The 57,130-nt window shown below is 72.2% G+C and carries 48 protein-coding genes and 2 tRNA genes (1 of these 50 running past the window's edge); 36 read left to right on the top strand and 14 right to left on the bottom strand.

What is annotated here, in order from left to right; translation table 11 throughout:
* Positions 1-1,390, top strand: the 3' portion of a protein-coding gene (gene dnaG, locus GA0070624_RS30785; protein ID WP_091346743.1) for a DNA primase. 494 nt of this gene lie to the left of the window's left edge; 1,390 of the gene's 1,884 nt are visible here — the last part of the coding sequence; the start codon falls outside the window, past its left edge; it ends in the stop codon at positions 1,388-1,390.
* Positions 1,390-1,926 carry a hypothetical protein gene (locus tag GA0070624_RS30780; protein WP_091346740.1) on the top strand — a complete coding sequence of 179 codons (537 nt, stop codon included), beginning with the start codon at positions 1,390-1,392 and terminating at the stop codon, positions 1,924-1,926. The genes dnaG and GA0070624_RS30780 overlap by 1 nt, the downstream gene beginning before the upstream one ends.
* A gap of 77 nt (positions 1,927-2,003) precedes the next feature.
* On the opposite strand, the gene GA0070624_RS30775 is transcribed toward GA0070624_RS30780, so the two are convergent.
* Positions 2,004-3,023 carry a TAXI family TRAP transporter solute-binding subunit gene (locus GA0070624_RS30775; RefSeq protein ID WP_091346738.1) on the bottom strand — a complete coding sequence of 340 codons (1,020 nt, stop codon included), beginning with the start codon at positions 3,021-3,023 and terminating at the stop codon, positions 2,004-2,006.
* Positions 3,020-5,188, bottom strand: coding sequence for a TRAP transporter permease (locus GA0070624_RS30770; protein WP_091346736.1), 2,169 nt, complete (start codon positions 5,186-5,188; stop codon positions 3,020-3,022). Before GA0070624_RS30770 ends, GA0070624_RS30775 begins: the two co-directional genes overlap by 4 nt.
* 271 nt (positions 5,189-5,459) lie before the next feature.
* Here GA0070624_RS30770 and GA0070624_RS30765 point away from each other — a divergent pair, with 271 nt between their 5' ends.
* The 21 genes from GA0070624_RS30765 (at position 5,460) to GA0070624_RS34460 (ending at position 28,505) form a co-directional block, all read left to right on the top strand.
* On the top strand, positions 5,460-6,392 hold the full coding sequence (locus GA0070624_RS30765) for an ABC transporter ATP-binding protein (protein WP_091346734.1): 933 nt from the start codon (positions 5,460-5,462) through the stop codon (positions 6,390-6,392).
* A gap of 88 nt (positions 6,393-6,480) precedes the next feature.
* A complete protein-coding gene (locus GA0070624_RS30760; RefSeq protein WP_425413566.1) occupies positions 6,481-7,236 on the top strand; it encodes an ABC transporter permease in 756 nt (251 codons plus the stop codon).
* A gap of 11 nt (positions 7,237-7,247) precedes the next feature.
* Positions 7,248-8,057, top strand: coding sequence for an ABC transporter permease (locus GA0070624_RS30755; protein ID WP_091346730.1), 810 nt, complete (start codon positions 7,248-7,250; stop codon positions 8,055-8,057).
* Positions 8,058-8,122: 65 nt separating this feature from the next.
* On the top strand, positions 8,123-9,196 hold the full coding sequence (locus tag GA0070624_RS30750) for a YihY/virulence factor BrkB family protein (RefSeq protein ID WP_091346728.1): 1,074 nt from the start codon (positions 8,123-8,125) through the stop codon (positions 9,194-9,196).
* A 347-nt stretch (positions 9,197-9,543) separates the two neighbouring features.
* Positions 9,544-10,722: an ROK family protein gene (locus tag GA0070624_RS30745; protein ID WP_091350197.1), complete on the top strand. Its 1,179-nt coding sequence runs from the start codon at positions 9,544-9,546 to the stop codon at positions 10,720-10,722.
* Entirely contained in the window at positions 10,719-12,332 is a 1,614-nt protein-coding gene (locus GA0070624_RS30740) for a sugar ABC transporter ATP-binding protein (RefSeq protein WP_245719071.1), read from the top strand. Before GA0070624_RS30745 ends, GA0070624_RS30740 begins: the two co-directional genes overlap by 4 nt.
* On the top strand, positions 12,329-13,450 hold the full coding sequence (locus GA0070624_RS30735; protein WP_091346727.1) for an ABC transporter permease: 1,122 nt from the start codon (positions 12,329-12,331) through the stop codon (positions 13,448-13,450). Before GA0070624_RS30740 ends, GA0070624_RS30735 begins: the two co-directional genes overlap by 4 nt.
* A gap of 90 nt (positions 13,451-13,540) precedes the next feature.
* Entirely contained in the window at positions 13,541-14,593 is a 1,053-nt protein-coding gene (locus tag GA0070624_RS30730) for a substrate-binding domain-containing protein (protein ID WP_091346725.1), read from the top strand.
* Positions 14,594-14,646: 53 nt separating this feature from the next.
* Positions 14,647-15,822 carry a Gfo/Idh/MocA family protein gene (locus tag GA0070624_RS30725; RefSeq protein WP_176732070.1) on the top strand — a complete coding sequence of 392 codons (1,176 nt, stop codon included), beginning with the start codon at positions 14,647-14,649 and terminating at the stop codon, positions 15,820-15,822.
* A 250-nt stretch (positions 15,823-16,072) separates the two neighbouring features.
* Positions 16,073-17,233, top strand: a complete 1,161-nt coding sequence (locus GA0070624_RS30720; RefSeq protein WP_091346721.1) for an inositol-3-phosphate synthase — start codon at positions 16,073-16,075, stop codon at positions 17,231-17,233.
* On the top strand, positions 17,217-18,059 hold the full coding sequence (locus tag GA0070624_RS30715) for an SCO3242 family prenyltransferase (RefSeq protein WP_091346719.1): 843 nt from the start codon (positions 17,217-17,219) through the stop codon (positions 18,057-18,059). Before GA0070624_RS30720 ends, GA0070624_RS30715 begins: the two co-directional genes overlap by 17 nt.
* On the top strand, positions 18,056-19,111 hold the full coding sequence (locus GA0070624_RS30710) for a sugar phosphate isomerase/epimerase family protein (protein ID WP_091346717.1): 1,056 nt from the start codon (positions 18,056-18,058) through the stop codon (positions 19,109-19,111). The genes GA0070624_RS30715 and GA0070624_RS30710 overlap by 4 nt, the downstream gene beginning before the upstream one ends.
* Before the next feature lie 32 nt (positions 19,112-19,143).
* Entirely contained in the window at positions 19,144-19,767 is a 624-nt protein-coding gene (locus GA0070624_RS30705; protein WP_091346715.1) for an EboA domain-containing protein, read from the top strand.
* A complete protein-coding gene (locus GA0070624_RS30700) occupies positions 19,767-20,618 on the top strand; it encodes a TatD family hydrolase (protein ID WP_091346713.1) in 852 nt (283 codons plus the stop codon). The genes GA0070624_RS30705 and GA0070624_RS30700 overlap by 1 nt, the downstream gene beginning before the upstream one ends.
* Positions 20,618-21,811: a metabolite traffic protein EboE gene (eboE, locus tag GA0070624_RS30695; RefSeq protein WP_091346711.1), complete on the top strand. Its 1,194-nt coding sequence runs from the start codon at positions 20,618-20,620 to the stop codon at positions 21,809-21,811. The genes GA0070624_RS30700 and eboE overlap by 1 nt, the downstream gene beginning before the upstream one ends.
* Entirely contained in the window at positions 21,808-23,202 is a 1,395-nt protein-coding gene (locus GA0070624_RS30690) for an alkaline phosphatase family protein (RefSeq protein WP_091346709.1), read from the top strand. Before eboE ends, GA0070624_RS30690 begins: the two co-directional genes overlap by 4 nt.
* Positions 23,199-24,266, top strand: coding sequence for a polyprenyl synthetase family protein (locus GA0070624_RS30685; RefSeq protein WP_091346707.1), 1,068 nt, complete (start codon positions 23,199-23,201; stop codon positions 24,264-24,266). Before GA0070624_RS30690 ends, GA0070624_RS30685 begins: the two co-directional genes overlap by 4 nt.
* A 204-nt stretch (positions 24,267-24,470) precedes the next feature.
* Positions 24,471-25,481, top strand: a complete 1,011-nt coding sequence (locus GA0070624_RS30680) for a sugar phosphate isomerase/epimerase family protein (protein ID WP_091346705.1) — start codon at positions 24,471-24,473, stop codon at positions 25,479-25,481.
* 453 nt (positions 25,482-25,934) lie between these two features.
* Entirely contained in the window at positions 25,935-27,737 is a 1,803-nt protein-coding gene (locus GA0070624_RS30675; protein ID WP_141715222.1) for an AfsR/SARP family transcriptional regulator, read from the top strand.
* An 81-nt stretch (positions 27,738-27,818) separates the two neighbouring features.
* A complete protein-coding gene (locus tag GA0070624_RS34465; protein ID WP_141715221.1) occupies positions 27,819-28,142 on the top strand; it encodes a hypothetical protein in 324 nt (107 codons plus the stop codon).
* A gap of 3 nt (positions 28,143-28,145) precedes the next feature.
* On the top strand, positions 28,146-28,505 hold the full coding sequence (locus tag GA0070624_RS34460; protein ID WP_141715220.1) for a hypothetical protein: 360 nt from the start codon (positions 28,146-28,148) through the stop codon (positions 28,503-28,505).
* Between the two features lie 534 nt (positions 28,506-29,039).
* On the opposite strand, the gene GA0070624_RS30670 is transcribed toward GA0070624_RS34460, so the two are convergent.
* Both GA0070624_RS30670 and GA0070624_RS30665 read right to left on the bottom strand, forming a co-directional pair.
* Positions 29,040-31,574, bottom strand: coding sequence for an FtsX-like permease family protein (locus GA0070624_RS30670; RefSeq protein WP_091346700.1), 2,535 nt, complete (start codon positions 31,572-31,574; stop codon positions 29,040-29,042).
* Positions 31,571-32,335, bottom strand: a complete 765-nt coding sequence (locus tag GA0070624_RS30665) for an ABC transporter ATP-binding protein (protein ID WP_091346698.1) — start codon at positions 32,333-32,335, stop codon at positions 31,571-31,573. The genes GA0070624_RS30670 and GA0070624_RS30665 overlap by 4 nt, the downstream gene beginning before the upstream one ends.
* A gap of 146 nt (positions 32,336-32,481) precedes the next feature.
* Here GA0070624_RS30665 and GA0070624_RS30660 point away from each other — a divergent pair, with 146 nt between their 5' ends.
* A complete protein-coding gene (locus GA0070624_RS30660) occupies positions 32,482-33,681 on the top strand; it encodes a sensor histidine kinase (protein WP_091346696.1) in 1,200 nt (399 codons plus the stop codon).
* Positions 33,678-34,316 carry a response regulator gene (locus GA0070624_RS30655; protein ID WP_091346694.1) on the top strand — a complete coding sequence of 213 codons (639 nt, stop codon included), beginning with the start codon at positions 33,678-33,680 and terminating at the stop codon, positions 34,314-34,316. Before GA0070624_RS30660 ends, GA0070624_RS30655 begins: the two co-directional genes overlap by 4 nt.
* Before the next feature lie 44 nt (positions 34,317-34,360).
* Here the strand turns inward: GA0070624_RS30655 and GA0070624_RS30650 are convergent, their stop codons facing one another.
* The 4 genes from GA0070624_RS30650 to GA0070624_RS30635 form a co-directional block, all read right to left on the bottom strand.
* A complete protein-coding gene (locus GA0070624_RS30650) occupies positions 34,361-35,542 on the bottom strand; it encodes an ROK family transcriptional regulator (RefSeq protein ID WP_091346691.1) in 1,182 nt (393 codons plus the stop codon).
* A gap of 109 nt (positions 35,543-35,651) precedes the next feature.
* On the bottom strand, positions 35,652-36,728 hold the full coding sequence (locus tag GA0070624_RS30645) for a sugar phosphate isomerase/epimerase family protein (RefSeq protein ID WP_245719070.1): 1,077 nt from the start codon (positions 36,726-36,728) through the stop codon (positions 35,652-35,654).
* Positions 36,729-36,822: 94 nt separating this feature from the next.
* Positions 36,823-40,158: a ThuA domain-containing protein gene (locus GA0070624_RS30640; protein ID WP_091346685.1), complete on the bottom strand. Its 3,336-nt coding sequence runs from the start codon at positions 40,156-40,158 to the stop codon at positions 36,823-36,825.
* Positions 40,159-40,420: 262 nt separating this feature from the next.
* Positions 40,421-40,822 carry a hypothetical protein gene (locus GA0070624_RS30635; protein WP_091346682.1) on the bottom strand — a complete coding sequence of 134 codons (402 nt, stop codon included), beginning with the start codon at positions 40,820-40,822 and terminating at the stop codon, positions 40,421-40,423.
* Between the two features lie 292 nt (positions 40,823-41,114).
* Here GA0070624_RS30635 and GA0070624_RS30630 point away from each other — a divergent pair.
* The 7 genes from GA0070624_RS30630 (at position 41,115) to GA0070624_RS30600 (ending at position 49,174) form a co-directional block, all read left to right on the top strand.
* Positions 41,115-41,187: transfer RNA gene (locus tag GA0070624_RS30630), tRNA-Asn, on the top strand.
* A 200-nt stretch (positions 41,188-41,387) separates the two neighbouring features.
* Complete coding sequence (locus GA0070624_RS30625) at positions 41,388-43,526, top strand: MMPL family transporter (protein ID WP_091350190.1); 2,139 nt, start codon at positions 41,388-41,390, stop codon at positions 43,524-43,526.
* Between the two features lie 123 nt (positions 43,527-43,649).
* Positions 43,650-44,597 (top strand): hypothetical protein, encoded by a 948-nt coding sequence (locus GA0070624_RS30620; RefSeq protein ID WP_141715219.1) that lies wholly within the window; start codon positions 43,650-43,652, stop codon positions 44,595-44,597.
* Positions 44,594-46,297, top strand: a complete 1,704-nt coding sequence (locus GA0070624_RS30615; RefSeq protein ID WP_091346678.1) for a M16 family metallopeptidase — start codon at positions 44,594-44,596, stop codon at positions 46,295-46,297. Before GA0070624_RS30620 ends, GA0070624_RS30615 begins: the two co-directional genes overlap by 4 nt.
* Before the next feature lie 77 nt (positions 46,298-46,374).
* The gene (locus GA0070624_RS30610) at positions 46,375-47,325 is read left to right on the top strand and encodes a hypothetical protein (protein ID WP_218105347.1); all 951 of its coding nucleotides are present in this window, start codon (positions 46,375-46,377) and stop codon (positions 47,323-47,325) included.
* Positions 47,322-49,025, top strand: a complete 1,704-nt coding sequence (locus tag GA0070624_RS35110) for a peptidase M16 family protein (RefSeq protein ID WP_091346676.1) — start codon at positions 47,322-47,324, stop codon at positions 49,023-49,025. The genes GA0070624_RS30610 and GA0070624_RS35110 overlap by 4 nt, the downstream gene beginning before the upstream one ends.
* 75 nt (positions 49,026-49,100) lie before the next feature.
* Positions 49,101-49,174: transfer RNA gene (locus GA0070624_RS30600), tRNA-Ile, on the top strand.
* Between the two features lie 50 nt (positions 49,175-49,224).
* Here GA0070624_RS30600 and GA0070624_RS30595 read toward each other — a convergent pair.
* Positions 49,225-49,842: a GNAT family N-acetyltransferase gene (locus GA0070624_RS30595; protein WP_245719069.1), complete on the bottom strand. Its 618-nt coding sequence runs from the start codon at positions 49,840-49,842 to the stop codon at positions 49,225-49,227.
* 1,086 nt (positions 49,843-50,928) lie between these two features.
* Between GA0070624_RS30595 and GA0070624_RS30590 the strand changes: the two genes are divergently transcribed.
* Positions 50,929-51,450 carry a zinc ribbon domain-containing protein gene (locus GA0070624_RS30590; protein WP_176731936.1) on the top strand — a complete coding sequence of 174 codons (522 nt, stop codon included), beginning with the start codon at positions 50,929-50,931 and terminating at the stop codon, positions 51,448-51,450.
* Positions 51,451-51,567: 117 nt separating this feature from the next.
* On the opposite strand, the gene GA0070624_RS30585 is transcribed toward GA0070624_RS30590, so the two are convergent.
* The 3 genes from GA0070624_RS30585 to GA0070624_RS30575 are packed head-to-tail and all read right to left on the bottom strand — an operon-like array spanning position 51,568 to position 52,651.
* Positions 51,568-51,993: an SHOCT-like domain-containing protein gene (locus tag GA0070624_RS30585; protein WP_091346669.1), complete on the bottom strand. Its 426-nt coding sequence runs from the start codon at positions 51,991-51,993 to the stop codon at positions 51,568-51,570.
* Positions 51,994-52,019: 26 nt separating this feature from the next.
* Positions 52,020-52,280, bottom strand: coding sequence for a hypothetical protein (locus GA0070624_RS30580; RefSeq protein WP_091346667.1), 261 nt, complete (start codon positions 52,278-52,280; stop codon positions 52,020-52,022).
* Positions 52,277-52,651, bottom strand: a complete 375-nt coding sequence (locus GA0070624_RS30575) for a DUF2089 domain-containing protein (RefSeq protein WP_218105346.1) — start codon at positions 52,649-52,651, stop codon at positions 52,277-52,279. Before GA0070624_RS30575 ends, GA0070624_RS30580 begins: the two co-directional genes overlap by 4 nt.
* Positions 52,652-53,123: 472 nt before the next feature.
* Here GA0070624_RS30575 and GA0070624_RS30570 point away from each other — a divergent pair, with 472 nt between their 5' ends.
* The gene (locus tag GA0070624_RS30570) at positions 53,124-53,594 is read left to right on the top strand and encodes a UPF0158 family protein (protein ID WP_091346663.1); all 471 of its coding nucleotides are present in this window, start codon (positions 53,124-53,126) and stop codon (positions 53,592-53,594) included.
* A gap of 117 nt (positions 53,595-53,711) precedes the next feature.
* Here GA0070624_RS30570 and GA0070624_RS30565 read toward each other — a convergent pair whose 3' ends face one another.
* Both GA0070624_RS30565 and GA0070624_RS30560 read right to left on the bottom strand, forming a co-directional pair.
* Positions 53,712-54,842, bottom strand: coding sequence for a GNAT family N-acetyltransferase (locus GA0070624_RS30565; protein WP_141715218.1), 1,131 nt, complete (start codon positions 54,840-54,842; stop codon positions 53,712-53,714).
* Between the two features lie 218 nt (positions 54,843-55,060).
* Complete coding sequence (locus GA0070624_RS30560) at positions 55,061-55,993, bottom strand: SMP-30/gluconolactonase/LRE family protein (RefSeq protein WP_091346659.1); 933 nt, start codon at positions 55,991-55,993, stop codon at positions 55,061-55,063.
* Between the two features lie 101 nt (positions 55,994-56,094).
* On the opposite strand from GA0070624_RS30560, the gene GA0070624_RS30555 reads away from it, so the two are divergent.
* Both GA0070624_RS30555 and GA0070624_RS30550 read left to right on the top strand, forming a co-directional pair.
* On the top strand, positions 56,095-56,553 hold the full coding sequence (locus GA0070624_RS30555) for an Lrp/AsnC family transcriptional regulator (protein ID WP_091346657.1): 459 nt from the start codon (positions 56,095-56,097) through the stop codon (positions 56,551-56,553).
* Positions 56,554-56,737: 184 nt separating this feature from the next.
* Positions 56,738-56,986: a hypothetical protein gene (locus tag GA0070624_RS30550; protein WP_091346655.1), complete on the top strand. Its 249-nt coding sequence runs from the start codon at positions 56,738-56,740 to the stop codon at positions 56,984-56,986.
* The last annotated feature ends 144 nt before the right edge of the window (positions 56,987-57,130 follow it).

Genomic DNA, 57,130 nt, shown 5'->3' with positions numbered 1-57,130 from the left:
CGAACGGTACGGCTGCGGCTTCGCCCCGGACGCCTGGGACCTGCTCACCAAGCACCTGCGCCAGCAGGGCTTCACCCACCAGGAGCTGGTCACCGCCGGGCTGTCCCGGGAGTCCCGCTCGGGCACCCTGATCGACCGGTTCCGCCGCCGGCTGCTCTGGCCGATCCGCGACCTCACCGGCGACGTGATCGGCTTCGGCGCCCGAAAGCTCTTCGACGACGACGACGGCCCGAAGTACCTGAACACCCCCGAGACTCCGATCTACAAGAAGTCGCACGTCCTCTACGGCATCGACCAGGCCAAGCGGGAGATCGCCAAGCAGGGCAAGGTGGTCGTCGTCGAGGGCTACACGGACGTGATGGCGTGCCACCTGGCCGGGGTGACCACCGCGGTGGCGACCTGCGGCACCGCCTTCGGCGCCGATCACATCGGGGTGCTGCGCCGGCTGCTGCTCGACACCGACGCGGTGGCCGGCGAGATCATCTTCACCTTCGACGGCGACGCCGCGGGCCAGAAGGCCGCGCTGCGCGCCTTCTCCGACGACCAGCGCTTCGTCGGGCGTACCTTCATCGCGGTCAGTCCGGACAACATGGACCCGTGCGAGCTGCGGCTGGCCAAGGGCGATCTGGCGGTTCGCGACCTGGTCGCCCGCCGCGAGCCGCTGGTCGACTTCGCGCTGCGCCACGTGATCAGCCGGTACGACCTGGACACCGTCGACGGGCGGGTGGAGGCGATGCGCCGGGCCGCCCCGCTGGTCGCGAAGCTCAAGGACCGGGAGAAGCGCCCGGAGTACGTCCGAAAGCTCGCCGGCGACCTCGGCATGGAGATCGAGCCGGTGCAGCGGGCGGTGCTGGCCGCCGCCTCGGGTCAGCCGGCCGGCGAGGCCCCCGCCCCGGCCCGGCCCGGTCCGACGGTGGACAGTCCGCAGTCGATGGTCGAGCGGGAGGCGCTGAAGCTGGCCCTTCAGGAGCCGGTGCTGGCCGGCCCGATGTTCGACGCGGTGGAGGCGGCCGAATACCGCCACCCCGTCCACGTGGCGGTGCGCGCCGCCATCGCGGCGGTCGGCGGCGCCGCGGCGGCGACCGCCGGCGCGGTCTGGATCGAGCAGGTCCGCGACGCCTGCGAGGACCTGGCTGCCCGGGCGCTCGTCGGCGAGTTGGCCGTCGAGCCGCTGCGCATCGACGGCGAGCCCGACCCGCGCTACGTCTCGGTCACCATGGCCCGGTTGCAGTGGGGCTCGGTGACCGGCCGGATCCGGGACCTCAAGTCAAAGATCCAGCGGGTCAACCCGGTGGAGCGCAAGGACGAGTACTTCGCGCTCTTCGGGGAGCTGCTCTCGCTGGAGCAGCACGCGCGGGCGCTGCGCGAGCAGGCCGCGGGAGGCCTCTGATGGGACTGTTCAACCGCAAACCGAAGCTGCCGCCCGCCGACCGGCCGCCGCTCGCGGCCGACGAGCGGGTGCTCGCCTGGGCCGCGGCCGGCAACGGCGAGGGCGACGGCGTGCTGGTGGCCAGCAACCTCGGGCTCTGGCTGCCCGGCCGGGGACAGCGGCTGGGCTGGCACGACATCCTCAAGGCGGTGTGGTCCGGCCGCGAGCTGACCGTCACCCCGGCCGAACGGGTCGCCGAGCGGGACGGCTACCTGGTGGTGGCCGACTGCCCGGCCGAGACGTACCTCCTGCTCGACCCGGGTGACCTGCCGCACCAGGTGCGGGCCCGGGTCACCCGCTCCGTTGCGTACACCGCGCACCACCAGGTGCCCGGTGGCGCCGGCCGGATCGCGGCCCGGCGGGTGGCCGGCGTGGACGGGCTGACCTGGACGGTCCGCTACGACCCCGGCACGCCGGCCGACGACAAGGCGGTGGCCGCCGAGACCGACCGGCTGGTCGCCGCGGCCCGCGCCTCGACCGCCCCCGCCGACGCCTGAGGCTCACCCGCCGCGGCTACCAGGCCGCGCGCGGGTGCCGGGCCCGGACCGTGACGGCCGGACCCGGCACCGGTGGGTCACTTCGCGCCGAGCTCCTGCAACGCCTTCTCCGCGCCCCGGTGCCGCGGCACGGGGTCGGTCTTGCGGGCGTTCTCCAGGCTGATGCCCTTGGCGGCCGGGTTGGCCTGGGCCAGGGCGTCCTTCTTCTCGAAGACCGTCTTCGTGATCGCGCAGGCGACGTTGGCGTCCAGGTCCTTGCGGACCAGCAGCACGTTCGGCACCACGATGGTCGGGGTGTCCGCCGGGGTCCGGTAGACGTCCGCGGGGATCGTCCCGGCCTGGTACGCCGGGTTGAGCTCGGTCATCTTCGGCAGCAACGGGCTGATGTCGATGAACTTCACCTTGTCGCCGGAGGTGGTGAACAGGTCGGTCACCCCGCCGGTGGGCAGTCCGCCGGACCAGAAGAAGCCGTCGATGCTGCCGTCCTTCATCCCCTCGACGGTCTTGGTCAGGTCGAGCCGCTGCGCCTGGATGTCCTTGGCCGGGTCCAGCCCGGCGGCCTCCAGCAGCCGGTTGGCGATGACCTCCGTGCCCGACTTGGGGGAGCCGGTGGAGATCTTCCTGCCCTTCATGTCGGCGACCGAGGTGATGCCCGAATCGGCCCGGACGACGACCTGGGTGTAGTTGTCGTAGATCCGGGCGAGCGCCTCGACCGGCTGGGGAGCGGTGAAGCTGCCCTTGCCCTGCACCGCGTTCACCGCGGTGTCGAAGAGCGAGAAGGCGACGTCGTACTGGCCGCCGACGAGCTGCTCGATGTTCTGCACCGAGGCGCCGGTCTCGGCGGCGGTGCCGGTCAGCTTGCCGCCGGTCGCCGCGGAGAGCTGACCGGCCAGCGCGTTGCCGACCACATAGTAGACGCCGGTGGAGTTGCCGGTGGCGATGCCGACCCGGGTGCTCTCGGTGACCTTGCAGGTGACCTCGCTGGAGGCGTCGTCCTTCGCCGCGCCGCCCTGACGGCCCCCGCATCCGGCGGCACCCGCCACGACGAGGGTGAGCGCGCCCATCCCCGCGGCGATCCGCACGTTGATCCGTCTCACTGTGTTTCCTCCCCCTGGTTCACCGATGGTGTTGACGACGCGCCGGACCGGCCGGCGACGCCGCGTCGTACGAGCACACCCGCCACCATCGCGGCGGCCAGGACGGCGCCGACCGTGACGGGTACGGGTTCGAGCCAGAGCAGCGTCAGCCCGGCGAGCGCGCCGAGCAGCCGCTCCGGCGCGCCGGCCGGGCCGACGCCGGGCAGCCAGCCGCCCGCCGCCACGGCCAGCACGGCGACGCTGAGCGCAACGACCACCCCGGCCACGGCGATCCGCCCCGGTCCGCCGATGCCGAGCAGCCCGAGGCCGGCCGGGGTGATCACGAAGGCGATCGGGATGAGGTAGGCCGGCAGGGCGTACCGCAGGGTCTGCCACATGGTCGGTACCAGCCGGCCACCGGTCACCGCGGACGCGGCCACCGCGGCGAGCGCGGTCGGCGGGGAGGCCTCGGAGAGCACCGCGAAGTAGAAGACGAACATCGCCGCGGCGGGCGCGGCGACGCCCAGGTTGAGCAGGGCCGGACCGATGATCACCCAGCCGATCACGAACGAGGCGGTGACCGGCACGGCCAGGCCGAGCAGGCTGAGCGCGATCGCGGCGAGCAGCGCGGTGAGCGCCAGCACCACCGCCGGGTCCGAGCTGACCGCCTGCGCCCCGCCGACCAACAGCGCGGCCGCCTGCGGGCCGAGGCCGGTCTTCGTGGTGGTCGCCGTGATGATGCCCGCCGCGGCGCAGACCGCGGTCACCGCGAGCACGCCGCGCACCCCGCCGCTGAGCGCGGCGACCAGGCGGGTGGGGGTGAGCCGGTGCCGCCGGTCCAGGAAGGACAGCGCGGCGGCGAGCACGGTGGCGGCCACCACGGCCCGCGTCGCGGACAGGCCGAGGGCCAGCAGGACGATGATCACGATCAGCGAGAGGAAGTGGTAGCCGAAGCGGGCCAGCAGCCGCCAGGCCGAGGCGGTCTCTAGCACCACCGGGCGGACACCGGAGCGCCGGGCGTCGATCTCCACCGAGAGCAGGATGCCGAGGTAGTAGAGCACCGTCGGGACGGTCGCCCAGCCGAGCACCTGGAGGTACGACACGCCCAGGTACTCGGCGATGATGAAGGCCGCCGCGCCGAGGGTGGGCGGGGAGAGGATCGCCCCGACGCCGGCGGCGGCGAGCATGCCGCCCGCGCGCTCGGCGGGGTAGCCCGCCCGGCGCAGGATGGGCCAGGCGACCGCGCCGATGCTCACCGTCGTCGCCGCGCCGGATCCGGAGACGGTGCCCAGCAGGAAACCGGAGGCGACGGCGGTACGCCCGGCGGCCGTGCGGGAGCGCCGGAACGCGGCGGCGGAGAGCTCCACGAAGAACCGCCCGGCCCCGGAGAGGTCCAGCACCGCCCCGTAGATGGTGAAGAGCACGATGTACGAGGCCGCGACGTCGAGCGGGGTGCCGTAGAAGCCGCTGTCGGAGTTGTAGAACGCGTCCACGAGCTGGCTGAAGTCCAACCCGGCGTGGGCCACCGGCCAGGACTGCGGCAGCAGCCCGCCGTAGTAGCCGTAGGCCAGGAAGAGCAGGCACACCGCGGGCAGGATCCAGCCGGTGGTGCGCCGGCACGCCTCCAGCAGCAGGAGCAGCAGCACGGTGCCCATCGCGACGTCCAGCGGGACGAGCAGCCCCTGCCGGTCGAGGAACGCGTCGTACCCGCCGCCGCCCGCGCCGAGGGTCACCGGCAGCACCGGGTAGAGGCAGCTCAGCAGAGCCGCGACGGCCAGCAGCCAGTCGGCCGGGGTCGGCCCCTGCGCCGCCCGCTCGGCCGCGTCGGGCGTCTCCGCCGGGTCGGCCGGCGCCGGCCCCGGTGCCAGGTCGGTGCCGGGCCGGCGCCACCTGGGCAGCCGCAGGTCCGCCGGGTACGCCAGGAAGACCATCGGCAGGACGCCGGCCAGAAAGATGATCAGGTAGTACTTGCTGCCCTGCGGAAGCGGGAAGAAGACCTGCCAGAGCGCGAGCAGCGCGATCGCCAGCGTGATCCCGGTGAACACGGCACCGACCGGTCCGGATAGGACGCGTCCCGGTTTCTCGTCCTCGAACCGGGCGGCGAGCTCCCGGGTGTCGTTGGAGGTCGGTCCGTCGTGGACCCGCGTCGGGTCACCGACCGCCCCCTCGTCGGGCGGGAGCGGCACCGCGGCCCGCTCGGGAGTCAGGTCCGGCGACGCGGCGGGTCGTGGTTTCGGGGGAGAACCGTCGGAGGAGCGAACGGGCGACACGAGGGGGCACGATACGCGAATCCCGTACGCCATGGGGACATTGCCGATCATGATTGCGCCAAGTGACGGAACTGGCGGGGCGGTGACTCGGCGCAGGGGCTTTCGGATGGCTGGCCACAATGCTCCGCGTGAATGCCTGTGGTTTTATCCGCTCGATGCTGTCGGACCCGCCCGCTAGGGTCGGCCGGTGACCACTGCTCAACCACTCATCCAGGCTCGGGGGCTGGTGAAGCGGTTCGGCGACTTCACCGCCGTCGACGGCATCGACGTCGAGGTGCGCCCCGGCGAGGCGTTCGGCTTCCTCGGGCCGAACGGCGCCGGCAAGTCCTCCACCATGCGGATGGTCGGCTGCATCTCCCCGCCCACCGCGGGCGAGCTGCGCATTCTCGGCATGGACCCGGTCCGCGACGGCCCCGCGATCCGGGCCCGGCTGGGGGTCTGCCCCCAGCTCGACAACCTCGACCCGGAGCTGACCGTCCGGGAGAATCTGACCACCTACGCCCGCTACTTCGGCATACCCCGCCGGGTGGCCCGCGAGCGCGCCGCCGAGCTGCTCGACTTCGTCCAGCTCACCGAGCGGGCCGACAGCAAGGTCGAGCCGCTCTCCGGCGGCATGAAGCGCCGGCTGACCATCGCCCGCGCGCTGGTCAACAACCCGGAGATCGTCCTGCTCGACGAGCCCACCACCGGGCTCGACCCGCAGGCCCGGCACCTGGTCTGGGAGCGGTTGTTCCGGCTCAAGCAGCAGGGCGTCACCCTGGTGCTGACCACCCACTACATGGACGAGGCCGAGCAGCTCTGCGACCGCCTCGTGGTGATGGACGGCGGCCGGATCGTGGCCGAGGGCTCGCCCCGCGCGCTGATCGAGGAGCACTCCACCCGGGAGGTGGTCGAGCTGCGGTTCGCCGCCGAGTCCCAGGAGTCCTTCGCCGGCAAGCTCGACGGGCTGGGGGAACGGGCCGAGGTGCTGCCGGACCGGATCCTGCTCTACGTGGCCGACGGCGACGCGGCGCTGACCGAGGTGCACGCGCTCGGCCTCGTCCCGTCCACTGTGCTGGTCCGGCGCAGCAGCCTGGAGGACGTCTTCCTGCACCTCACCGGCCGGACGCTGGTCGACTGACCGCCATGAGGGGAAGGGCCGTGACGAACGGAGAGGGCGGGTGGTCGAGGTGAGTGTGGCGGAGCAGGCCCGGCCGGCGTTGCCGCGGATGCCGGCGCTGGCGGTGCTCGAGCACTACCTGGTGGGCTACCGGCGCACCTGGCGGGCCGGCGTCTTCTCGTCGTTCCTGCTGCCGGTGCTCACCGTGCTCGGCTTCGGGGTCGGCGTCGGCGCGTACGTCGATCAGGGCGTGGGCGGCGTGCGCTACCTGGACTGGCTCGTGCCCGGCCTGATCGCCTCCACCGCCATGCAGGTGGCGATCGGTGAGTCGACCTGGCCGGTGCTGAGCAACTTCCGCTGGATCAAGACCTACTTCGCGCAGAGCGCGGCGCCGCTGCGGGTCGGTGACATCCTCGCCGGTCACCTCGCGTTCGTGCTGTTCCGGGTGCTCTCCAGCAGCGCCGCGTTCCTGATCGTGACGGGGCTCTTCGGCGCGCTGCGTTCGCCCTGGGCGGTGGTCACCCTGCCGGTGGTCCTGCTGCTCTGCCTCGCGGTGGCCGCGCCGACCTTCGCGTTCAGCGCCTGGGCGCCCAGCGACAGCTACCTCGCCCTGCTGTTCCGCTTCGCGGTGATCCCGATGACGCTCTTCGCCGGGGTGTTCTTCCCGGTCGGGTCGTTGCCGGAGGGGTTGCGCTGGCTGGCGTACGCGACCCCACTCTGGCACGCGGTGGACCTCTGCCGGGCGGCCACGCTCGACGTGGCTCCGCAGTGGTCGGTCCCCGGCCACCTGCTCTACCTCGCCGCCTGGGCCCTCGCCGGCTGGCTGCTGGCCCGGCACGTGTTCCGTCGCAAGCTCGTCATCTAGGGGAGGATCTCGTGGTCGGTCTCGTCCTGCCCCGGCTGGTCAGCTTCGAGGGGGCGCCCCGCCGGTCCGCCTCGGTCGCGGAGCGCAACCTCGCGGCGCTGAAGAGCGCGTACTGGCTGGTGCTCATCTCCGGCTTCCTGGAGCCGGTGCTCTACCTGTTCTCGATCGGCATCGGGGTGGGCGCCCTGGTCGGCGACCTCACCCTCCCGGGCGGCCAGGTCGTCTCGTACGCCGCGTTCGTCGCCCCGGCGATGCTGGCCTCGTCGGCGATGACCGGCGCGCTGGCGGAGACCACCTTCAACTTCTTCGGGAAGATGAAGTACATGAAGCTGTACGACGGGGTCATCGCGACCCCGGTACAGCCGTTCGAGATCGCCCTCGGCGAGCTGGGCTGGGCGATGATCCGGGGCACCGTCTACTCGGCGGCCTTCCTCGTGGTCATGGTCTCGATGGATCTGACCAGCGTCGGCCGGGCGGTCACGGCTTTCCCGGCCGCGGTGCTGGTGGGTTTCGCCTTCGGCGCGCTCGGCATGGCGCTCTCCACCTGCATGCGCAGCTGGCAGGACTTCGACCTGATGGGCTCGGCCCAGTTCACCCTCTTCCTCTTCTCCGGCACGTTCGTCCCGGCTCAGGCCTATCCGGCCCTGCTGCGCTGGGTGGTCGAGGTGACCCCGCTGTACCGGTCGGTGCACCTGATCCGGGGCATCTCGGTCGGCGCGTCCGGCTGGTCCTGGCTGCTGGACGTGGCGTACCTGCTGGCGCTGACCGCCGTCGGGCTGTTCGTGGCGTCCCGCCGGATGGGGCGGCTGCTCTACAAGTAGGTGGTTACCCGCCCGCTCCCGCGGGGCATGCCGGGGAGGACATTGCCGACGATGAGGGAGGGGCGATGGCCTCCGACGAGTCTTCCGCCCGCAGCGGGCGCGATCGCGACGATCCCGGCAGCGCGACCGCGGCCCGAGGCGGCGTGGACCCCCCCGCCGACCGCTCCGGGCCGGTCGGCCCGGACGACGGGCCGGAGAGCCCGAGGGAGTTGCCGGGCGCCGGGTGGAAGGCGGCGCTGAAGCGGACGGTCAAGGAGTTCCAGGAGGACAACCTGACCGACTGGGCCGCCGCGCTCACCTACTACGGGGTGCTCTCGATCTTCCCGGGCATGCTGCTGCTCATCTCCGTGCTCGGCCTGCTCGGCAAGGGTGCCACCAAGGGCGTCACGGACACCCTCAACCAGGCGGCGCCGCAGGAGAACATCCGCGAGATCATCAACATCGCGATCAAGCAGGCGGGCAGCTCCGGCGGCCTGGCGAGCATCGCTGCGATCGTCGGCTTGCTCGGCGCATTCTGGTCGGCCTCCGGCTACATCGCCGCCTTCATGCGCGCCTCCAACGTCATCTACGACGTGCCGGAGGGCCGGCCGATCTGGAAGACCCTGCCGATCCGGCTCGGGGTGACCGCCCTGATCGGCGTGCTGCTGCTGGCTTCCTCGGTCATCGTGGTGTTCACCGGCCGGCTGGCCACGGAGGTCGGCAGCGCGATCGGGCTCGGCTCGACGGCCGTGACGGTGTGGAACATCGTCAAGTGGCCGGTGCTGCTGATCCTGGTGAGCCTGATGTTCGCGATCCTCTACTGGGCCTCGCCAAATGCTCGCCACGGTGGCTTTCGCTGGGTCAGCCCGGGCGGCGTGCTCGCCGTGGTGATCTGGCTGATCGTCTCCGGCCTCTTCGCCCTCTACGTCAGCAACTTCGGCTCGTACAACAAGACCTACGGTGCGGTGGCCGGCGTGATCATCTTCCTGGTCTGGCTCTGGCTGAGCAACGTCGCCATCCTGCTCGGCGCGGAGTTCGACGCCGAGTTGGAGCGCAGCCGGGCCATCGAGGCCGGGCACCCCGCCGAGGAGGAGCCGTATCTCGAGCTGCGCGACGACCGGAAGCTCAGGAAGAAGCGCAACTCCCGCACGCGTCGCTGACCGGCGCGACATCGTCCAGCCCCGCCGCGCCTCCCGTGGCGGGGCGGGCCGTGCGGCGCCCGGGGATGGCCGGGTGTCCCGCCGGTCGGCCAAGGTCCACACGATGTGCCGCATGGTGCGGTATCCGCCGGCCCAGACACCCCGGCACGCCGCATCCGGAGGCGATCCCGGGGCGGCGCCTCCGGCGGTTTTTGATGATCGACTAGCTGCTTTTGCTCAGATGGACAAAAGTTTGGGCCAGATCGGCCGAAGCTATGGACACGTGACCCGGAAGCCTCCTACTGTGTCGGACACGACACATCGGCGTTGCGTCGATGTGAACGACTCCGATGCGGAGGTGGGTGCCGGTGCGGACCGTGGATCCCCTGCACGTACGGCTGTTGCGGTTGCTCCGCGACGAGGGGGCCGTCTCCCGGGCCGAGCTCGGTGACCGGCTGGAGATGCCTCGCCCCCGCCTCCTCGCCGAGCTGGAACGACTGGTCGGCCTCGGCTACGTCGCCGAGGCGGGACTGGCCGCGTCCCGGGGCGGGCGACGCTCCACGTTGGTCGAGCTGAGCCCGCGCCTGCGCTTCGCCGCGGTCGACCTGGGCGCCAGCTCGATCGACGTCGAGGTGGTCAACGGCCGGCTCGAACCGGTCGCCGCCTACACCGAGCCAGCGGACATCCGCTCCGGCCCGAAGGTGACCCTCCAGCGGGTCAGCGAACTGCTGCACAAGGCCAAGGTGGACGGCGCGTATGAGCGCCTGGACGCCATCGGCATCGGAGTGCCGGGGCCGGTGAGCTTCCGCGACGGCGTCCCGGTGTCACCGCCGATCATGCCCGGCTGGGACCGGTTCCCGGTGCGGGAGCTGCTCACCCGCGAGCACGGCTGCCCGGCGGTGGTCGACAACGACGTCAACATCATGGCGATCGGCGAGCGGCACGGTGGGGTCGCCCACTCGGTGGACGACTTCCTCTTCATCAAGATCGGCACCGGCATCGGGTGCGGGATCTACCTCAGCGGCGAGGTCTACCGGGGCACCGACGGATGCGCCGGGGACATCGGCCACATCCAGGTCGACGCGAACGGTCCGATGTGCTCCTGCGGCAACCTCGGCTGCCTGGAGGCCCTGTTCAGCGGGGCCGCGCTGGCCAAGGACGCGACCGCCGCGGCGCGCGCCGGAACCTCTCCTGCCCTCGCCGAGCGGCTCGCCGCCCGGGGCGCGGTGACCGCGCTGGACGTGGCGCAGGGGGCTGCCGAGGGGGACGTCACCTGCATCCAGCTCATCCGCGACGGCGGCCGGCGGGTCGGCAGCGTGCTGGCCGGGCTGGTGAGCTTCACCAACCCGTCGATGATCGTGATCGGCGGCGGGCTCGCCCAGCTCGGGCACATCCTGCTCGCCGAGATCCGCAGCGTGGTCTACCGCCGGTCGCTGCCGCTGGCCACCGGCAACCTGCCGGTCGTCCTCTCCGAGCTCGGCCCGCGGGCCGGGGTCGCCGGGGCCGCCGTGCTCGCCAGCGACCTGGCCTTCGGGGAGGCGGCATGAACGCCCACGACGACGACGTGTCGACGAGCGACCCGGAGGAGGCCGTCGTGACGAAGGCGCCGCTGGTCGAGGCCCCGGCCGACACCGTCGCGGGCGAGGTCGTCCTGCGCCTCACCGACGTGGTCAAGACCTTCCCCGGGGTACGGGCGCTGGACGGGGTGCAGCTGGAGGTGCGCGCAGGCGAGGTGCACTGCCTGCTCGGGCAGAACGGAGCCGGCAAGTCCACCCTGATCAAGGTGCTCTCCGGGGTGCACCGGCCGGACTCGGGGGAGGTGCAGTGGCGCGGCGAGCCGGCCACCTTCGCCAACCCGCAGGCCGCCATGCGGGCCGGGATCGCCACCATCTACCAGGAGCTCGACCTGGTGGAGGATCTCTCGGTCGCGGAGAACGCCTTCCTCGGCCACGAGCCGCGCCGGTTCGGCTTCGTCCGGCGCGGTCACATGGCCCGACGGACCCGGCAGATCCTGAGCCGGCTCGGTCACCCGGAGATCCCGCCGGGGCGGATGGTGCGGGCGCTGCCCGCCGCCGGCAAGCAGGTCGTCAGCATGGCCCGGGCGCTCTCCCACGAGGCCCGACTGATCATCATGGACGAGCCGAGCGCCGTGCTGGCCCACGACGAGGTGGACAACCTCTTCCGGATCATCCGGGAACTGACCGCGCAGGGCATCGCGGTCATCTACATCTCCCACCGCTTGGAGGAGATCCGCGAGATCGGCGACCGGGTCACCGTACTCAAGGACGGCCGGACCACCGCGGCGAACCTGCCGGCGCGTGACACCCCGACCCGCGATCTGGTCTCCCGGATGACCGGCCGGACCATCGAGTACGTCTTCCCGGACCGCCCCGCAGAGGACCCCGCCGGCACCGAGCTGCTCACGGTCGACGGGCTGACCCGGGCCGGCGAGTTCGCCGACGTCTCGCTCACCGTGCGCGCCGGCGAGATCGTCGGCATCGCCGGGCTGGTCGGCTCGGGCCGGTCGGAGCTGCTGGAGACCATCTACGGCGCCCGCCGCCCGGACGCCGGCACGGTCCGGATGGGCGGCCGCGCGCTGCGGCCGGGCAGCGTCGGCGCGGCGGTGAAGGCGGGCATGGGGATGGCCCCGGAGGAGCGCAAGAGCCAGGCGCTGCTGCTCGGCGAGCCGATCTACCGCAACGTCACGCTGGCCACCTTCGGCCGGTACGCCCGCCTGGGCTTCACCGACGCCGGGCGGGAGCGGGCCGAGGCGGACCGGATCGCCGACTCCCTGGAGCTGCGCCCCCGCGACGTACGCCGACCGGTGCGCACCCTCTCCGGCGGCAACCAGCAGAAGGTGGTGGTCGGGCGCTGGCTGCTCGGCGACACCCGGCTGCTGCTGCTCGACGAGCCGACCCGGGGCGTGGACGTGGGCGCCCGGGCCGAGCTCTACCAGGTGATCCGGTCATTGGCTGCGCAGGGCGTCGGGGTGCTGCTGGTCTCCAGCGAGGTGCCCGAGGTGCTGGGCCTGGCCGACCGGGTGCTGGTGATGCGGGAGGGGCGGGTCGTCCGCACGGCTCCCGCCGACGAACTCGACGAGAACACCGTGCTCGACCTCGTCATGGCGGGGTCCCTGATGGAAGGCGCACCGGCATGAGCGATGTGACTCCCACGCCCGCCGTGGCAGAGCGCGGGGCGAAGCTACCCGCGCAGTCGCCGCCGGTGGACCCGGCCGAGACGGCGGCGGCGAGCGAGAAGGCGGCCACGGGCCGGCTCTCCTGGTGGCGCGGCGACAGCGGTGAGGGCGTTCGGCGGAACCTCGGCCTGATCGGGGTGCTGGTGGCGCTGATCGTCATCGGCATCCTCACCCGGCCCGACCTCTACGGCGACTCCAACTGGGTGTGGGGAAACATCCTCACCATCCTCAAGCTGGCCTCGGTGGTCGGCGTGGTCACCGTCGGGATGACCTTCGTGATCATCGGCGGCGGCATCGACCTGTCGGTCGGGGCGATCGTGGCGCTGGCCGGGGTCTGGTGCACCACGGTGGCCACCCAGAGCTACGGCGCCGGCGGGATGATCTTCAGCGCGTTCACCGTCGGGCTCGCGGTCGGCCTGGTCAACGGCCTGCTCATCTCGTACGGCCGGCTGGTGCCGTTCATCGCCACGCTGGCCATGCTGGTCGCCGCCCGGGGCCTGGCCGCGGAGATCTCCGACAAGCAGACCCAGGTGTCGGACAACCGCACCATCAACGGCATCGCCAGCACGAACCTGCTCGGCATCCCGCTGCTCGTCTACATCCTGGCCGCGGTGGTCGCCGCCGGTTGGGTGCTGCTCAACCGGACCACCTTCGGCCGGCGCACGGTCGCGGTCGGCGGCAACCCGGAGGCGGCCCGGCTGGCCGGGATCAACGTCAAGCGGCACACCGTGCTGCTCTACGCGCTCTCCGGCCTCTGCTGCGGCATCGCCGCCATCATGCTCACCGCCCAGGCCACCTCGGCCCAGGCGGCGATGGCAAACCTCTACGAGCTGGACGCGATCGCCGCCGCGATCATCGGTGGCACGCTGCTCAGCGGCGGGCGGGGCACCATCATCGGTTCCCTGCTCGGGGTGGTCATCTTCTCCACCATCACCAACCTCTTCGCCATCAACGGCCTCTCCACCGAGGCCCAGAACATGGTCAAGGGCGGCATCATCGTTGCCGCCGTCCTCGTCCAGCAGGTGCAGTTCGGCAGTCTCACCCAGTTCCTCAGCCGCAACCGGCCCACCACCACCTGACCCACCGTTACATCGGCGGCCACCGCGACAGCGACGGTGGCCGGGCCCAGCACACCCTTTTCACCCCACCACCTCAATCAGGAGGTCGTCATGACCCAGCACAGTCGCGACCTGTCGCGCCGCCGGCTGCTGTTCGGCGGGGCCGCGCTCTCCGCCGGCGTGGTGCTCGCCGGCTGCACCAGCAACGAGGAGGCGCCGACCGCCGCGCAGACCAAGGCGGCCGCGACCGGCGGCAACAGCGAGCCTGGCAAGAAGGTGACCATCGGCTTCTCCGCGCCGGCCGCCGACCACGGCTGGATCGCCGCCATCACCAACAACGCCAAGGCCCAGGCTGCCGCGTACTCCGACGTGGAGCTCAAGTCCGTGGAGGCCGGCGCGGACGCGGCGGCCCAGCGGGCGGCGCTGTCCACGCTGATCTCCCAGAAGCCGGACGTGATCGTGCTGCTGCCGCACGACGGCAAGGAACTCAACGCGTTCGGCCTGGAGGCGATGAAGGCCGGCATCCCGGTGGTCAACCTGGACCGGGCGTTCCCCGACGCCAAGGCGTACCGGCTGCAGATCAAGGGCGACAACTACGGCATGGGCGTCGCCGCCGCGACCTACATCGTCGAGGAGCTCAAGAAGAAGGGGGTCAGCAACCCGATCATCGGCGAGATCCCCGGCATCGACTCGCTGGAGCTGACCCAGGAACGCTCCAAGGGCTTCGCCGACACCCTCGCCTCGTACGGCTTCAAGGTGGCCAACCGGCGGCCGGCCGAGTTCACCGCCGACTCCGGCCAGCAGGCCGCCACCGGTCTCTTCCAGGCCCTGCCCAAGATGGACGCGCTCTGGAACCACGACGACGACCAGGGCATCGGCGTGCTGGCGGCGATCAACCAGGCCAACCGCAAGGAGTTCCTCATGGTCGGCGGCGCCGGCTCGAAGAAGGCGATCGAGGACATCCAGGCCGACAACACCGTGCTGAAGGCCACCGTCACCTACAGCCCGTCGATGGCCTCCTCGGCGATCTCCCTGGCTCGCCTGATCGGCCAGGGCAAGGGCATGTCCGACCTGGTGGAACTCCAGGTGCCCAAGGAGATCGTGCTCGCCTCCGAGACGATCACCAAGGAGAACGCGAGCGACTACCTGAAGCTCGGGTTCTGACACACGGGGGGAGACCCACCTTGTCCACTATCGACAGAGACCTGCGGGTCGGCATGGTCGGCTACGCGTTCATGGGCGCCGCGCACTCCCAGGCGTGGCGCACCGTGAACCGGGTGTACGACCTGCCGGCGCGGGTCCGGATGTCGCTCATCTGCGGCCGGGACGAGTCGAAGGTGGCCGACGCCGCCGACCGGCTCGGCTGGGAGGCGTACACCACGGACTGGCGGCGGCTGGTCGAATCCGACGAGGTCGACGTGGTCGACATCTGCACGCCGGGGGACAGCCACTGCGAGATCGCGATCGCCGCGCTGGCCGCCGGCAAGCACGTGCTGTGCGAGAAGCCGCTGGCCAACACCGTCGACGAGGCTCGGCAGATGGTGGCCGCCGCGGCCCGGGCCCGGGCCGACGGGGTGCGCGCGATGTGCGGGTTCAACTACCGCCGGGTGCCCGCGGTCACCATGATGCGGCAGCTGGTCGCCGACGGACGGCTCGGCGTGATCCGGCACGTCCGGGCGGCGTACCTGCAGGACTGGATCGTGGACCCGCAGTTCCCGCTGGTCTGGCGGTTGCAGAAGGACAGGGCGGGCTCCGGCGCGCTGGGCGACATCGGTGCGCACATCATCGACCTCACCCAGTACGTCACCGGGCAGCTGATCACCGGGGTCAGCGCGGTCACCGAGACGTTCGTCAAGGAACGGCCGCTGCCGGCCGGGTCGAGCGGCCTGGCCGCGCAGGCCGACGGGCACGGCCGGGCCACCGGACCGGTCACGGTGGACGACGCGGCCGTCTTCGTCGCCCGGCTCGACGGCGGGGCGCTGGCCACGTACGAGGCGAGCCGGTTCGCCACCGGGCGCAAGAACGCGCTCCGGGTGGAGATCAACGGGTCGCTCGGCACCGTGGTGTTCGACCTGGAACGCCTCAACGAGCTGGAGTTCTACGACGCCACCCGGCCCGCCGCCGAGCAGGGCTTCACCCGGATCCTGGTGACCGAGGGCGAGCACCCGTACATGTCGGCCTGGTGGCCACCCGGCCACATCATCGGCTACGAGCACTCCTTCACCCACCAGATGCGGGACTTCGTCGAGGCGGTCGCCACCGGCACCGACCCGGCGCCCTCCTTCGCCGACGCGCTGCAGGTCCAGCTCGTGCTGGACGCGGTGGCCCGCTCGGCGGAGCTGGGCTCCTGCTGGACGGAGGTCGAACTGGCACTGGCCGACGTGGCCGCCTGACCCATCGCGGCGCCGGCCGACCCGCCGGCGCCGCCCGACGAGCTTTCCGGATCCGACCGGCGAGGGACCCGCCGCGGTTGCGCCCCGCGGCGGGGACGAGGGTTGGCCCCGGAGGGCGTGCCACCGGAGAATATCTCTGGTGCCGCACGAGCAGCACGGCCGTCCGGTGTGGCCGGACCGGGATTCCCCGGCCGCACCGGCGGACGCGTACCACCGATGCGGGGACACAGGTCCCACGGGAAGGAGCATCATGCGTACGGGTGTCTGGCTGATGGGGGCGCGCGGCTCGGTCGCCACCACCAGCATCGTCGGGGCGCTCGCCCTGCGGGCCGGGCTCACCGCCCCGACCGGCTGCGTCACCGAGCTGCCCGAGCTGCGCGGGCCGGCCCTGCCCGCCTTCACCGACCTCTTTCTCGGCGGCCATGACGTGGTGGCCTCTCCGCTGACCAAGCGCGCCGAGGCGCTCGCCGCCGCCGGGGTCCTGCCCGGCCGGCTGGTCGCCGCGCTCCCCGAGGAGTTGGCCGCGGTCGAGGACGCGCTGCGCCCGGCGCCGACCGCGGGCAGCCAGGCCGACCGGGCCGCCGCCGTGGTGCGCGACCTGACCGACTTCCGCGACCGGCACCGGTTGGACCGGGTGGTGGTGGTGAACGTCTCCGCCACCGAGCCGGTCGCCACCCCGCACCCGGCACACCAGGACCTCGCCGCGCTGCGCGTCGCGCTGACCGGTCCCGAGGAGGTGCTGCCGCCCAGCTCGCTGTACGCGTACGCGGCCTTCACCGCCGGCTGCCCGTACGTGGACTTCACCCCGTCCACCGGGGCCCGGCTGCCGGCGCTGGCGGAACTGGCCGCCGAGCGCGGTCTGCCGTACGCCGGGCACGACGGCAAGACCGGCGAGACGCTGGTCAAGTCGGTGCTCGCGCCGATGTTCGCGATGCGGCACCTGGCCGTCCGCTCCTGGTCCGGGCTGAACCTGCTCGGCGGCGGGGACGGCGCGAACCTGGCGGACCCGGCGGCCAACGCGGCCAAGGTGGCCAGCAAGCAGCGGGTGCTGGGCGAGACGCTCGGCTACGTCCCGCAGGGCGACACCCGGATCGATCACGTCGAGGAGCTGGGCGACTTCAAGACCGCCTGGGATCTGATCACCTTCACTGGCTTCCTGGGCACCGGGATGCGGATGGAGTTCACCTGGCACGGCTGCGACTCGGCGCTGGCCGCCCCGCTGGTGCTGGACCTCGCCCGGCTCGTCGCCGCGGCGCACGCCGCCGGCCGCCGCGGCCCCCTGGCGGAGCTGGCCTTCTTCTTCAAGGACCCGCTCGACGCGCCCACCCACTCGCTCGCCGAGCAGTGGTCCCTGCTGCGGGACTTCGTCGCCGGGCTGCACCGGGGAGGCGCGGATGAGCAGCCTGGCTGATCTCGCCGAGCTGGTCCGGGCGCCCGCCGCGCTCTCCGTACCCGGGGACGTGCTGGCCGGCGCGGCGGCGGCCGGCACGCTGGACCGCCGGACGCCGGCGCTGGCCGGGGCCTCGGTGCTGCTCTACTGGGCCGGCATGGCGGCCAACGACTGGGCCGACCGAAGGCTGGACGCGGTCGAGCGGCCGGACCGGCCGATCCCGTCCGGCCGGGTCAGCCCGCCGGCCGCGTTCGGGCTGGCGGCCGGGCTGACCGTTGCCGGGGTGGCCCTCGCCCGCGCCGCCGGGGGCCGGCGGGCGACGGCCGTCGCGGTGCCGCTCGCCACCGCCGTCTGGGGGTACGACCTGGCGGCCAAGAGCACCCCGGCCGGACCGGCCGTGATGGCCGCCTGCCGGGGGCTGGACGTGCTGCTCGGCGCCTCCGGCGGTCGGGTGGCCCGGGCGCTGCCGGCGGCGCTGACGGTGGCCGCGCACACCTGGACGGTCACCGCGCTCTCCCGTCGGGAGGTGACCGGCGCCGACCGACGGCTGCCCCGGGCCACCCTCGCCGGCACGGCCGTCGTGGCGGCCACCGCGCTGGGCCGGGCCGACCCGGTCCCGGTGGCGCTCGCCGCCGGCTACGCCACCCGGTACGCCCGCGCGCAGGCCAAGGTGCTGGCCGACCCGTCGCCCGGTCGGGTCCGCGCCGCGGTCGCCGCCGGCATCACCGGCCTGCCCGCCCTGCAGGGCGCCCTGACCGCCCGCGCCGGCGCTCGACTGCTCGGCATCGCGGTCGCGGCGGCCGCTCCGCTGGGCCGTGGCCTCGCCCGTCTGGTCTCCCCGACATGACCGCACCGGCGTCGGGCCCGGCCGGGGGGCTGGCCAAGGCTCCGCCCCGCCCGACCGAACTCCGCTTCGGCTACGGCACGAACGGCTTCGCCAACCATCGGCTGTTCGACGCGCTGGCGGTCATCGCCGACCTCGGCTACCAGGGGGTGGCGCTGACCCTGGATCACGACCACCTGGACCCGTTCGCCCCCGGGCTGGCCCGCCGGGTGGCCGCCGTGCACCGCCGGCTGGCCGCGCTCGGCCTGTCCGTGGTGGTCGAGACCGGCGCCCGCTACCTGCTCGACCCCTGGCACAAGCACGCCCCGACGCTGCTGCACGACGATCCGGCCCCACGGGTCGAGTTCCTCCGGCGGGCCGTCTCGATCGGAGCGGATCTGGATGCCGAGGCGGTCTCGTTCTGGGCCGGGGTACGACCGCCGCACGTGCCGGAGGCCGTCGCCCGGGACCGGCTGGTGGCCGGCTGCGCCGAGGTGTGCGCGGCGGCCGACGCCGCCGGCGTACCGCTCGGGTTCGAGCCCGAGCCGGGGATGCTGGTCGAGGAGATCGCCGGCTGGTGGCGGCTGCGGGACGCGCTCGGCGGGCCGCCCCGCTTCGGCCTCACCCTCGACATCGGACACTGCCGCTGTCTGGAGCCGCTGCCCGTGCCGGAGTGCGTGGCGGCGGTCGCCGACCACCTGGTCAACGTCCAGATCGACGACATGCGCCGGGGCGTGCACGAGCACCTGGAGTTCGGGGAGGGCGAGATCGACTTCCCGCCCGTGCTGCGCGCGCTCGCCGAGGCCGGCTACCGCGGCCTGGTCGCCGTGGAACTGCCCCGGCATTCGCACGCCGCGCCGACCGTGGCCGCCCGCTCGATCGAGTTCCTGCGCTCCGCCGCCCGGGCCGCCGATGTCGCGGCGGGCCGGGTCGGTCCGGCCGCCCCGTCCGGCCCGGCCGGGGAAGAGGTAACCGACTCGGCCCCTTTGCTCTGCTGCAGCGGAGGCAACACCCGGCGTCCGATGTCCGGACAACCGCTGTTGCGTGGGGTGCAGCAGAGCAAAGGCGGCGGCTGAGCATCTTCCACCCGGCTCAGAGGGGAGACGGCATGACACCCGACCGACTGCGCGCCGCGCTGCGGGGCGTACCCGATCCGCAGTGGCTGGACGCGGCCCTGCGCCGCGTGGCGACCGAGCCCACGGCGATCGACCGGCTCTTCGCCGCCGCCGGGCGGCGCTGCGGGCGGGCGCCGCTGCCCGATCCGCCGGGCTGGACGACTGACGAGGCGGCCCGGGCGCTGCTGCTCACCGCCCTCCCCGCCGACTGCGCGGCGACGACGGCGGACACCCTCTACCGGCACGGCGACGCCGCCGAGAGGCGGGCGGTGCTGCGGGCCCTGCCGCTGCTGCCGATCGGCGCGGCCTGCGTCCCGCTGCTGCACGACGCCATCCGCGCCAACGACACCCGGCTCATCGCCGCGGCCCTCGGCCCGTACGCTCGCCACCTCGAGCAGCCCGCCTGGCGGCAGGCGGTGCTCAAGTGCGTCTTCACCGGCGTGCCGCTGGCCGTGGTCGACGACCTCGAAGTCCGCGCCGACGGGGAACTGGCGGCGATGCTGGCCGCGCTCGCGGCCGAACGGCACGCGGCCGGCCGGACGATGCCCGCCGACGCCACCGAACTGCTCGACCGGCTCGCTGCCGGCTCGGACCTGACCAGCGCCAGGGAGGCGTGATGCGCATCTTCGACCCGCACATCCACATGACCTCGCGGACCACCGACGACTACGAGCGGATGGCCGCCGCCGGGGTACGCGCGGTGGTGGAGCCGGCGTTCTGGCTGGGGCAGCCCCGCACCAGCGTCGGCTCCTTCGTGGACTACTTCGACTCGCTGATCGGCTGGGAGCCGTTCCGGGCCGGGCAGTTCGGCGTCCGCCACCACGCCACCATCGCGCTGAACCCGAAGGAGGCGAACGACCCGCGCTGCCACCCCGTGCTCGACCGGCTCCCGCGCTACCTGGACAAGGACGGCGTGGTGGCGGTCGGCGAGATCGGCTACGACTCGATGACGCCGGCCGAGGACGCCGCCTTCGCCGGCCAGCTCGCGCTGGCGGTCGCCCACGACCTGCCGGCCCTCGTGCACACCCCGCACCGGGACAAGGCGCGCGGCGTCGAGCGCAGCCTGGCGGTGGTCGCCGAGTCCGGCATCGAGCCGGGGCGGGTGCTGGTCGACCACCTCAACGAGGTGACCGTGAAGCTGGTCCGGGACACCGGCTGCTGGCTCGGCTTCTCCATCTACCCGGACACCAAGATGTCCCCGCCGCGGATGGTGGAGATCCTGCGGGCGTACGGGACCGAGCGGATGCTGGTCAACTCGGCGGCCGACTGGGGGCGCTCCGACCCGCTGCTCACCCGGGCCACCGGCGAGGCGATGCTGCTCGCCGGGTTCACCGACGACGACGTCGACCGGGTGCTCTGGCGCAACCCGGTGGAGTTCTACGGCCAGTCGGGGCGGCTGGACCTGACCGACCTGGACGAACTCGCCCCGACCTTCGCCGGCAACTCGATCCTGCGCGGGGGGAGCTGATGCGGCTTCGGCACGCCGACGGCACCACCGTGCACCTCGGCTACTGCACGAACGTCCACCCGGCCGAGGACCTGGCCGGCATCCTCGCCCAGCTCGACACCTACGCCGTGCCGGTCCGGCGGGCGCTCGGGGCCGACCTGCTCGGGCTGGGACTCTGGCTGGCCGCGCCGGTCGCCGCCGAACTTGCCGCCGACCCGGAGTTGCGCCGACGGCTCCGCCGCGAGCTGGCGGTACGCGGGCTGGAGGTGGTCACCCTCAACGGCTTCCCGTACGCGTCGTTCCAGTCGCCGGTGGTCAAGGGCGCGGTCTACCACCCGGACTGGACCACCCGGGACCGGCTGGCGTACACCCTGGACCTGGCCCGGGTGCTGGCCGACCTGCTCCCCGACGACGCGGCCCGGGGCTCGGTCTCCACCCTGCCGCTGGCCTGGCGGCAGCCGTGGGACGCCGACCGGGCCGCGGCGGCCCGGCGGCGGCTGGCCGAGCTGGCGGCCGGACTCGCCGCCGTCGAGCGGGAGACCGGCCGGACGATCCGGGTCGGCTTCGAGCCGGAACCGGGGTGCATTGTGGAGTCCACGGGACAGGCGAGTGCGATATTGTCTGCCATGGATACTGACCGGCTCGGGGTCTGCCTCGACCTGGCGCACCTGGCGTGCGCCTGGGAGGAGCCGGTCGAGGCGCTGGGCCGGCTGCGGGCGGCCGGACTACCGGTGGTGAAGGTGCAGGTCTCCGCGGCCATCGAGGCTCCGGCCGAGGCAACGGCGGCGCTGCGCCGCTGGGTCGAGCCGCGCTTCCTGCACCAGACCCGGGCCGCCGGCTGCGCGCACGCCGCCGACCCGGCCGACCCGGCGTACGCCGCCGACGACCTGGACGCCGCCCTCGACGCGCGGCTGCCCGGGCCGTGGCGGGTGCACTACCACGTGCCGCTGCACGCGCCGCCCGAGCCGCCGCTGACCTCCACCCTGCCGGTGCTGCGGGGCGCCCTCGCCGGGCTCTTCGCCGGGCCGGCCGCCGGCTGCGACCACCTCGACGTCGAGACGTACACCTGGGGGGTGCTGCCGGCGGCGCGGCGGCCGCGCACGGACGCGGAGCTGGCCGCCGGGATCGCCGCCGAGCTGGCGTTTGCCCGCGACGAGCTGGTCTCGGTCGGCCTCGCGCCGGCGACTCCGATCGGAACGGGGGTACCGCGATGAGCCGCCGTCTTGTGGTGCTGGACGTGGTGGGGCTGACCCCGCGGCTGCTCGCGCACATGCCCCGGCTGCGCGCGGTCGCCGACGCCGGCTTCACCGCCGAGCTGGGCACCGTGCTGCCCGCCGTGACCTGCTCGGTGCAGTCCACCTTCCTCACCGGTGAGCTGCCCTCCGGGCACGGGATCGTCGGCAACGGCTGGTACTTCCGGGATCTCGGCGAGGTGCTGCTCTGGCGACAGCACAACGCCCTGGTCGGCGGGGAGAAGCTCTGGCAGGCGGCCCGCCGGGTCGAACCCGGCTACCGGGTGGCCAACGTCTGCTGGTGGTACGCGATGGGCGCGGACGTGGACTGGACCGTGACCCCTCGCCCGGTCTACTACGCGGACGGCCGCAAGGAACCCGACTGCTACACGGATCCGCCGGAGCTGCACGACACGCTCACCGACGCGCTCGGCACCTTCCCGCTGTTCACCTACTGGGGGCCGGGGGCCGGGCTGCCCTCGTCGCGGTGGATCTGCCGGGCCGCCGAGCGGATCCTGGCCGACCAGGCGCCGGACCTCACCCTGGTCTACGTGCCGCACCTCGACTACGACCTGCAGCGCTTCGGCCCCTCCTCGCCGCAGGCCGCCGCCGCTGCGGCGGAACTGGACGCGGTGCTCGGGCCGCTGCTGGACGCGGCCCGCGACCGGGACGCGACCGTGGTGGCGCTGTCGGAGTACGGCATCACCGACGTGTCCCGGCCGGTGGACGTCAACCGCCTGCTGCGCGCCGAGGGGCTGCTCCGGGTCTACACGCAGGACGGGATGGAGTACCTCGACCCGTGGACGTCCCGGGCCTTCGCGGTCGCCGACCACCAGGTGGCGCACGTCTACGTCCGGGACCCGGCCGACGTGCCGGCGGTGGCGAAGCTCTGCGCCGGGCTGCCCGGGGTGGCCGAGGTGCTGGACGCCGATGGCCAGGCCGGGTACGGGCTGGCCCACCCGCGCTCCGGCGAGCTGGTGCTGGTGGCCGAGCCGGACGCCTGGTTCACCTACTACTACTGGCTGGACGACGCCCACGCGCCCGACTTCGCCCGGCTGGTCGAGATCCACCGCAAGCCCGGGTACGACCCGGCCGAGCTCTTCTTCGACCCGGCCGCACCGGGTGCGGCGAAGCGCCGGGCGGCGGTCGCCCTGGCCCGCAAGAAGCTCGGCATGCGCTACCTGATGAGCGCGGTCGGACTGGACGCCGGTGCCCGCGCGGTCCGCGGCTCGCACGGCCGGTTGCCCGCCGACCCGGCGGACGGGCCGGTGCTGCTCTGTTCGGACCCGTCCGCCGCCCGGGACCAGGTGGCCGCGACCGATGTGAAGGCCCTGCTGCTCCAGCTCGCCGGACTGGCCCGGGAGGCGCCGTGACCCTGACCGTCGTACCGACCGACCCGACCCCGCTGCGGGGGCGCTTCGACGCTGAGCTCGCCGCGTTCCTCCATCGGCAGGATTCGGGTCGGTCGGACGGCGCGCCGGGGGCCGTCCTCGCGGTCCTGCACCGGTTCGTCCTCGCCAGTGGCAAGCGGCTGCGGCCCCTCTTCTGCTACTGGGGTTGGCGGGGCGCCGGCGGCCCGGACGGTGCCCCGATCGTGGTCGCGGCGGCCGCGCTGGAACTCTTCCACGCCTTCGCCCTCATCCACGACGACATCGTGGACCGCAGCGACCGCCGCCGGGGCGAGCCGTCGGTGCACCGCCTCTTCGCCGACCTGCACGCCGGGTCGTCCTGGCGCGGCGACCCCGAGGCGTACGGGCGCAACGCCGCCCTGCTCTGCGGGGACCTCTGCGCCGCCTGGTCGGACCAGATGTTCCACGGGTGCGGGCTGGACACCGAGCAGCTGCGCCGGGGGTACCGGGTCTTCGCGCTGATGCGCGCCGAGGTGATCGCGGGGGAGTACCTTGACCTGGTCTCCGGGGTCGGCGACGGCTCGGTGGCCACCGCGTTGACCGTGATCCGGATGAAGGCGGCGCGGTACACGGTGACCCGTCCGGTGCAGATCGGGGCCGCCCTGGCCGGCGCGGACCCGGCCGTGGTCGACGCGCTGGCCGAGTTCGGCGACCCGCTCGGCGACGCCTTTCAGCTCCGCGACGACGTGCTGGGAGTCTTCGGCGACCCCGCGGTCACCGGCAAGTCGAATCTGGACGACCTGCGCGAGGGCAAGCCGACGGTGCTGATGGCGCTGACCCGGGCCGCCACCGACGCCGCCCAGTCCCGGCGACTGCGGGCCCTCTTCGGCAACCCCGAGTTGGACGCGGCGGGCGCCGCCGAGCTGCGGGAGATCATCGAGGCGACCGGCGCCCGGGACCGGGTGGAGCGGATGATCCGGGTACGCGCCGACGAGGCCCGGGCCGCGCTGGCGCGGGTACCCCTGGCGGAGCCGGCCCGGGCGGCGCTCGCGGACCTCGCCGCCCGCGCGGTGCGCCGCCGCCACTGACCACGGGCCGCCTCTTCCGCGCCGGTCAAGACGGCCCTAGAGTGAGGGCGGCGACCGCGAGGTGGCCGGTGACCCGACGGGAGGCGCAACCCGTCGGGCCCAGGCGCGACCGCGCCCACCGGTGCTCCGCCGTGGCCGCCCGCACCCGGTCGCCCTCGCCCCGGTCCGCTACGGAATCCCCCATCACGACAGGGGAGAAGGACAATGGCGCGACCCATCACGCTCTTCACCGGCCAGTGGGCCGATCTGCCGTTCGACGAGGTCTGCCGGCTCGCCGCCGAGTGGGGCTACGACGGTCTGGAGATCGCCTGCTGGGGCGACCACTTCGAGGTCGACAAGGCCCTGGCCGACGAGTCGTACGTCGACCGGAAGCGGGCGACCCTGGCCAAGCACAACCTGCAGGTCTTCGCCATCTCCAACCACCTGGTCGGCCAGGCGGTCTGCGATCACCCGATCGACGAGCGGCACCGGGACATTCTGCCGGCGCGCATCTGGGGCGAGGGCGAGCCCGAGGGGGTACGCCAGCGCGCCGCCGAGGAGATGAAGGACACCGCCCGGGCGGCGGCGAAGCTGGGCGTCAAGACGGTGGTCGGCTTCACCGGCTCCTCGATCTGGCACACCCTGGCGATGTTCCCGCCGGTGCCACCGTCGATGATCGAACGCGGCTACCAGGACTTCGCCGACCGGTGGAACCCGATCCTCGACGTCTTCGACGAGGTGGGGGTCCGCTTCGCCCACGAGGTGCACCCCAGTGAGATCGCGTACGACTACTGGACCACCAAGCGGACGCTGGAGGCGATCGGTAACCGGCCCGCGTTCGGGCTGAACTGGGACCCGTCGCACTTCGTCTGGCAGGAGCTGGACCCGGTCAACTTCATCTTCGACTTCGCCGACCGGATCTACCACGTCGACTGCAAGGACGCCAAGGTACGCACCGGCGACGGTCGGCGCGGCCGGCTCTCCTCCCACCTGCCCTGGGCGGACCTGCGCCGCGGCTGGGACTTCGTCTCCACCGGCCACGGGGACGTGCCCTGGGAGGACTGCTTCCGGGCGTTGAACGCGATCGGCTACACCGGCCCGATCTCGATCGAGTGGGAGGACGCCGGCATGGACCGGCTGGTCGGCGCGCCCGAGGCGCTCCAGTTCGTCCGCCGGCTCGCCTTCGACGCCCCGGCGGCTGCCTTCGACGCGGCGTTCAGCAGCAACCGGGACTGATCACTGCCCCGGGGGCCTGGCCGTCTCCGGCCGGCCCCTGGCGGCCGTGCTCGCCAGCCGCGCCCGCCGGCCGCGCTTTGGCCGGCCCGGACGGGGCGGCGGCGGGTGCGGGTGGCCATCTGGCGCTACGAACCTGATGACGTAGACGATTCAGAACGGGTTCGACGACGACGCATCGTGCGGGGCCGGGAGACCACCACGTCCCCGCCCTGCAATGCAGGCCGGCGACCCGGGCGGAGGGCCCTCTTGTCCTCTTCCGGACGATCTGATGGCGGGCGAGTGGCGCGTGCTGGATCCTCTAGCCAGACGTCGTCAGCCATGCGAGCCCGGCAGGCGAGAATGCGGCGAACCGCTCAGCTACGGTCCGCGACGGCGCAGGTCGCCACTGTCGCGCCGCTTCACCGTGCAACGCGCATCCTGCCCTGGTCGATTGCCGCCGTGTCGCTTGTCCTGATGGGTGCGACGGTCGTGCTCGGTCTGTTGCCGGGCTCGGACAAGGTGCCGGATTCGCTCTCGGCGGAGGTAGGCGTCGAGGACGCGGTGTTCCTGGCCGCGCTGCTGTCCTTCGCCGGCGTCGGGGTGCTCGTCTCCCTCCGGCTGCCGGGCAACCCGGTCGGCTGGCTCCTGCTCGCCGAGGCGCTGTTGTGGCCGGCGGTGCTCGCGACCGCCGGCTACGCCGGCTATTCGATCTATGCGAAGCCGGCCTTGCCCGGTGGGGTCGCGGCGGCCTGGGTCCTGGAGGTCGCCTGGGTCCTGCCGACCGCACCGGCGACCTTCCTGATGCTGCTAATTCCCGATGGACACCTGCCCACACCCCGGTGGCGCCCGGTCGCCTGGGCGAGCCTTGTCGCGGGGGCGCTCATCGTCGTGACCGAGGCGTTGACGCCAGGCCCGATGGTCAGCGCTCCGGACGTGTCGAACCCGTTCGGTGTCGGCAGCCGCCCGTCGTTTTTGGCGGTCGAGGCTGGCGGTCAGGTGCTCGGCTCGGCTGCGTTCTTCGGCTCGGCGCTCGCCTTCGCGATCCGGTTCCGGTCCGCCCGCGGTGTCGCTCGCCAGCAGATGAAGTGGATGGCGTACGCGGTGGCTGTGCTCGTGGCCGCCAGTATCGCGGCGTCGGCGCTGTCCGCCGCGGGAGCGCCCGGGTGGCTGGTCGGCAACCTCAACCTGTTGCCGCTCGTGGGTCTGCCGTTGGCCGTCGGGGTGGCGGTGCTGCGGTACAGATTGTGGGACATCGACGCGGTGATCCGTCGCACGGTGCTGGTTGCTCTGCTGGGGAGCTTCGCCACCGCGGTGTACCTGGCCTTCGTGGTCGGTGTCGGCGCGGCGGTGGGGCGGAGCACCGACTCCGATGTGCTGCTCGCCGTCGTCGCGACCGCGGTGGTCGCCGCGGCCCTTCAGGCGATCCTGACCCGCTCCCGCCGACTGGCCTGGCGGCTGGTCCACGGTCGGCCCACCGGGAGCACGGACGATCCCGCGCCGCCACCCGCGGGCGCCGATCACGCCGAACTCCGCCGACCGGCGGACGGCGTACGGGTCCGCACCCTGGGCGGTCTTCGTGTCCTGCGCGACGGCGAGCCGTTGACGAACTCGGCCTGGCAGTCGAAGAAGGCGCGGGACCTGCTGAAGGTCCTCGTCGCCCGGCGCGGCCGGTCGACCCCCCGCGACTTCCTGATGGACGTGCTCTGGCCCGACGAGGACCCCGGCCGCCTCGGCAACCGGCTCGCCGTCGCCGTCTCCACCGTCCGGGCGGTCCTCGACCCGGGCAAGCGCCACGACCCGCAGCACTACCTCGTGAGCGACCGGGACTCGCTGCGGGTCGACCTGACCCACCTGCGCGTCGACGTCGAGGAGTTCCTCGCCGAGGCCCGGCGTGGGCTTGCGCTGCTGCACGCCGGCGATGGCGCGTCCGCCCTGCCCGTGCTGGCCCGGGCCCAGTCCGCGTACGACGGTGATTTTCTCGAGGAGAACGTGTACGACGACTGGAGCAACTCGCTGCGGGAGGAGGCCCGCGACGCGTACCTGTGCGCGACCCGGGCGCTCGCCAAAATCGCCGAAAAGGCCGGTGACCCGGCGTCGGCCGCCGAACACTGGCGCCGCGTCCTCGAGTGCGACCCGTGGAACGCGGAGGGGGACCTGGGGCTGGCGCGGTGTCTGGAGGGCCAGGGCCGCCATGGCGAGGCCCGACGCCGCTACGGGACGTACGTCGCTCGGATGCGGGAGCTCGGCTTGACAGTGGAGCCGTTTCCGCGCCCCTAACCCGCCTCAAACGCTGGTCCGCACGGTTACTCGGCCGCGCTGGTCGGCTGGGCCGGCGGCGAAGTCGTCGGCCGGATCCTGATGCGGCTGGACGCATCGCCGGCCGAATTGCTCGGCCTGTTCCTGGTCCCGCAAATCCTGTTGGGAGTTGCCCTGGTGTACCTGCTGTCGCCGCGCAGCGACCAGGGTGCCCGCGGCCGCCGGGCAGGAGCACTGACGGACCCTGCCGCGCGCCAAGCCGACGCCTGGAACACAACATCGCGGTCTTCCCGCGACGCCGCCGCGCTCAAAGGGCCGGCCTTAACCGTACCCAAACACTGCTCGACAGGCTGGAACCCGGTTCCGACCGGCAATCCACGCCTGACGAGCCAGGATCTGGATTCCCCTGCGGGAGGGAGAACGTGATGGATGGGCGGAGAGCCAGGACCGCGAGCCCGCTCGCCGCGTTCAGGCTGCCGGCGCGAAAGCGCCCGGGCGGCCGACCGCAACAACGTCGGCGTGGAAGGAGTCACCATCAACAAGGCGGCCAAGGGGGCGAAGAATGAAACTTGCACCATCGCAGACTCGGGGAATCAGGCCGGCGCTACCAGCTTGATCGCGACCAGTTACGTGACCGACGTCGTGGTCACCGCGGTTCGCACGGGTGGCGGTCATCTCAAGATGATCACTTGGAATGTCTCGAACGACGGCACCTTCGGTCGACTTGACGAAGCGTCCGTGGACGACCAACCGACACAGCTCGCGATCAGCTGGAAGAAACAGGCATAGATCGTTCTTGGGCGCCCACCCGGCGAGGGGCGGGATGGGCGCCCTGCGAGCACGCCGTCGGGCGGGCGGGCCGACTTCCGGTACGACCCCCGGACCGGGTACGGCGTCCTCGACGCAGCCCGAGCGTTGCGCGCCGCCGCCAAGGTCCAGCCGGAGCCGTCTGTCCTGCCGGTAAGGGCGGAGGGCGAGGGCGGGCACTTCGGCCCCGGCGACGACGACACACCCCGGCGCGTCGGGCAACCCTGGAGGTGATGTCGTGGTCGCCTGCGTCGCCGGCCTGATCGCACTGGGCATGATCCTGGGTGGACTCCTCCTCACGGCCAGTGGCCGGCGGGCCCGCCGGGGTTCCGCTCGCGGACGGGCCACCGCGGCGCCGGCCGGACCCCCCCCGCCGCCGTCGTGATGACGCACCGCCCCGTGCCGGTCCGTCCTCACGCCACCTGACCCGCGATCCCGGCCAGTCCACCGGCCGCCCCCTCGGCCGACCGGCCCGGCCCGGCGCCTCCACCGGAGGCGCCGGGCCACCTTCTCGGCTCAGCCGTCGGTTTCCAGCGCGACCACCGGGCTGACCCGGGACGCCCGCCGGGCCGGCAGCACCCCGGCCAGCGCAGTCAGCACGATCAGCGCCGCGAAGAGCGCGACCAGCGGCAGCACCGGCAGGACCAGCGGCGCATTGATCCCGAGGGCCCGGACCGCCAGCCACGCGTACGGCACCCCGAGCAGCAGCCCGATCGTCGCACCGATCAGCCCGTAGAGGCCGGACTCGGCGGTCAGCATGGTGCGCAGGGCGGCCCGGGACAGGCCGACAGCGCGCAGCAGACCCGACTCGGTAACCCGTTCCACCACCGACAGCGCGGTGGTGCTGCCGACCCCGACCACCGCGATGACCACGGTGAGGCTGACCAGGCCGACCGCGATCCAGAGGATGGCGTCCAGCACCGCGCCGTCCCGGTCCCGGCCGTCGGCGAGGACGGACAGCCCCACCCCCTCGGCGCCGTCGATCGCCTGTCGCAGCGCCTGCACCGCCGCGGTGCGGCCGTCCTCGCCGGGTCGGGCCGCGTCGGCGAGCAGTCCGGAGTACGCCGCGGACACGCCGAGCCGGTCGAGGTCGGCGCGGTCGGTGAGGATGCCCGCGTGCAGGGGGCCGTGATCGGGCAGGACCGCGGCGACGCGCACCTCGGTGGTCCGTGCGGCCACGGTGAGCGCAACCGTGTCCCCGACCCGGAGCCCGGTGTCCCTGGCGACCCACTCGCCGAGCACGACGCGGCCCGGCCCGAGGTCGGCGAGCCGGCCCTGCGCCACGTCCAGCCGGTCCGTGGTCGGCAACGCCCGCACGTCGAGGTCGGTCGCGGGGTAGCCCGACTCGGCGCTGCCGAGCCGCTCGGCGCCTCGGGTCAGGCTGAGCCCGTCGACCCGCCGGTACGGCACCACCCGGGCGAGCGTGCCGCGCGCCGCCTCGGCCCGCGCCACCACACCGTCCGGCAGCGTCGCTCCCGCGCTGCCGGTCACCTCGATGTCGGCGGGCGCCAGGAGCGCCAGCTCGCGGTCCATCAGCACGCGCAGGGACGCGCCACCGACGGCCACGCCGGCGATCAGGGTCACGCCGAGCGCGACCACCACGGAGACCGCCGCCGCCCGACGCGGGGTACCGCCGACACCGCCGACCGCCAGCCGCCCGACCGGCCCGAGCTGGCGTAGCGGCCAACCCACCACGGCCAGCACCGGGCGGACCAGCAGCGGCCCGAGCGCCACCAGCGCGAAGAACGCCACGGCGCCGGACGCGACGAGCAGGAGCAGCACCGGCCTCGGCGAATAGTTTTCCTGCTCCGGCGCCGGAAGCCGACTGGCCGCCACGGCGCCGGCCAGTACCGCGCCCGCGGCGAACAGCAGCCCGGACACCAGCCGGACCGCCCCGATGCCGCGCCGTCCGGCGGTCGTGCTCGCCGCCCGCAGCGCCTCGAGCGGGGCGACCCGGGCGGCGGAGAACGCCGGCGCCAGCACCGCGAGCGCGGTGAGCAGGACGGCGCCGAGGACGACCGCGACCGCCGCCCGGACGGGCAACCCAGGGGAGGAGACAGCCAGGCCGGCGGCCCGCATGATGGCCGGCACGGCGTGCCCGACGCCCAGGGCGGCGGCCACGCCGACCGCGCTCGCGATCGATCCGGTCAGGGCGCCCTCCGCGGTGAGCGCCCGGACCAGCGCTCCCCGGTTCGCGCCGACTGCGCGCAGCAGCGCGAGCTGCCGCATCCGCTGGGCGAAGACGATCCGGAACGTCGAGGTGACGACCAGCGCCGCGGCAACGACCGCGATCGCGACGAACATGCCGACCAGGGCGAAGAGCGCACCGACCTGATCGGCCGCCGCGTCGGCCTCCCGTTGGCGCACCTGCGTGCCGGTGCTGACTGGCGTGCCGGCCGGCAGGGCCGCGGCGACCCGCTGCCGGACCGTCTCCGCCGACTCGCCGGGCGCGACCCGCAGGTCGATCCGGGTCACCTCGTCAACGCCGCCCACCGCGGTCACCACGTTCTCCGGGGCGTACCCGTCGAAGCCGGCGTCGTCGGCGGTTCCGACCATGCCGGTGACGCTGAGCCGGACCGGCGTGGGCTGTGCGTCGGTCGCGGTGACCACCGACCCGACGGCGAGTCCAAGCCGCTCGGCGGTGCGCGGGGTGATGGCCACCTCGCCGGGGGCGTCCGGGTAGCTCCCCTCGATCAGCCGGATCGTGGCCAGCGGGCCGCGACCCGGGTCGGCCCGCAGGTTGAGGTACGACTCGTTGACGGTCAGGCCGAGCTCCAGCCGGCCCACCGCCTCGGCGACCCCGGGCACGGCCCGGACCCGGGCCAGCGTCGCCACGGTGGGCCGCGGCGCATCCGGGTCCCCGACCACGAGGTCGGTCGCGGCGGGGGTGTCGCTGAGGTTGTCCCGCGCGGTCCGCTCGGTGATCTGCTGGGCCAGCACGGTGCCGTAGACGACGAAGGAGGCCACCAGGATCGCCAGGCCGGTCAGCAGCAGCCGGCCGGGGCGGCGGGCCGCCGCGCTCACCTGGGTACGCAGCACGGGCGCCCTCATGCGCCGGCCGCCAGCGCATGCAGCGCCTCGGTGACCGAGCCATGGTCCGGCTTGTCGATGTCGCCGGCGATCCGGCCGTCGGCGAGCAGCACCGCCCGGTCCGCGTACGCGGCGGCCACCGGGTCGTGGGTGACCATGACGATCGTCTGGCCGAGGTCCCGTACCGAGTCGCGCAGGAAGGAGAGCACCTCCGCGCCCGAGTGGGAGTCGAGGTTGCCGGTGGGTTCGTCGGCGAAGACCACCTCGGGGCGCGACACCAGCGCGCGGGCCAGCGCCACCCGCTGCTGCTGGCCGCCGGAGAGCTCGCTGGGCCGGTGCCCGAGCCGGTCGGCAAGCCCCAGCACGCCGACCAGGTGCGTCAGCAGGTCGCGGTCGGGCTGGCGGCCGGCCAGGTCCAGCGGAAGGGTGATGTTCTGCGCGGCGGTGAGCTGCGGCAGCAGGTTGAACGACTGGAAGACGAACCCGATCCGCTCCCGGCGGACCCGCGTCAGCCTACGGTCGGACTGCCCGGTCAGCTCCGCGCCCCCGAGCAGGACCCGCCCGGAGGTGGCCGTGTCCAGGCCGGCGAGGCAGTGCATCAGGGTGGACTTGCCCGACCCGGACGGCCCCATGATCGCGGTGAAGCGGGCCCGGTCGAAGCCGACCGACACTCCGTCCAGGGCCCGTACCGCGGTGTCGCCGGTGCCGTACACCTTGACCAGGTCGACCGCGGCGACGGCGGCCTGGCTCACGTCGGGCGGGGCGGGGGCGTGCGTTCTCATCGAACCTCCAGCGAATGCTTCTCTGACCCCGGAAGCCTCACCGCCGCGGGCGGGCGCCGCATCGGCCCGGGGAGAGGGATCACCGCCGGCGGGTCTGTCTTTCGGCTGATCTGCCGCCACCGCCGGGCTCGCTACCCTGGGTCACGATGAACGCGCCGGGACTTCGACGTTGGTGGGTGCGCCTGGGCCAGCTCGCCGGCCTGGCGGCGATGGGCCTGCTCGGCCTCTTCGACCTGCGGTTCGGCCTGTTAGCGGCCGCGGGCGCGGCCGGCACCCTGCTGCTCCTGGTGCGGGTGGGGCTGGCGGTGGCCGCCGCGCTGCTCTGGCTCCCGCTGCACCGGCAAGGCTCCCGCCGGCTGCCGGTGGCGGCGCTCGTGCTCGCCGCGGCCTCACTCGCCGTGACCGCGGGCATCGTGCTGATCGCGGATGGCGGCTACCTGCTCAGCGGCAGCTGGGGGCTCGCCGAGTCCGCCGGGCTGCTGGCCGTGGTCTTCGTGGTGGCCCGCCGCGGTGCGGCCCGCATCGCGCCGTGGGCGGCGGTCGCCGCCGGTCTCGCCGCCGCGGCGCTGCCGCTTCGCACCGGCACGGACAGCGTGTACGTGATCTTCGGTCTGCTCCAGGCCCTCGCCGCTGCCGGCGCCGCCGGAGGAGGGCTCTACCTGCGCACGATGGCCGCCGGGCGGGAGCGCGCCGTGGCGCTGGTACGGGCCGAGCAGCGCGCGGAGTTCGCCCGCGACCTGCACGACTTCATCGCCCACCACGTGACCGGCATCGTGGTGCAGGCGCAGGGCGCCCGGTTCGTCGCCGAACAGGACCCGCAGCGGGTGATCACCGCCCTGGAACAGATCGAGCGGGCCGGCGGGGAGACGATGGCCTCCATGCGGCGGATGGTCGGGATCCTGCGCAATCCGGACGCCCCGCCGGACGCGCCGCTGGCCCCACTGGCCGGCGTCGCCGATCTCGGGCCGCTGCTGAGCGGCTTCAACGACATCGCGCGCGCCCCGGCCCGGCTGCACGTCGACGGCACCCTGGACGGGCTGCCGGTGGAGGTCTCCACCTCGGCGTACCGGGTGGTGATGGAAGGGCTCACCAACACGCGCCAGCACGCCCCCGACGCCCGAGCCGTGGACGTGTTCGTCCGCCGTACCCCGGACTGGCTACTGGTCCGCGTCGCCGACGACGGCGCCACCCCGCGCACCCCGCCGGCCCGCGGGCACGGCTTCGGCCTGATCGGCCTCACCGAGCGGGTCCGCGCCCTCGGCGGCACCATCACCGCGGGGCCCGGCGTCGCCGGCGGCTGGGTGCTGGACGCGACACTGCCGCTCGGCCGGGCGGTGGCCCGATGATCCGCGTGCTGATCGCCGATGACCAGGCGATGGTGCGGACCGGCTTCGGCATGATCATCGGGGCGCAGCCGGACATGGAGGTGGTCGGCGAGGCCGCCGACGGCGTGGCCGCGGTGGAGTTGGCCCGCCGCCTGCGCCCGGACGTGGCGCTGCTGGACATCCGGATGCCCCGCCTCGACGGCCTCGAGGCGCTGCGACTGCTCGCCGGGCCGGGCGTCGCGGATCCGGTCAAGGTGGTTGTGGTCACCACCTTCGACCTCGACGAGTACGTGCACACCGCGCTGCGCAACGGCGCCTGCGGCTTCCTGCTCAAGGACTCCGGCCCGGCGCTGCTGGTCGAGGCGGTCCGCGCGGCGGTCTCCGGCGACGCGCTGATCAGCCCGTCCATCACCGTACGGCTGCTCGAGCACCTCAGCCCGCCCGCCCGCGCCCGCGACGACGCCGGCCTGTCCCCGCGGGAACTCGACGTCGTCAAGCTGGCCGCCCGAGGGCTCACCAACGCCGAGATCGCCGCCCAGCTCTTCATCGCCGTCGGTACGGTCAAGACCCATCTCGCCAGCGTGCAGATGAAGCTCGGGGCACGGAACCGGGTCGAGATCGCGGCCTGGGCCTGGGAACGCCGGCTGGTCGGTTGAGGCAGGGTGTGGACGGGGTCGGCGGTGAGCCCGGCCGGGGCTCGTCAGGCGGCGAAGACCTGGTCGCTCACCAGGCGGGCCGCGCCCACCAGGCCGGCCCGGTCGTCCAGATCGGAGAGGACGATCGGCATGCTGCCGGTGGCGAGCGGGGTCGAGCGCCGGTAGACCACCCCGCGGATCTCGGCGAGCAGGACCGGGCCGATGCCGGGGGCGGCACCGCCGATGATCACGATGGCCGGGTTGACGAAGCTGACCAGGCCCACCAGGACCTGCCCCAGCCGGCGGGCGCCGTCGCGGACCAGGCCCTGAGCGATGGCGTCCCCGGCGGTCGCCGCCCGCACGACATCGGCCATGGTCAGCGTCCCCGCCTCGGCCAGCCGGTCGCCGAGCGCCGCCGACCGGCCGGCCTGCGCGGCGGACAGCGCCTCCCGGACCAGGCCGCTGTCCCCGCAGTACGCCTCCAGGCAGCCGGTGTTGCCGCAGCCGCAGAGCGGGCCGTCCTCGGTGAGCCGTAGGTGCCCGATGTCCCCGGCCCCGCTGGCCGCGCCCCGGTACAGCGCGCCGCCGAGCACCAGCCCGGACCCGATGGCGCTGCCGAGCTTGACGAAGAGGAAGTCGTCGAACGCCCGGCCGGTGCCGGCGTGCTGTTCGCCGAGCGCCATGACGTTGGCGTCGTTGTCCACCTGCACCGGGCAGCCCAGCTCGGCGGCGATCGCGTCCCGGACCGGGAACTGGTGCCAGCCCGGCATGGCCGGCGGGGCGACCGGGGTCCCCTCGCGTACCGCGACCGGCGCCGGCAGGGCGACGCCCACCCCGGTCAGCCGGGACAGCCCGGCCTCGGCCCGGAGCTTGCCGAGCAGCTCGACAGCCCGGCCGACGACCGCCTCCGGCCCGATTCGGACGTCGACCGGCTCGCCGAGGCGGGCGAGCACCGTGAGCTCCCCGTCGGTCAGCGCCACGTCGAGTCGTTCGGTGCCGACGGCCACCGCCCCGAAGCGGACCTGCCCGGCGATCCGGAGCAGCGAGGAGCGGCGGCCGCCCCGGGACGCGGCCGGCCCCGCGGTCTCCACCAGGCCCTGGGCGGTCAGCCGGTCCACCTCCGCGGCGAACCGGGCCCGGGTGAGGCCCAGGACATCCGCCAGCTCGACCCGGGAGCGGGCCCCGTCGTCGCGCAGCAGCCGCAGCAGCCGCGCCTGGTCCGGGCTCTCCGGTCCGATGAGCCTCATGCGATCACCTCCATCCGGAATCTGCCACACCAGCATCACAGCAGTGTGACGCAAGGGGCCGCGCCCGGTTTCCCGGCCGCGGCCCCTTGCGTTTCTCCGGTCGGGTGGGTCAGCCCCGCAGGCCCGACATGTGCTGGAAACTGACCTCCGCGTAGCGCAGCGACCGGCCGGGGTCGGCACTGCCGCCGGGCGCGTTGTCCTGCTCCCACATCGGGTTGTGGTAGCCCTTCGCGCCCATGTTGGCGAAGAACGTGCCGTAGTCGATGTCGCCCTGGCCGAGCGGCACCATGTCGTACCCGGCGGAGCTGGCCGGGTTGTACGCGCCGTCCTTGGCGTGGAACAGCGGGAACCGGATTGGCTGGGCGGCGACCACGGCCAGCGGGTCGAAGATGCTGGTCTGGGTCACCCCGTCCGGATCGGTGTAGCTGCGGAACCGGTACTGCGCCACGTGCGCCCAGTAGATGTCCATCTCGAACCAGACCCACTCCGGGTTGGTCCGCGCGATGAAGTACTCCAACTTCCGGACGCCGGAGGACCGGGTCGGCCGGCCCAGCGCGTCCAGCGGGCCGCTGTCCAGCAGGAAGTTGTACGCCGCGTCGTGGTTGTGCGTGTACAGCTTCAGCCCCCGGGCGGCGGCCATCTCGCCGAAGGTGTTCCACCGGTCGACGGCGGCGTCCCAGTCGGCCTGGTAGTTGCTGCCGGTCGGGTCGCTGCCGGTGCCGATGTGGGTCATGCCGAGGATCTCGGCGGTGTCGAGCGTCCGCTCGAACGCGGCGATGGTGTCCGGGGTGACCGTGCTCGGGATCGAGGCGTGCGAGCCGTTCGCCCGCAGGCCGTTGTCGTCCAGGATCTTCCGGATCTCCTCCGGGGTGATCTGCCGGCCGAGGATCGCCGTGCTCTGGTTGTAGCCGGCGAACTCGACCTCCTGGTAGCCGATCTCGGCGAGTCGGGCGAGCACCCGCTCGAAGCCGTACGGCACGCCCGTGTCGTCCGGAGCGGCGCCGATCCGGTCGCGGACGCTGTAGAGGATGATGCCCCGCTTGCCGGCCGGGACGAGCAGACCGTTGCCCTCCGCCGCGGCGGCGGAGGGGGCCCAGCCCGCGGCGCCGACGGCGACCGCGCCGGCCGCCCCGGCGAGGGTGCCGAGCACCCGGCGACGGCTCATTCCGTGCTGTGCGTCGTTCATGTCCTGGTTGCCTTTCCGTGCTGACTGGTGATGGGGGTCGGTGCAGGGGCGGGGCGGGTGGGGCCACCGGCGGTGGCCCCACCCGGGCCGGTCGTCACGGCGTGACGCCGATGCCCTGACCGGTGAACTCGACCCAGTTGAGGTTGCCGAAGCCGCTGGTCGGACCGCCGGGGACGGTGGTGAGGACCAGGTAGAGCTTGTGCGTGCCGCCCGGGTCGGCGATCGGCACGGTGGTGCTGGTGAAGGCGTTGTTGCCGCTGGTGGCGTTGACCGTGGCGGTGGTCAGCAGCGGGCCGGTGGCGGAGTCGAGCCGGAACTCGACGCCGAACCGGGGCTGCCCGGCGGTAGCCGCGCTGCCACCGGAGGTCCGCAGCGTCACCGACTGGATGTTCTTCAGGTTCACGGTGTTGTTGATCGCGATCCAGTCGCCCGGGTCGAGGCTGCCGCGCTGCAGGCCGCCGCCGGTGTCGGCGCTGGTGCCGACGGTGGTCCCGGATTCGTCCCGGGCGAACTCGACCTCCTGCCGCTTGGCCTGGATGACCTGCTGGTCCACCGTGGTCAGTGCGGGCTGCCCGTTCGCCCCCTTGTCGGTGTAGGAGGCGCTGACCACGCCGTAGACGTAGCCGCCGTGGGAGGCGTCGTCGGCCTCAGTCGACAGGACGCCGGAGCAGCCGAACTGGTTCGCCTCACCGTGCCCGTGCTCGTCGTGGCCGAGGACGAAGGTCACCTCGACCTTGCTGCAGTCGATCGGCCCGTCCTCCGGGTCGGTGACGGTCACCGACCAGGGGATGTCATCGCCCCAGCTGAAGAAGCCGCCCTCGAGCGGGGTGGTGACGGTGACGGTCGGCGCGGTGTTGCCGACCGTGATGGTGGTGTTCGCCGACGCGGTCTTGCCGCTGGAGTCGGTCACCGTCAGCTTGGCGGTGTAGACGGCGTTGGTGGTGTAGGTGTACGTGGGGTTCGGGTCGATCGAGTCGGTCGTGCCGTTGCCGTCGAAGTCCCAGGCGAACGAGATCGAGTCGGCCGGGTCCGGGTCCTTCGAGCCCTCGCTGGAGAACGAGACCTTCAGCGGCGCGATGCCGTTGGTGGGGGTCGCGCTCAGCACGGCGGTCGGTGCCCGCAGGCCCTTCACGTAGCTGAACTTCAGCATCGCCGCGTCCGGGTTGATGTTGAAGAACCCGTCCCCGTACGTCAGCAGGTAGAAGTTGCCGTCCGCGCCCCAGCGCAGGTCCATCGGGTTGTCGCAGAGGAACGGCTTGGTCGGCGTGGTGGGCGCCTGCCCGCAGTTCAGCACGTTGTTGATCTTCAGGATGTCACCCTTGTCGTCCAGCCGGATCTCCTTGAGGGTGTCCCGGGTGAACTCGCCGAAGAAGATCGCCCCGTCGTAGTACTCGGGGAACTTCGTCTCCGACTTCAGGTTCGGGTCGTAGTCGTACTTCGCCGCGCCGTGCGGGCCGACGCCGCCGGTGCCGAGCTCGGGGAAGAGCACCGGGCAGGTCTGCGTCGGGGTCGACAGGTACGACTCCGGGCACGGGGTCGGCGCGTTGAACGAGTACCAAAGCTCGGACTTCTCCACCGGCGGCAGGTCGGTCAGGCCGGTGTTGTGCCGGGAGGTGTTCTTCGGCGCCGCGCAGTCGAACGGCCCGATCGGCGAGATCGGGTTGGTGTTCCAGTTCATCTCGATGTACGGCAGGTTCGGCTGCACGCACATCGGCCAGCCGTAGTTCGCCGGCCTGTCGACCACCATCATCCGGCCGGTGCCCGCCGGGCCCCGCCCCACACCCGGGTCGCGGGAGTCCGGGGAGTAGTCGGTGATGTAGGCGACGTCGTTCTTGTCGACGGTGATCCGGAACGGGTTCCGGAAGCCCATCGCGTAGATCTCCGGACGGGTCTTCTCCTTGCCGGCCGGGAACAGGTTGCCCGACGGCACGGTGTACGACCCGTCGTCCTGGACGGTGATCCGCAGGATCTTGCCGCGCAGGTCGTTGGTGTTGGCCGAGCTGCGCCGGGCGTCCACGAAGGGAGCCTGGTAGACGCCGTCGGCGCTGACCGAGTCGTTGTGCGGCGAGAAGCCGCCGGAACCACCGCCGCCGGCCGGGGTGTCGTCCCCGGTGACCAGCCAGAGGTTGTTCTTCGAGTCGAACGCGATGTCGCCGGCCACGTGGCAGCAGGCGCCCCGGTCGACCGGCACCTGGAGGATCTTCTGCTCGGTGGAGAGGTCCAGCGTCGGGTTCTCCCCGTCGACGAACTTGAACCGGGAGAGCTGGAAGTAGCCCTTCCACTGGTCCCAGGCCGTCGGGTCGGTGCTGGTGGTCGGCGCGCCGCCGGTCGGAGTGTTCAGCGGGGGCGCGTAGTAGAGGTAGACCCATTTGTTGGTGGCGAAGTCGTTGTCGATCGCCGGGCCGTACATCCCGTCCTCGCTGTGGGTGTAGACCGGGATCTGCGCCAGGATCTTGGTGTCGTTGCTCTTCGGGTCGTGCAGGCGTACGCCGCCGCGCCGGTCGGTCTGGATCACCCGGCCGTCGGGGAGGACGTCGAAGCCGATCGGCTCGTTGACGTTGGGCTGCGCCCCGACCACCGTCATCTGGTAGTTGGCCAGCACCGTCGCGCCGCAGTCGCCGTCGGTCACGCCGGCCGCCCACTGGATCGCTCCGCCCAGGTGGGCCCGCAGGTCGGTGCTGTCGTAGCTCTCCGGGGTGGCGCCGAGTCCGGTGTAGAACGACCTGCCGCCCTGGTAGTCCTTGCACCAGGTCACCGGGTGGTCGAAGCCCATGCTGCCGCCGCTGTAGGTCTTCTCGTCCACCGTGGCCAGCACGTGCGAGAAGCCGCGGACGTTGGCCGCGAAGTTGTACCAGCGGTCGGTGGTGCTCCAGCGCTGCGGCAGCGTCTCCGAGGCGGGGTGGACCCGGTCGGCGACGGTGACCGTCGCCTTGCTCACCGCGGACGGGGCGCCGGTGGCCCGCGTGCCGAGCACGTCGGTGAGGAAGGACCAGTCCGGCTCGGCCTCGATCGCCGAGTGGACGCCGACGAAGCCGCCGCCGTCGCGGTAGTACTGCTCGAAGGCCTGCTGCTGGGCGTCGGTCAGCACGTCGCCCGCGTTGTTCAGGAAGACCACCGCGCGGAACTGCTTGAGGTGCGGCTCGTCGAACTTGCGGGGGTCGTTGGTGACCTCGACGGTGAACCGGCGGTCGCGGCCCAGTTGCTGGATGGCCTGTACGCCGGCGGCCGTGGCCGCCTGGTTGCCGCTGGCCGACCTGGTGAAGACGAGCACCTTGTACTCGATGCCGTTGCTGAGGGGTGCTGGTGCGGTAAGTGCCGGCGCGGCCTGCGCCGGGGTCGGCTGCTGCTCCGCCGTCGCGACGAGCGTCGCGCCGACGAGGGCGAGCAGGCTGAGGTGTACGGCGGCCTTGCGGCCGACGGGTCTGCGCATCGAACCTCGCTCTGGTCGGGCGGGTCCGCCTCAGCGCCGGGACGAGGGCTGAGGAGGTCGCTGGGGGAGTGACTAGAGCCTGGCCAGGTTCTACGCAGGACGATATTTGCGCACGGGAGGAAAGAGAAGAGGTCGGAGGCAAAAGTTTCCTATGAATCGCTCTGACTTTTGTTCGGGCTGAGCAAAAGTCCACGATGGGTCGTCCTTCGGGCGCAGCAAAGCGGGCCGGTCGCCCGATGGCGACCGGCCCGCTCTCGATGCGTCAGAGGTTGCTGCCGTTGGTGCCCGTGCCGGACGGCTTGGTGCGCGGGGCCGTCGTGGTCGACGACCCGGACGTCGAGCTGCCGCTGCCCGGGCTGGACGAACCGGCCTTGGCGCCCACCGTCGCCGGCGTGCCCGCGAAGGGCTTGTCCGCGCCGGTCAGCTGCCTGTTGCCGTTGCCGGTGAGCTTCTCGCCGAGCTTGGTCTGGCCGAGCTTGTCCTTGCCCTCGCTGTAGAGCCGGGTCGCCTGCGCCTGCGCGACACCCGCCGCCTCCTGGACGGTCGGGTGGTCGAGCACCTTGCGGCCCCGGACCACCAGCTCCTCGTACTTCTCCCGGCCCGCACGGGCGCCCAGGACGAATCCCGCAGCCAGCCCGCCAAGAAACATGATCTTTCCGCGCATGGCGGCTCCTTCCGTACCTGACGCGCCGTCGTTCCCGGTGGGGTACCCCATCGGGAGCGACCAACTCGCGCCTGCGTCCTCTGTCGGCGGCTAACTACCCATCCTGCTCCTCGCTCATGCCTCCTTGCGCCGAGATGACGATTTGCCCGTATTATCATCCCTGATCCGGCTCGGCGACGGCCGAGGGCCGAGCGAAAGGGGTGGGGTAACCCACTGGACCAAGACCCCCGGGCGTCCTGTACTCTTGTGCCGTCGCGCGGCGCCGGGGAGATCCGGACCGAGCGGTCTACGGTCCCCCGTAGCTCAATTGGCAGAGCAGCCGGCTGTTAACCGGCAGGTTTTTGGTTCGAGTCCAAACGGGGGAGCTTCACTCCACACCACGCCCATCGGCCCTGCCGGCGGGCGTTCTTCGTTCTGCTGAACGCCACCGCGGGTCGCGCTGTCTCCCGGTCGACGTGACGGGAGGTTTCCACCCCGGAGGGTGGGTTTGCCCGGCAGGATGGTCGATGTCGGCCAGGATCCCCGCTGCGTCGATTGGTGCGTCGCTTCAAAGGGTGGGGTGGAGATGGCCGGAGGACGGAGCCGGGGCACCGCCACGCTGATCGCGGTGGCGGTCGTGCTCGGCTGGCTCGTCATCGGCGCGCTGGCCGGGCCGTACTCGGGGAAGCTGGGCGAGGTCGCGACCAACAACAACGCCGCCTTCCTCCCCACCGATGCCGAGGCGACCCGGGCGCAGAAGCTGTTCGCCGGCTTCGTGGCGAAGGAGACCATCCCCGCGCTCGTCGTCTACGAGCGCTCCTCGGGCCTCACGGGCGCGGACGACCAGCGGGTCGCCGCCGACGTCGCCCGGTTCGCCCAGGTGCCCGGCGTGGTGAGCCCGCTGCCGCCGCCGATCCCCAGCCGGGACGACCAGGCACTCCAGGTGATCGTCCCGATCGACAGCTCCGAGGGCGAGCAGGTCCGGCAGGTGGTCGACAGGCTGCGCGACATCGCCGGGAACGACCGGGACGGGCTGACCGTGGACGTGGCCGGACCGGCCGGCCTGCTGGCCGACCTGATCGAGGTCTTCACCGCGATCGACGGGCCGCTGCTGCTGGTCACCCTGGTCGTGGTGCTGATCATCCTGCTGATCGTCTACCGCAGCCCGGTGCTCTGGATCTTCCCGCTGCTCGCCGCCGGGATGTCGTACTCGTTGGCGTCGGTGTTCGTCTATTACCTGGCCGAGAACGACGTGATCACGCTAAACGGGCAGGCGCAGGGCATCCTCACCGTGCTGGTCTTCGGCGCCGGCACCGACTACGCGTTGCTGCTGATCGCCCGCTACCGGGAGGAGCTGCACCGGCACGGGCGCCCCTGGGACGCGATGAAGACCGCGTGGAAGGGCGCCGCCCCGGCGATCATCGCCTCCGGCATCACCGTCATCGTCAGCCTGCTCTGCCTGCTGTTGTCCAGCCTCAACTCCAACCGGGCGCTCGGTCCGGTCTCCGCCATCGGTATCGCCGCCACGCTGCTGGTGATGCTGACGTTCCTGCCCGCGCTGCTGGTGCTCGGCGGGCGCTGGGCGTTCTGGCCGCGTACGCCCTGGGAGGATCAGGCCGAGCCGCAGGCCGCGCACGGCATCTGGGGCCGGATCGCCGGGTTCGTCGCCCGGCGCGCCCGAGTGGTGTGGCTGGTCACCGCGGTGGTGCTGGCCGCGCTCACCCTCGGCGTCACCCAGCTCGGCGCGACCACCCTCGGCCAGTCCGACCTCTTCACCAACCGCACCGACTCGGTGGCCGGCCAGGAGGTGATCGCCCGGCACTACCCGGCCGGCACCGGCAGCCCGGCCACCATCTTCACCCGTCAGGAGACCGCCCAGCAGATCGCCCAGGTGGCCCAGGGCGTCCCCGGGGTGGCCGCCGTCCGCCCGGTCACCCAGCAGCGGCAGGCCGGCCCGCCGGACCCGAACGCCCAGCCCAAGGTGGTCGACGGGCGGGTGCAGCTGGAGGCGACCCTCGCCGATCCGCCGGACAGCGACGGCGCCGAACGGACCATCCGCGACCTGCGCGCGGCCGTGCACAAGGTGCCTGGCTCGGACTCCGTGGTCGGCGGCTTCACCGCGATCAACGTGGACACCGCCGCCGCCTCCACCCGGGACCGCAACCTGATCATCCCGGTGGTGCTGGTGGTCATCGCGATCATCCTGGCCCTGCTGCTGCGCGCGCTGCTCGCCCCGGTCCTGCTGATCGCGACCGTTCTCCTCTCCTTCCTGGCCACGCTCGGCCTCTGCGCGCTGCTCTTCAAGTACGTCTTCGACTTTCCCGGCGTCGACCAGTCGTTCCCACTCTTCGCCTTCGTCTTCCTGGTCGCCCTCGGCATCGACTACAACATCTTCCTGATGAGCCGGGTTCGCGAGGAGTCGGTCAAGCGCGGCACCCGGGCCGGGGTCCTGGCCGGCCTCGCGCTCACCGGCGGCGTGATCACCTCCGCCGGCATCGTGCTCGCCGCGACCTTCTCCGCGCTGGCCGTGCTCCCGCTGGTGGTGCTCGTCGAGTTGGGCGTGGCGGTCGCGGTCGGGGTGCTGCTCGACACCATCGTCGTCCGGTCGCTGCTGGTGCCCGCCCTGGCGTACGACATCGGGCCGAAGGTCTGGTGGCCGGGCCGGCTGTCCCGGACGAACCGCGACGGGGACCGGACCGGCGCGGAGCTCGAGCCTGCTCGCTGAGTCCGACGTGGCCATGGTCGGCGGCGGCTGAGCGGCTGCTCGCCACCCTCGCCGCAGCTGGCGGGGCGGGTCCAACTGGACGGGGGAGCCGGGGCCGTCCCGTGATCACCTATGATCGCCGCCATGCCCGAGCCCCTCCCGGCGATCAACTTCGACCCGGCCGCCGCGTTTCCCGAGGTCAACGACATGCGCGCGGCCCTCGACGCGCGGGACTGGGCGCGCGTCCGGCGGCTGCTCGACGCGCGGGACTGGGCCGGCCGCTCGTTGCTGATCGGCGTCGCCGACGACGTCGAGGGGATCGGCGACTTCCTCCGCCAGGTGCTGGCACAGCAGCCCGGGGAGACCGTGGCCGCGACGATGTTGGCCGCGCACCTGATCCAGGTGGGCTGGGCGATCCGCAGCGACAAGCAGGCGAAGTACGTCAGCCGGGAGCAGTTCGCGCAGCTCCACGACTATCTGCGGCAGGCCGAGCAGATCCTGATCGACGTCTGCGCCCGCGACCCCGGCAACGTCATTGCCTGGCAGGAGCGCCTCACCACCGCGATGGGTCTGCAGCTGGGCCAGGCCGAGGCGCGCCGCCGCTACGACCGGCTCGCCCGGTACGCGCCGCACGACCGGCGTTCGCAGTCGGCCCTGCTCCAGCAGCTCTGCCCCAAGTGGGGCGGCACCTGGGACGACGTCTTCACGTTCGCGCGGGAGCGCATGCTCGCCGCGCCGGAGGGCGCGCAGAACGGCGTCCTGCTCGCCGACGCGCACTTCGAGCGGTGGTACGCCTTCGACACCGACGGCGAGCGGGCCGCGTACGCGCGGGATCCGCGCGTGGTGCAGGACATCTGGGCGGCCGCGAAGCGCTCCGTGCTGCACCCGCACTTCCGGCACGAACCCGGGTGGGTCTCCACCCGGTCCGTCTTCGCCCTCTGGTTCGGGCTGATGGACCAGTGGGCCGCGGCGGCGGCCCAGTTCGCCGCCCTGGGGCACCTGGGCAGCGAGTACCCCTGGTCCTACCTGTCCGGCAGGCAGACGCTCGACCACTTCCGCTCCGAGGCGTACGCGAAGGGTGGCGCCCGATGATCCGCCAACTGGACGTCGACGGGGTGCCCACGCTGCTCGCCCCCACCTCCGGGCCGTTGCGCGCGGGGCTCACCTTCCGGGTCGGCACCGCCGACGAGACGCTGCCCCGCAGGGGCATCACGCACCTGCTCGAACACCTCGCGCTGGCCCCGCTCGGGCTGGCCGACTACCACTTCAACGGCGCCACCGCGTCGACCTACACCTCCTTCTACATGCAGGGCTCGGAGGAGGACGTCGCCGGCTTCCTCACCGCCGTCTGCCGCACCATCCACGACCTGCCGATGGGCCGGCTGGAGGTGGAGAAGGAGATCCTGCGGACCGAGTGGAGCAGCCGGGGCAGCGCACCGGTCCGGGAGATCCCGTTCTGGCGGCACGGCGCCCGCGACCACGGGCTGATCAGCTTCGCGGAGTTCGGCCTGCCCACGCTGACCGAGCACGACCTGCGGCAGTGGGCGGCCCGCTGGTTCACCCCGGAGAACGCGGTGCTCTGGATCGCCGGCGACCGGGTGCCGGCCGGGCTGCGGCTGGCGCTGCCGGCCGGCGTACGGCAACCGGTCCCGGCCGCGTCGTCGGCGCTGCCGACCACCCCCGCGTACTTCGCCAACGGCTCGCGGGCGGTGGTGCTGGACTCGGTCGTGCGCCGCCGGAGCACCGCGAGCGTCCTCGCCGACGTGCTGGAACGCGAGCTCTTCCGGTCGCTGCGGCAGGAGGACGGCCTCTCCTACGCCATCGACACCTCGTACCAGCCGCGCGGGGACGGGTACGCCACCCTGCGCGCGCTCGCCGACGCGCTGCCCGAGAAGCAGGACGCGGTGCTCGGCGGCTTCATCGACGTGCTGGCCAAGCTGCGGGTCGGGCGGATCGAACAGGCCGACCTGGAGGCCGCCGTGGCCAAGCGGGAGGACGCCCTCGCCTCGCCCGAGGTGGACGCGGACCGGCTGCCCACCTGCGCGCTCAACCTGCTGACCGGCGAGCCGAACCTGACGGTCGACGAACTGCGGGCGGAGCTGAACAGCGTCACCCTCGCCGACCTGCACCAGGTGGTGCAGGAGGTCACCGCCACGGCGCTGCTCATGGTGCCGGACGGACACACCGCCGACTGGGCCGGCTTCACCGAGGCGCCGACCCGCTCCACGCACACGGTGACGGGCACCGCGTACCAGCAACGAGAGGGCGACGCCGAGCTGCGGGTCGGCGTCGACGGGGTGAGCTACCTCGGCCCCGGCGGCCCGCACACCGTCCGGTACGCCGAGTGCGCGGCCATGCTCGCCTGGCCGGACGGGGCCCGCCGGCTGATCGGCTACGACGCCATCTCGGTGCACATCGAGCCGACGCTGTTCGACCTGCACCCGGGCGCCATTCACGTCATCGACCAGCAGGTGCCAGCCGACCGTCGGCTCCCCATGCCGGCCCGGCCGCCGGAGCAGATCCCCCAGCCGTACGCGGCGGCCAACCGGCGGCAGTCGCAGCAGCGGCCGGCCCCGGCGAAGCGCTCCTGGTGGGAGATCCCGGTCATGGTGCTCAGCGGGCTCGCCACCCTCGGCGTCGGCGGGATCAGCCTGCTGCTCACCCTCAGCATGTTCATCACCGACGAGGCGGACGGCGACGAGGGCTGGCTGTGGGGCATGGTCGTGGTGTGCTGGCTGGTCACGGTCGTCCTCGCGCTGCCCATCGTGCTGCTCCGGCGGCGACGCCGCTGACGCCCACCGCGCCCGCAGTGCGGGAAGAGCCTGGTCAGGGGGTCACCGGCCGGCGGTGATCGCCTATGATCGCCGCCATGCCCGCCCCCCTCCCGGCACCCAGCTTCGACCCCGCGACCGCGTATCCCGAGCTGGGCCGGATGCGGGCGGCGCTGGCCGCCGGTGACTGGCCCACGGTCCGGCAGGTGGTCGGCGGGCTGGACTGGAACGGCATCTCGCTCTTCACCCTCCAGTGCGGCGAGCTGGAGGGCACCGAGCCGTTCCTGCGCTCGGTGGTCGCCCGGCAGCCCGGCGAGCCGGTCGCGGCGAGCCTGCTCGCCGCCACCCTCATCCGCACCGGGTGGCGGATCCGCACCGGCTACCGGGCGCAGCACGTCAGCCGGGAGCAGTTCGAGCAGTTCCACGCGTACCTGCGGCAGGCCGAGACGGTCCTCATCGACGTCACCGCCCGGCATCCCAACTACGTGACCGCCTGGTACCTCCGGGTCACCAGCGCCCGCGGCCTCGAACTCCACCAGTCCGAGGCGCGCCGCCGCTACGACCAGCTCGCCAAGCACCAGCCGCACCACCGGCCGGCGCAGTCCTCGCTGCTGCAGAAGCTCTGCCCGAAGTGGGGCGGCAGTTGGGAGGCCACCCACGGGTTCGCCCTGGAGTGCATGCGGAGCGCGCCACCCGGGTCGCTCAACGGTGTGCTGGTCATCGAGGGACACCTCGAACACGCCCTCGACCTCGGCGACCGCGGCCAGGCCGCCGACTACCTGCGCGCGCCCCAGGTGCGGCAGGAGATCCAGGAGGCGGCGCACCGGTCGGTGTGGCACCCGGAATTCCGGCACGTCCCCGGCTGGGTCTCCGTCCGCAGCACCTTCGCCCTGGCCTTCGGCCTGATGGGGGAGTGGTCGGCGGCGGCCGGGCAGTTCGCGGCGCTCGGCCAACTGGCCGACGAGTCGATGTTCGACTATCTCGGCGACGCGGCCGAGGAGTTCCAGCGGATGCGCGCCGAGGCGTACGCGAAGGGCAGCCCACGATGATCCGGCAGTTCGAGATCGACGGTGTTCCCACGCTGCTCGCCCCGACCGGCGGGCCGATGCACGCGGGGCTGGTCTTCCGGGTCGGCACCGCCGACGAGACGCTGGCCCGGGCCGGCGTCACCCACCTGCTGGAGCATCTGGCCCTGGCGCCCCTCGGCCTGGCGGACTACCACTACAACGGCGCCACCGGCGCGGTGTTCACCTACTTCCACACCCAGGGCTCCGAACAGGACATCGCGGCGTTCCTCACCGCGGTCTGCCACCACCTGCACCAGCCGCCCATGCCGCGGCTGGAGATGGAGAAGGAGATCCTCCGGACGGAGTGGAGCAGCCGTACGCCCGGCGCGATGGACGGCGTGCCGCTGTGGCGGTACGGGGCCCGCGACCACGGGCTGACCAGCTACCCGGAGTTCGGGCTGCCGATGCTCGGCCCCGACGACCTGCGGACGTGGGCGGCCAGGTACTTCACCCGGGAGAACGCGGTGCTCTGGATCGCCGGCGACCGGGTGCCGGCGGGACTCCGGCTGCCGCTGCCCGGCGGGTACCGGCAGCCGGTCCCGGCCGCCTCCTCCGCGCTGCCGCAGACCCCGGCGTACTTCGTGAGCGGGAGCAGGTGCGTCGCGCTCGACGCGGTGATCCGCCGGCGTACCGCCGCCAGCGTCTTCGCCGGGGTGCTGGAACGGGAGCTGTTCCGCTCGCTGCGGCAGGAGGGCGGCTTCTCCTACACCGTCACGGCCGGGTACGAGCCCCGCGGCGACGGGTACAGCAACCTGCGGGCCCTCGCCGACGCGCTGCCCGACAAGCAGGACGCCGTGCTCGGCGGGTTCGTCGACGTGCTGGCCAAACTGGCGGTGGGGCGGATCGAGCAGGCCGACCTCGACGCACACACCAGCAAGGTCGCCGACTCGCTCGGCGTCGCCGAGGTGCACGCCGCCATGCTGCCGACGCACGCGTTCAACCTGCTGACCGGCTACCCGAACCTGTCGGTGGACGAGTACCGCGCCGAGCTCAAGGCAGTCACCCTCGCCGACCTGCACGAGGTGGCCCAGGAGGTGATGGGCTCGGCCCTGCTGATGGTGCCCGAGGGCAGCAGCGCGGACTGGGCGGGCTTCGTCGAGGCGCCCGGCTGCTCGACCCACGCCGTCGACGGCACCGCGTACCGGTCGAAGGAGGGCGACGTCGAGTTGCGGGTCGGCGCGGACGGCGTCAGCTACGTCGCCCCGGACGGCCTGCTCACCGTCCGGTACGCCGAGTGCGCGGCCATGCTGGCCTGGCCGGACGGGGCCCGCCAGCTCACCGGCCACGACGCCATCTCGATCCGGATCGAGCCCACCCTGTTCGACCTGCATCCGGCGGCGATCCAGTTCCTGGACAGCCAGATCGGGCCCGAGCGACGGGTGGACATGCCGGCGCGCCCGCCGGAGCACATCCCGCAGCCCGCCCCGCCGTCGGCGCCAACGCCGGCCGCGTCGGCCGGCGCCGCCGACTCGCCCGCGATCAACTGGTCGGCCAAGGGCACGGTGATCACCACGGCCGTCCTGGCCGTCCTGATCGGCGGGCTGGCGCTGCTCTGCACGCTCGGCGCCGCCCTCGACGACGTGGACGACCCGGCCGGCGTGTCGATCCTCATCGCCGTCACCTGGGTGCTCGCTGTTATCCTCGCGTTGCCCTTCGTGCGCTCCCTGCGCCGGAGGCGGTGACGGTGCGGGCGAATTCTCCGGCCGATACGACGGTGGCCGGGCGAGATCGGCCGGGTTAATATCCGGCGCGGTAGCGGGGCGGTAGCTCAGCAGGTTAGAGCAGGGGACTCATAATCCCTCGGTCGCGGGTTCGAGTCCCGCCCGCCCCACCTCGGAAACACCCTGCTCAATACCCCTGCCCGAGCTGGGTGCGGCGTGATCATTCGGCGGCTTCCGGATGGCCGTGGTGACGCTCCCACTCGGGAGCGAGGATCGACATCACGATGTCGTCCACCCAGGCACCGTCATACAGCAGCGCGTCGCGCCGCACGCCCTCCACGACAAATCCCGCCTTCTCATAAGCACGGCGGGCCCGCGGGTTAAAGGCGAACACCCCCAGCGAGATCCGGTGCAAGCCGAGCCGCTCGAAGCCGTAGCCGACGATCAACCTCACCGCTTCGGTGCCAAGCCCGCGGTCCTGGCCCGCCTCAGCCAGCGCGATCCGGAAGTTACAGCTGTGGTTGCCGCTGTCCCACTGGTTGAGCACCGTCTCGCCCACACAGGCGCCGGTCACCCGATCGACCACCGCCAGGTCCAGTCGGTCCGGCTGTTCGTGACGGGAGCCATACCACGCGCGCATCCGCTCCTCGGCGGCCTCGTCCCAGGGCTCAGGATCTGCCGGTCCGTGGTCACTGCCGGTCAGGCGACCCACCTCCGGATCCTGCAGGATCGAGCGAAGAGCGGGAGCGTCTTCGTCCAGGAGGAACGGGCGCAGGAGCACCTTCTGACCGACGAGCGTGGGCTTGACGGAGAAGCCCGTTCGCGGAAGATCATTCACGCGGCGATTATCAGCAAGACGGGCCACCACAGCAATCAAGTTCCCCGCACCGGCATCCTGACCGTCAGCAGTCCGCATTTGGTCCGCAAGAGGTCGACGGACAGCGGGGCAGCGGTGTGAGACGACGAGAGCCGTTTCCGCCGCTAAACCCCGGTGTGCCGAGGTCGTACGGGGTAGGCAACTTGATCTCATAATCCCTCGGTCGCGGGTTCGAGTCCCGCCCGCCCCACATATGTCCGAACTTTCCTCTGGGACTCGAACCGGATGATCTGCTTGGTAGTCGCCGGCTTCACGGCCTGTCGGCGGCGCTCAGCGTCAGCCGTTTGCCGACCGCGCCGGTGCGAGCATGGCCTGCAGCGAGCCAACACCGCGGCCGGCGGCGACCCAGACCGGTACGGGCCTGGCGTGCGCCCGCGGATCCGGTGCGTCGGCTGCCGGACGTGGTCGTCCAGTCCCGCCAGCGCGAGCTCGACGCCAAGTACGGCCCGGCCTGATCACCTTGTCCGGAAAGCTCGAGCCCATCGACCTGTAGTTCGCCATCGGGCTTTCGCGCCGTTGGGCCTTCGCGGCGCAGGTCAGACCACTATGGACATATGACGCAGGGGCCACTTGTCCGGTGGCCCCTGGTCCGTGTTGCGCTACGCGTGACACCCAGCCAGCGGCGACGGTGCTTCGGGCTGCTGCGCTCGGCCGGTGACGTGTGGGCGTGCGTGTTGGAGGTCAACGCGTGGCGGCGCCGCCGCCACGACGTGCCGCTGGTGGGCTATCAGGAGTTGTGTCGGGAGTTGGCGGCGTCCGGGCCGGGCACGTTCGCTGAACTGGACTCGGTCGGTGCGCGGTCGGTGTTGCGCCGGTTTTCGGATGCGTGGTTCGCGGCGGCGAAGCGCCGCCGCGACGGTGACGGGTCGTCCCGGTTCCCGCGCTGGCGGCGGGGGTTGGTGCCGGTGCGCTGGTATCACGGCACGTTCACCCTTGACGGGCTTCGGGTGCGCATCCCCACCACCAAAGGCAGCCCGCCGTATCCGCCAGGCCCAGCACCAAGCCGCCGCCACCGTCGTCTCCTGGGCCGTACGCCAGCGTGTCGGCGTGCTGCACGTCGGCGACCCCCGCGGCGTGCTGGACCTGCCAGCGGGACGGCGACACAACCTGCGGCTGCGGCAGTGGCAGATCGGCCGACTCGTGCAGGTCCTCACCGACAAGGCCACCCTGGCCGGCATCACCGTCCGGCTGGTCGACGAACGCGGCACCTCCTCCACCTGCCCCACCTGCCGTAGGCGGGTGCCGAAACCCCGCGGCCGGACCCTGTCCTGCCCCCACTGCGAATTCTCCGGGCACCGCGACCTCGTCGCGGCCGCCAGCATCGCCACCCGCACCCCGGGCGGCGGACCCACCACCCCGACAGCCGTCGTGCTGCCGCAGGTGGTCACGCACCGTCGAGCCGACCGACACCTCCCCGGTGCCGGCCGATCCCGACGTGACCCCCGCCGCCCACCAAGGGCGGCGCGAGGATCAGTTGGCCCGCGGAGGCCCACCCCACCACCCGGCGGGGAGTCGCTCGCCCCCACGGCGAGGATCCACAACAGGCACCGGAAACCCGGTGAACGCTAGTGGACACCGCACTAGACTTCAGGTTGGCAGTTCAATCGTGGCTCTGCTGTTGCGGGCGCCCCTCGGGAAGGTGTTCCAGCACCTTCTCGAGGTCCCGTCCGATAATCCGGACGGTTCCTACTCGCAGAAGACGCGGACCTTGGTGTCGGGCTGGTCGACCTCGACCGTCATGTCGTCCAGGTGCTCGACGAGCGCCTCGAGCTGCTCGGGCTTGAGTTGGGTCAGGTCGAACGGCAGGCCCGACCTGGTGAGCTCCGCGTTGGCCTCGCCGAGCGCCTGCGCCGGAATCAACGCGGCGAGCCGCACACCGGCCCGGAGCAGTTGCAGCGGCACCCGGACGTTGACCCGGCTCGGAATGCCGTCGTCGTTCGCGTCCACCATCACCCGCAGATACTTCGGCTTTCCCTTCGGCCGTACGTCCGAGCCCGAGGCCACCGGTACCGGCTGGTCGCGTTCGAGAGCGGCGATGAGCTGGTCCGCCTCTTCCGTAGTGATCTTCCCTTCGGCGAGCATCTGCAGGATCTCTTTGCGCTGTTCGTTCACTGTGCACCTCTCCTTTTTCCGTGCCTCTATCTGATGTTCACGAGTACGGCCGTGCGCCCGTGCTCGACGTCGAGCCGGGTGCCGGGGAGAGCGGACATGATCCGCCACCCCGTGCCGAGTGCCCGCAGCAGACTGATCCGGTACACCAGGCACGCGACCGCCGCGACGACTACCGCCAGAACCACCACCGGCGACAAGACAAGCAGTACGGGGAGCACCGGTACCCAGATCCGGATAGGGCGACCGTTCGGGCGCTTCACCTGAACGGTCAACAGTTGCGGCATCATGTGCGACCCTCCAACTCGCGCAATGCCTGCTGGGCGTTGATCTCGCCGCGGCGCAGCCGGTCGATGATGTCGGCCCGCGACGGCGCCGGATCGGTCTCGACGAAGTCGAGCATCTGGGTGATCCGGTTGAGTCGCGACTTGATCGTCGGGTAGCTCACCCCGAAGATCCGCTCCATCTCCTTGATGGAACCGTGGCACCGGACGAACGCCGTGACGAACACCTGGTCTTCAAGGCTGAGCTGACCCAGTTGCGGGGGCTCGAACTCCCCCTCGATCGCCACGCCGCTGGCCAAGCGCACCCGCTCGACGACGAACGGCTGGCCCCGGGTCAGGTTCGTAAGTTCTTGCCAGTCCATCGCCCGCTCTGTCATATCTCAAGTTATACCTTAAACATCTTCATCGCGGAAGAAGCTGATCTTAATTTTCTTAAAAACGACTGATCCGCGTCCGGTCGGCCGCACCAGGCCCAGAGCCGACAGGTTCCATGAAGTTGCGGCCCGTCGGTTCGTCGCACCGGCACGTTCCGTGAACCTGCATGTTGGGCGGCCGGCCTCGCGACAAGTTCCGCGAAGACGCGCCCGCGCACTCCGCGCAGGTCTACCCACGCTGAGCCTCTTCGGCTTCGGGTTCCTACTGCGCCTAGCCTTCGACCCCGACAGCAGGACTTCAGGGCTGGTCTGGTTGGGCTACGGAGGTCTTGGCCTCATCGGGCTAGTGCTGACCGTAGTCAGCGTCGCCAAGGCGCGGAGCAGCGGTAGCGGTGGCGCACCTAGCGAGTGAACGTCCGCTTCTGCCGCCGGTCGCGGGTCGAAGCGCGGACAGAAGCGGGTTTATGGTGGCCGGATGCTTGACCTGAGCAGGCTAGACCTGGAGGAGATCGCCACCGCGCTCGAAGATCAGACCGACTACGAGCACCGATGGCTGATCAACCCGCAGACCGGCGAGATCGTGTTCTGGACGACGGACGGCGGCATCGACGGACACACGCCCATCGACCTTGACGACCTCGACCTGGTCGGTATTGATCCGCTGCCGTCCTACGTCTGGTACCAAGACATGGCCGACTTCGCCGAGAGGATCAGTGACGCGGCGGCCGGCCGCAGACTTGGGCGAGCGATCCAGGGCAAGGGCGCCTTCCGCCGGTTCAAGAACGAGTTGCACGAGGAGTATCCGCACCTACTGCCAGCGTGGTACGCCTTCCGCGACGTGCGCGCAAGGCGGCGGGCGGTTGAATGGCTGGTCGACAACTCGCTGGTCGACGACGAAACGGGCCAGCGTTTCGTGGCCGAGCACCCAGATCCCGACCTTCCCTGAGCTGGCGCCCGCGCCGCGCGACTTCCTGTACGACGAACGCACGCATCTGCCGTATATCGTCCATGCCGGGGCTGACCGGGGATCTCGGCTGCAAGCGATCCCGTGGTCCGCACGTTGCTAGACCGGAGATCCCTGCATGTCGACGTACTTGCGTGGTTCGGGTACGTCTGCGATGTGGTAGGTCATGACGCCCAAGGAGCAGACCTGGTCACCGTCCGGCTGCCGGATCGTGACCGGTGCGGGGACGACATTCCAACCGAGGTCCGCGTAGAAGCCGATCATGTCCGGTGGGCAGATCAGCAGCGCTGTCTCCGCGTCGCCGGCTCGTGCGTGTTCGATGGCCACGCTGATCAGCGTGCGGGCCGTGCCGACGCCCTGGTGCTCATGGTGGACCAGCACGCCGCCTAGTGCTGCGACCCTCCGCGTGAGCCCATCGTAGGTCATGTCTCGCAGCGACCACCCCACGCAGGCCACTGGCTTTCCCTCGTGATTGGCGGTGAGGGTGTGTTCCTCGGCCGCCCGGGTCAGCCCGGGGGCGGTGAGGCTAGCGAGGTCCGGATACCCGTCCGCAAGCATCGCCCGGAGTTCCGGCCGGATGGGGCCTGCCGAGTACGAGATCCGCATGTCTCCGGCTACGTAGGTGGCCGGTTCGGTCCGGGCTGGTCGGCACGAGCGGTCGAAGCGGAAACGGAGGCAGTGCCGGCCGCTGGAGATGGTGGTACCTGCCCGTTGTGCGCCGAGTCTGGTCAACACGGCGACCGAGGGCTCGTTGCCGGGCAGGACGAACCCGAACACCGCGGGCAGCCCCAGTGCGTCGAAGGCCAGGTCCAGACAAGCGCGCCCGGCTTCACTAGCTATCCCGCGACCTTGCGCCTTCGGGTTTATGGCGAAGCCGACATCGACCCCGAACGCAGGGCGGTTTCGAAGGCCCACTCGTCCAAGGAACTCGTGTGTGTCAGCGTCCCTGACCGCGAAGTCGCCGTAGCCGTGCCTGGCCCAGTGCGCCGCGTGCTGCTCGCACATTGCCTCGGCTGTGGACCGAGTGCCGGCCCGGCGACCTGCCAGCCATCGCATGACGCTGTCCTGACTGACCACTGCGTCGTAGAACTCGTCACTTTCCTCGCGACGCATCGGGTGCATCAACAGTCGCCGTGTACGCAGAACAAGTCCAGGTGGCTCCGCCATCTGCCTCCCTCGTTGCCTCCAGGAGACAGGATGAGCCTCCTGCGTGATGTGCATGCTGTCCATCACGCCAGGCCTGCGAACAGCGCGATGGCGGCCAAGACGTTGACGACGGCAGGTCTGGCGGAGAACGAAGCCAGGCGCCGCATCATGCGTCCCATCCAACCTCACGATCACCTACCGCGCGATGCGGTCGGCCTCTACTGCAGGATCGAACCCGGCTGTCACCGCCAGGTCCTCGGCGATGTGTCGCTGCCATCCAGCCGACGCGGGGTGTGCGTGGCTCACCGGTGCACCTGCTCGATCGGCTCGGGATAACGGGCGCCGTTGACGGTGACGCGCAGCGTGTACAGGCTCGTGGCGGCGGTGATGAACAGGTGGTTGCGTTTGTGGCCGCCGAAGGTGAGATTGGCGACGGACTCGGGCAGCAGCAGCTTGCCGATGAGGGTGCCGTCGGGGTCGAAGCAGTGCACGCCGTCCCAGGCTGCGGCCCAGACCCGGCCGGCGTCGTCGAGACGTAGGCCGTCGAAGCGCCCGAAGTCGCAGTCCGCGAAGATTTTCCCGCCGGTCAGGGCGCCCTCGGCGGTGACGTCGAAGACGCGGATGTGACTGGGTTCCTGGCGGGTGTCGGCGATGTAGAGTCGCTGCTCATCGCGGGAGAAAGCAAGACCGTTTGGCCGGCAGAAGTCGTCGGCGACGACTCGCAGGTCGCCGGTGGCCGGATCGAGGCGGAACACGTAGCAGGCGCCACCGAACTCGCTGTCGCCCTTGTTGCCCTCGTAGTCGCTGTGGATGCCGTAGATCGGATCGGTGAACCAGATCGTGCCGTCGGCGCGTACGACGACGTCGTTGGGGCTGTTGAGCCGCTTGCCGTGGTAGCGGTCGGCGAGCACGGTGATGGTGCCGTCGTGTTCGGTGCGGGTGACCCGCCGGTTGCCCTGTTCGCAGGTGATGAGCCGGCCCTGGCGGTCGATGGTGTTGCCGTTGGCGTACCCCGAGCAGTGCCGGAAGACGCCGACGGCGCCGGTGGTTTCGTCCCAGCGCATGAGCCGGTCGTTGGGGATGTCGCTCCAGACGAGGTAGCGCCCGGCTGGGAAGTACACCGGGCCCTCCGATTTGCGTGAGCCGGTGTGCAGGCGTTCGACGACGTAGTCGCCGTCGCAGTAGCGGAAGCGCTCGTCGAGTACCTGGAACTGGGCAGGGATGGTCTCAGCCACCGAAGTCTCCTCGCCTTAGTATGACGTTCGACAAGAAGCCTTCTCTGCCGAATCTGATATGGTCAACAGCAGAGTTGTCCGTTTCACATCCTGGAGCGCGTATGGACAGCATCGACCGAGCTTTGCTGGCGCAGCTGCAGGTCGACGCCACGCAGTCGTACGTGTCCCTGGGCCAGGCGGTCGGGCTGTCGGCTGGGTCGGCCCATGAGCGGGTGCGCAAGCTGCGCGAGCGCGGTGTCATCCGGCGTACTACCGTCGACGTCGATCCAGCCGCGGCCAGCCGCGGCGTTCTGTCCTACGTGATGCTGCAGGCAAGCGCCTGGATGGGCGACCCGCCGACCCGCGACGCGTTGGCGGATATCCCCGAGATCCAGGAGGCGCACATCATCGCCGGGTCGGCGTCGTTGCTGGTGAAGATCCGCACCTCGACCACCGAGCAGCTGCAGGCCGTGCTGCGACGAGTCTTCGCCGTCGACGGCGTCACCGGCACCCAGACCATCGTCGTACTGGAGACCTTCTTCGAACGGCCCATGTACCTCGGCGGCAACGGTTCCAGCTAACCCCGCCTCGGGCGGCGACGTCCGAACGCCTTTGTGGGCGACCACCTACTCGCGCGGTCGTGAACGGGCACCAAACTCCGACCGCTCCGACTCGTAATTCCTCGGTCGCGGCTTCGAGCCCCGCCCGCTCCACTTTGGTCCGTCGAGCGGAGTGTGCGGCCGCGCCGCAGGTTTCGTCCGCCACGTGGCGACGGATGGCGGCGGGCCGGAGGACCTCGACGGCGGCCCCAGGCTGAGGATGGCCGAGCACGCCCACGACTCGTTCTCGAAGGGGACCGTCACCTCGATCTCGCCGGTCCCCGTGACCGGGATGGCGGCCTGCACGGCCGGGCAGGGCGGCTGGAGCAGCAACTCCCAACCCTTCGGTAGCTGGCCGAGTACCTTCGGCCCGGTGGTGAAGAGCAATTTCAAGATCTCCATCTACGCGTCCTAGACGCTCAACACCGCCCCGGCCCCGGGGCCCACGCCGCGGGGCCACGACACGGCCGCGCCCTGATGGCCCGGTAGCCCTCCCTGCCCCGCTCAACGATTCTGGTACGAATGCTCATCCGCCCGACGGCACCGAGCGCAAGGATCG

The sequence above is a fragment of the Micromonospora rhizosphaerae genome (assembly GCF_900091465.1).
Classification (GTDB): Bacteria; Actinomycetota; Actinomycetes; order Mycobacteriales; family Micromonosporaceae; genus Micromonospora; species Micromonospora rhizosphaerae.
This window is presented reverse-complemented; position numbering and strand designations above follow the sequence as displayed.

Bases quoted from the DNA above. Each gene is read 5' to 3' on its own strand.
- GA0070624_RS30780 (WP_091346740.1), top strand. From the start codon at position 1,390: ATGGGACTGTTCAACCGCAAACCGAAGCTGCCGCCCGCCGACCGGCCG.
- GA0070624_RS30760 (WP_425413566.1), top strand. From the start codon at position 6,481: ATGCCGGCGCTGGCGGTGCTCGAGCACTACCTGGTGGGCTACCGGCGC.
- GA0070624_RS30750 (WP_091346728.1), top strand. From the start codon at position 8,123: ATGGCCTCCGACGAGTCTTCCGCCCGCAGCGGGCGCGATCGCGACGAT.
- GA0070624_RS30740 (WP_245719071.1), top strand. From the start codon at position 10,719: ATGAACGCCCACGACGACGACGTGTCGACGAGCGACCCGGAGGAGGCC.
- GA0070624_RS30735 (WP_091346727.1), top strand. From the start codon at position 12,329: ATGAGCGATGTGACTCCCACGCCCGCCGTGGCAGAGCGCGGGGCGAAG.
- GA0070624_RS30730 (WP_091346725.1), top strand. From the start codon at position 13,541: ATGACCCAGCACAGTCGCGACCTGTCGCGCCGCCGGCTGCTGTTCGGC.
- GA0070624_RS30725 (WP_176732070.1), top strand. From the start codon at position 14,647: ATGGTCGGCTACGCGTTCATGGGCGCCGCGCACTCCCAGGCGTGGCGC.
- GA0070624_RS30720 (WP_091346721.1), top strand. From the start codon at position 16,073: ATGCGTACGGGTGTCTGGCTGATGGGGGCGCGCGGCTCGGTCGCCACC.
- GA0070624_RS30715 (WP_091346719.1), top strand. From the start codon at position 17,217: ATGAGCAGCCTGGCTGATCTCGCCGAGCTGGTCCGGGCGCCCGCCGCG.
- GA0070624_RS30710 (WP_091346717.1), top strand. From the start codon at position 18,056: ATGACCGCACCGGCGTCGGGCCCGGCCGGGGGGCTGGCCAAGGCTCCG.
- GA0070624_RS30705 (WP_091346715.1), top strand. From the start codon at position 19,144: ATGACACCCGACCGACTGCGCGCCGCGCTGCGGGGCGTACCCGATCCG.
- GA0070624_RS30700 (WP_091346713.1), top strand. From the start codon at position 19,767: ATGCGCATCTTCGACCCGCACATCCACATGACCTCGCGGACCACCGAC.
- eboE (WP_091346711.1), top strand. From the start codon at position 20,618: ATGCGGCTTCGGCACGCCGACGGCACCACCGTGCACCTCGGCTACTGC.
- GA0070624_RS30690 (WP_091346709.1), top strand. From the start codon at position 21,808: ATGAGCCGCCGTCTTGTGGTGCTGGACGTGGTGGGGCTGACCCCGCGG.
- GA0070624_RS30680 (WP_091346705.1), top strand. From the start codon at position 24,471: ATGGCGCGACCCATCACGCTCTTCACCGGCCAGTGGGCCGATCTGCCG.
- GA0070624_RS30675 (WP_141715222.1), top strand. From the start codon at position 25,935: ATGGGTGCGACGGTCGTGCTCGGTCTGTTGCCGGGCTCGGACAAGGTG.
- GA0070624_RS34465 (WP_141715221.1), top strand. From the start codon at position 27,819: ATGCGGCTGGACGCATCGCCGGCCGAATTGCTCGGCCTGTTCCTGGTC.
- GA0070624_RS34460 (WP_141715220.1), top strand. From the start codon at position 28,146: ATGGGCGGAGAGCCAGGACCGCGAGCCCGCTCGCCGCGTTCAGGCTGC.
- GA0070624_RS30670 (WP_091346700.1), bottom strand. From the start codon at position 31,574: ATGAGGGCGCCCGTGCTGCGTACCCAGGTGAGCGCGGCGGCCCGCCGC.
- GA0070624_RS30665 (WP_091346698.1), bottom strand. From the start codon at position 32,335: ATGAGAACGCACGCCCCCGCCCCGCCCGACGTGAGCCAGGCCGCCGTC.
- GA0070624_RS30660 (WP_091346696.1), top strand. From the start codon at position 32,482: ATGAACGCGCCGGGACTTCGACGTTGGTGGGTGCGCCTGGGCCAGCTC.
- GA0070624_RS30655 (WP_091346694.1), top strand. From the start codon at position 33,678: ATGATCCGCGTGCTGATCGCCGATGACCAGGCGATGGTGCGGACCGGC.
- GA0070624_RS30650 (WP_091346691.1), bottom strand. From the start codon at position 35,542: ATGAGGCTCATCGGACCGGAGAGCCCGGACCAGGCGCGGCTGCTGCGG.
- GA0070624_RS30645 (WP_245719070.1), bottom strand. From the start codon at position 36,728: ATGAACGACGCACAGCACGGAATGAGCCGTCGCCGGGTGCTCGGCACC.
- GA0070624_RS30640 (WP_091346685.1), bottom strand. From the start codon at position 40,158: ATGCGCAGACCCGTCGGCCGCAAGGCCGCCGTACACCTCAGCCTGCTC.
- GA0070624_RS30635 (WP_091346682.1), bottom strand. From the start codon at position 40,822: ATGCGCGGAAAGATCATGTTTCTTGGCGGGCTGGCTGCGGGATTCGTC.
- GA0070624_RS30625 (WP_091350190.1), top strand. From the start codon at position 41,388: ATGGCCGGAGGACGGAGCCGGGGCACCGCCACGCTGATCGCGGTGGCG.
- GA0070624_RS30620 (WP_141715219.1), top strand. From the start codon at position 43,650: ATGCCCGAGCCCCTCCCGGCGATCAACTTCGACCCGGCCGCCGCGTTT.
- GA0070624_RS30615 (WP_091346678.1), top strand. From the start codon at position 44,594: ATGATCCGCCAACTGGACGTCGACGGGGTGCCCACGCTGCTCGCCCCC.
- GA0070624_RS30610 (WP_218105347.1), top strand. From the start codon at position 46,375: ATGCCCGCCCCCCTCCCGGCACCCAGCTTCGACCCCGCGACCGCGTAT.
- GA0070624_RS35110 (WP_091346676.1), top strand. From the start codon at position 47,322: ATGATCCGGCAGTTCGAGATCGACGGTGTTCCCACGCTGCTCGCCCCG.
- GA0070624_RS30580 (WP_091346667.1), bottom strand. From the start codon at position 52,280: ATGATGCCGCAACTGTTGACCGTTCAGGTGAAGCGCCCGAACGGTCGC.
- GA0070624_RS30575 (WP_218105346.1), bottom strand. From the start codon at position 52,651: ATGACAGAGCGGGCGATGGACTGGCAAGAACTTACGAACCTGACCCGG.
- GA0070624_RS30570 (WP_091346663.1), top strand. From the start codon at position 53,124: ATGCTTGACCTGAGCAGGCTAGACCTGGAGGAGATCGCCACCGCGCTC.
- GA0070624_RS30565 (WP_141715218.1), bottom strand. From the start codon at position 54,842: ATGGACAGCATGCACATCACGCAGGAGGCTCATCCTGTCTCCTGGAGG.
- GA0070624_RS30555 (WP_091346657.1), top strand. From the start codon at position 56,095: ATGGACAGCATCGACCGAGCTTTGCTGGCGCAGCTGCAGGTCGACGCC.